This is a genomic window from Catenibacterium sp. RTP21428st1_D7_RTP21428_210409, assembly GCF_040227455.1.
In the GTDB taxonomy this organism is placed as follows: Bacteria; Bacillota_I; Bacilli_A; order Erysipelotrichales; family Coprobacillaceae; genus Catenibacterium; species Catenibacterium mitsuoka_A.
In genome coordinates, this window is the sequence record NZ_JBEHVX010000007.1 from 1 (window position 1) to 46681 (window position 46681).

Below are 46681 nucleotides of genomic sequence, written 5' to 3' on the forward strand. Positions count from 1 at the left end.
TTTAGTATCTAAAAACACTTTAATTATCTAACATGATGAGGTCTATTTCTATCCACTATATTATTTGGCGCTTACGTTATAACTAATATATTAATTGTGATATCTATTTCATAGTGATATACTGAATCTGTAAGTTAGTACTTACTAACAAAGAGGTAATATCATGAGAATACTTATATACGGTTCAGGGGTTATTGGTTCTTTATATGCAGTTTTGTTGAAAGAAACAGGGTATGATACAACTATTTATGCAAGAGGACATAGACTTGAAGTCCTTCAAAATCAAGGACTCCTTTATAAGAAAAATAATATAATCAAAAAAGTAGATATCAAGGTCATTGATCACTTACAAGATAATGATATATATGATTTTATTTTTTTAACTGTTAGAGAAAATCAATTATATCAAGCACTGAAAGAATTGAAATCTAACAAAAGTAAAACCATTATCACAATGGTTAACTCAATAGATAATTATGAAAAATGGGAAAGTATTGTAGGAAAAGGAAAAATATTACCTGCTTTCCCAGGTGCTGGAGGCTCTATCACAAATAATATACTTGATGCATCACTTACTCCAAGAATCATACAACCCACTACTTTTTCTGAAATAACTGGAAAAAAGACAAATAGGACACAGCGGCTCTCACAAATATTTAAACATTCATGCATACCTTTCCAGCAGGTCAATGATATGCATATATGGTAGTTATGTCATATTGGGATGGTTGTACCTCTTGCGAATGCTTATTATCAAACAGAACATCCTGAATCCGTAGGACAAGATAAAGTGATAATGAAAAAAATAGCGAGAGAGCTTAAAGATAATTTCAAGATCTTATATGATAACCTTCATACATTATCACCTTATAAAATGAATATTTTTTTGAATACCCATAATCTGCAGAAACAGTCTTTTTTATCTTTGTTTGTTCTTTGTTTCTAATACTGTTTAAGAGGAACTTATTAAAGACGTGTTTATAGCATACCTGTGGTTTGTGGGTATTCAAAAATATTTTTAGAATTTTACCAATACCAATACTTACATATATTTTATCACAGGCTTATAAAAGTCGTTTTGGACATACATTTATGTATCAACATGCAATAAAAGCACCAGATGAAATGAAAGAACTACATAACCAATTTTATTCTTATATTAAGAAATGGAGATTATGAATATGACAAACGAAGAATACAAACAATTATCAATCAAAGAATTTACTGAAGCAGCTAAAAGATATGAAGGTGATCATGCAGGTCTCTATGAAATGTGTAAGAAGGATTATCCAGATATCTTAGAAGAATTAGAGAAAGAATCATTCATAGATTTACTTGATGCAGGATGTGGTCCAGCACCTATGATTTCTTTATTATCAGAAAAATATCCAGATAGACATTATACAGGTCTTGATCTTACACCAGCTATGATTGAAGAAGCTAAAAAGAAGAATATTCCAAATGCAGTATTTGTAGTAGGGGATTGTGAGAATTTCCCTTTTGAGGAAAATTCATTTGATGCCATTATATGTTCTATGAGCTTTCATCATTACCCTAATCCACAAGCATTTTTCAATAGTGTAAAAAGATGCTTACCTCCAAAGGGTAGATTAATACTTAGAGATGTTACTAGTGATAATAAACCACTTGTATGGCTGATGAATAAAATTGAAATGCCTCTCGCAAACTTGTGTGGTCATGGAGATGTTCAGGTTCCTACAAGAGATCTTGTTTATAAATGTTGTAAAGAAGCATGTTTAACAATAGAAAAGTTTGAAATACGCAAGGGAATGCGTCTTCATTGTGTTGTAAGAAAAGAAGGCGATTCAAAATGAAAATAAATGTAAAAGGTGTACCAGAGACAATGATTCAGACTCTCTATGCTCGTGCAAAAGAAACAAGTAAAGAGAATCCTAAAATAAAAGATGAAATGGCTGTATCAATAGTCAAACAATTAGATTATGACTTTTCTCAAGCAGATCAAGATAAAACAATGCGTTCTGGTGTGATTGCAAGAACAATTGTATTAGATAAGATGGTAGATGAATATTTAGATAAACATAAGAATACTATTGTGATTAATATTGCATGTGGTCTTGATACAAGGTGTTATCGTATGAAAGGCAAATATATACGCTGGTATAATCTAGATTTACCTGAAACGATAAATATAAGAAAACAGTTTTTACCAGAAACAGGACCTATCTATCAAATCGCGAAGTCAGCTATGGATGAAACCTATACAAATACTATTCACAATGAAGGAGAAGACGTTCTAGTAATCATAGAAGGATTGACTATGTATTTAACTGAAATTGATATTAAGAAAATCTTTTCTATTATCGAACATGCATTTTCAAATGTCACAATAATGGTTGAAATGATGTCACCTTTTATGGTGAAGCACATTAAAGAAAAATCAATAGAAGGCAGTCATGCAAAGTTTACATGGGGTATAAAAAATGGGAAAGAACTAGAAAAACTTACCCCTTCATTTTCTTTTCTAAAGGAAGTAAGTCTTGTAGAGGAATGAAGCAATTGATGCCTATATATCATGTTTTAGGTACGATTCCTTTTGTTTCTCATGTATCTAATAAAATAATCGTGTTAGAAAAACACATTTGATAAAGAGATGATCATAATGAATAAAAGACATTTTTATACAGAAATGGATGGGTTCTATGGTGTTTATTGGTAGTGTAAGAAAGAATCAGACTGTGCAATGATTGGTGATGATGCAGAAGACTATTTAGCCCGTACTTCTGTAAAATTGCTCCATAAGCTTGGTTTAAATGTGTTGACTATGTCTCCTGCAAAAAAAGGATTATGGAGATTATAATTATCCATTAGATCGTATAGAGAAAGCTATAAGATGGTTAAAAACATCCGGTAATCAAAAGATAGGAATTGTCGGTGCCTCGACCACAGGAACTCTCGCTTTAACAGCCGCTTCTTATTTTGAAGATATCACACTCACAAATTGCAATGTGCAATAGAATAGGACAAGAGAGTGAAATGAACTTTTCTGGAGAATCCATAGTAGTCAATCAAAATGGTGAAGCTATTAAAAAAGTAGGTGATCAGGAAGAAATCATATATGTTGATATTAATTTGTCTAACTCCAAGAAAATAAGAGAAAGTAGACCCTATACACAGCTAAGAAGAACTAAATTTTATAGAAAAATTATCTTGCCATAAAGTAAGGTTTAGCCTCTATACTTGTAGTAAGGAGGTTTATTACTATGGGTAAAATATTAGTTGCTTATTTTAGTGCAAGTGGTGTTACAAAGCATGCGGCTGAAGAAGTTGCAAAGGTGGCAGGAGCTAATCTATATGAAATCAAACCAGAAGTTCCGTATACAAAAGCAGATCTTGATTGGATGAATAAGAAGTCTAAAAGCAGTATTGAAATGGAGGATAAATCTTTTCGTCCTGTCATTATTAAAGATAATCTAGATGTATCAAAATATGATCATATTTACTTAGGTTTTCCTATCTGGTGGTATGTAGCACCTACAATTATCAATACATTCCTAGAAGCGTACGATTTCTCTAACAAGACAATTACGCTATTCGCAACATCAGGAAGCAGTGGTTTAGGAAATACTGTAAATGAATTAAAAGTATCAGCACCCAATGCACTCATTAAAGAAGGGTTATTACTCAATAATCTCACAACTCAAAAAGTCAAAGAATTATTGGCCTTATGATTATTCATAAATAAATCCTTTCGTTTGTCATAGGCTCCTCCCACTGCCTTTAGGCGGTGGGAGGAGCCTCGTAAATCGTATTTATTATCCCTGACTTTCAATATATTTTTGTTTAGTTGCTGATGAGACTTCTCTAATGCTGCAAGCAAAATAACCATCTGACCAAAATATTTTTTCCTTCCAATACTGTTTTGATAAGACCGAACTATACTTTTGCCATAAGTGGTATGTTGTTTCCTGCTTTATAATTTTGACAATATCGCAAACTTGATCTGTTGTATCGTATCTTAATAAGAAATGTATATGGTCTTTGTCAGTTTCTATCGCAATAATTTCGTAGCCACGAGTATTAGCTATATCGAGAATCTTTTATTTAACATCATCAGCGATAGAGTCTTTTAGTAGTTGTTTGCGGTATTTGGTTACTAGAACTATATATACTTTCAGGCTGTATTTTCGTCTGTTATGACGATTGTATCTACTATCCACAGCTCACCTCAAAATATAGATGTTTCGCTATAAATTAGATATAATATATAGTGAAATATCCATGAAAGGAGTACATCTATGGAACAGATGACTATTACAGCTAAAATTCAAATAATCGCAGCTGAAACAGATAAGGTTTTGCTTGATGAAACTATGTCTGTTTATCGTAATGCCTGTAATTATGTTTCAGACTATGTATTCCGCACTCATGACTTAAAGCAGTTTTCACTTAATAAAGCTTTGTATTCTACATTACGAGAAAAGTTTAACCTTAAATCGCAGATGGCTCAGTCTGTTTTGAAGACTGTTATCGCCAGATATAAGACCATTCTTGAAAATCAGAATGAGTGGATTAAACCATCGTTCAAAAAACCTCAGTATGATTTGGTATGGAACAGAGATTACTCCTTCTAGTGAAACAACAAAAATATTGAAGGAGTTATTTGTTTCTCTAGGATTTAAAAAAGATGATTTAAAAACTAGAAGCTTTGATATTAATACCAAATATGAAAGTTATAAAGCCAAAGATCAAAGCTGGAAAAAGAGATTAATAGGATATACATATACACATCATATGTTGATAGAATTTGATGCAGATAATAAGAAACTAGGGGAGATACTTTATGCTTTGGCACATAGTGTGATTACACCAGAAATTTCAATTGAATATACAGTGAGTGATGCTGAAAAATATAAAGATGAATTATTGAAGAATGCGATAGAAGATTCTAAGCATAAAGCAAAAGTCTTAGAACATGCTGCAGATGTAGAATTAGGTGATATCGTATCTATTGATTATTCTTGGGGTGAAATCAACTTTGTCTCAGAACCTATACAGAATTTTGCATTCGCAAGTGCAGAAAAAACAATAGGTAGTCCTGGATATGATATAGATATTGAAGCAGACGATATTGATGTTACAGATACAGTGACTGTGATTTGGAATATAAAATAATGTTTTAACAATTATTACTGAAAGGAGTTGAATCCTATGCCTAACATTAAATCTGAATGAGCATAGTAGACATGTAATTCCTAATATACAGGACTTTAAAAAGAGACAGGCCACGCTACAGCTAATGAATGAACTAGCTAAAGATGTAAAATCTAGTAAAGAAAAAGGCTGGGTCACGTTAGAAAACCGAGAAAAACTATTCCAAGCCGGCATAGTTGTATTTAAGTTATTATTAACAAAAATAAAAAATAAACTATAGACAACCACTAAAAACTTTTACTACGTTTTGATACATTTAGTCATCAAAAAGGTATTGTTAAAAATTCTTCACTAATAGAAATATACTTATCAGTAAATAGACTATCTTTTTCCCAGATGAATTCAAAATTATGCTGGAGCTTAAAGTCATCTAATACAATTTCTTTTAATATACCTTTCTGTAATTCTTCTTTGACTGCAGTTTTATACATGAAAGAAATACCGCAATCTTTTTTAAGCAAGCTGATGATTGTATGCATGTTTTCTATCTGTGTATAATGTATAAAATCAGAAATAGACAAACCACGTACATTTAGACTTTCTTGTAAAATATGTCTTGTACCAGAACCTTGTTCTCGTACAAGAAGTCTTTCATCAAGAAGGTCATGTAAAGTATGAGGTATATTTTTAAACTCATGTGATGCAGCACAGACGGCAATATAGTCCTCTGTGCTGTATTTTTTATGACTATATTTCTCTTTAGGATAATTTCCTTCTACAATAGCCATATGAATCTTACCTTGATCTAATAACTTTAATAAATCTGCCGTATTTCCATAATGAAGATGCAGATTCATTTCAGGATGATGCTTGATAAAATCAGCTAATCTATCTACTATCGCATACTCACCAATTGTCATAGTCACACCAATCGACAATGTTTCTATCATTCCTTCATGACTTTTTATCTCTTTCTTAATATTCTTTTCATCGTTCTGCATAGTCATCAAATATTTTCTTAATACCTCTCCAGAACGTGTTAAAGATAACTGCTTATTTGAATATACAAAGAGTGTTGTTTCATATTCTTGCTCCAAATAATGAATATGCTGTGATACAGCTGGCTGAGTAATATGTAGTTGTTTTGCAGCAAGCGTATAGTTTAATGTCTCACATACTTTTAAAAAAGTATGAATACGATAATCTAACATCTCATCACCTCATCAATAATATTTACTTATAGTTCAATAGAAATATATAATTTTATATTATTACAGTCAAGTGATATAATGAGCACACATTTAAAAGAAAGCAGGTAAATCATGGAAACTATTAAAAAGAATATATATGGCATACTTGTATGTTTAGTTGTTGCGATTCCATCATGGTTACTAGGAAAACAATTTCCAGTTATCGGTGGAGCAGTGATTTCAATTCTTGCAGGTATGATTATTACTATGTTTTGGAAAGAAAAAGGTAAAGCAGCACCAGGGATCAAATGGACTTCTAAAATCATCCTACAGACAGCTGTCGTCTTATTAGGTTTTGGTATGAACTTAGGTGTCATCTTTGAAACAGGAAAGCAGTCATTACCTATTATTATTTGTACCATTTCAATTTCACTTCTTATTGCATGGCTTTTAAGAAAGATATTACATGTACCTTCCAATACATCTATTCTAGTAGGTGTAGGTTCATCTATTTGTGGTGGTTCTGCCATTGCAGCTACTGCACCAGTCATTGATGCCGATGATGATGAAGTTGCTCAGTCTATTGCGGTTATTTTCTTTTTTAATGTCTTAGCTGCATTATTCTTCCCTATTCTAGGTAAGGCCATTGGCTTTGACACATTACATGGTGATGCGTTTGGAATATTTGCAGGGACTGCCATCAATGATACATCTTCAGTCACTGCAGCAGCATCTACTTGGGATAGTATGTGGCACTTGGGTAGTGCTACACTTAATAAAGCTGTTACTGTAAAACTAACACGTGCACTTGCCATTATTCCTATCACTTTAGGATTATCAATGATTAGAAGTAAGAAAAAACAGAAATCTTCAAACTTCAGCTTAAAGAAAGCATTCCCTATGTTTATTCTTTATTTTGTATTAGCTGCCATTATTACTACAGTCAGCCTTCATATGGGAGTTAACAGCAATGTTTTCTTACCTATTAAAGAATTATCTAAATTCCTTATTATTATGGCTATGGCTGCAATTGGACTTAATAGTAATGTCATTCACTTAATTAAAACAGGCGGTAAACCATTATTAGTAGGTGCATCATGCTGGTGTGGTATTACTATTGTCTCATTACTTATGCAGCATGTGATGGGTATCTGGTAATTATTGACTTTATAAACTATATTTCTTTAGATAGAAATAGACTTACAGTGAAACTTAATTTTCACTGTTTTTTTTTATAGGAGAATCATATGAACATTACAGTATATTTAGGTGCCTTGAGAGGCAATGATCCAGTATTAAGGGATGCAGTTAAAGAACTTGGTACATGGATTAGAGAAAACAATCATACACTCATCTATGGGGGATCAAAATCAGGATTAATGGGATATATTGCAGAAAGTGTATTAGATGCAGGTGGAGATGTCATTGGAATAGAACCACAATTCTTTATTGATGAAGAACTACAATATGATGGCTTAACAGAGTTAATCATTACTAAAGATATGACAGAAAGAAAAACAAAAATGATAGAATTAGGAGATGCCTTTATCGCCTTTCCAGGTGGTACAGGAACACTAGAAGAAATATCTGAAGTCATGTCTAAGATTTCATTGAAACAACTTAATGCACCTTGCATATTCTATAATTTAAATGATTATTATAGGGGGTATGAAAGAACTTATGTCCCATATGATAGAAATGGGATTATCAACTCATGAGAAACAGAAGGGTATCTATTTTGCGGATCATCTAGACGATATAAGAAATATTATTGAGAAGGAATAGTGATTTTTATCATTATTCCTTTTATAATGGAATAAATAACAGTTAAGGAGACATACAATGAATCTAGAAGGACAAAACTTAGAATCGTTAAGAAGGATGGTTAGACATCTCCAAGAAGAAAATCAAGAATTAAAAGAACTTCTAAAAAATCTCATATTACATTTAATGATTAAAAAGAAGAAATGACAACCCAATCTATAAATGAGGGTGTATGTATCAAGGATACTTATATTTATGATAAACTTGTAGCTTACTTTCTTACTTTATTTCAAGGAAGAAGAGATGTATATGCATTAAGAGGTTCTAAGGGAGGATACTTTCCACAATGTTATAATAAATGGAAAGAATATTGTCCTAAACAAAATAGTCAAAAAGGTGTGTCCTGTCAAAAGTGTCCTTATAAAGAGTGGAAAGCATTAGATAGAGAAGTAGGCAAGGATCACTTATTAGGCTACAAAGACAATTGTACAGATGTCATTGGATTATATCCTTTACTAGAAGATGATACATGTAAACTCATAGTTTTGATTTTGATAATCATAATAATAAGAATAGTGAAAATAATGATTGGAAAGATGAAATTGATGCAATTAGAAAAATATGTCATGAAAATGGTATTGATGCATTAATAGAACGCTCACGTTCAGGAAATGGGGCATTCTCTTTAAGGATTTGTACCTGTCTCTCTTGCTAGAGAATTTGGATTACTACTCATTGAGAAAGGATCTCAATCTATTAATCTCAAATCATTTAGATATTATGATCGTATGTTTCCTACTCAAGATCATAGTGAAGGTTTAGGTAATCTTGTTGCATTACCACTTCAAGGACAGGCATTAAGACAAGGTAATAGTGCTTTTGTAGATGAAAACTGGAATCCTTACTATGATCAATGGAAATTACTAACAACAGTTCATCAATTATCTAAAAATGAGATAGAAGAACATATCTATAAATGGAAAGAAGAACTTTCAATCCCTCAAACTCTTCTTACAATGGATCTAGGAAAAAGAATTAAGCCATGGAAAAAGGATGAAAACTTCCATAGTGAAGATGTGATAAAAAGACTCTCTATTGTCCTTGCAGATGGTATCTACGTGGATACACTTAATCTTCAGCCACGAATCCAAAACCAGATCGGACGCTTATCTGCATTTGATAATCTTATATTCTATAAGAATCATAACTTAGGATTTTCTAATTGGAATCAGCCAAGAGTTATCTATTTAGGGGAAGACATAAACGACTATATAAAAATCCCAAGAGGATTATTAGAAACACTACTTAATAAGTGCCATTCATCAAATATTGAGTATGAAATTGTTGATAAGAGAGAAAAGGGAAAACCTATTAATGTATCATTTACTGGAAAATTAAGAGATGAACAGCTGACTGCCGCGTCTGATTTATTAAATTATGACAATGGTGTTTTAAATGCAGCGACTGCATTCGGTAAGACTGTTGTATCTAGTTATTTAATATCTTAAAGAAAAGTCAATACACTCATTATTATGCAAAGTGTTTCACTAATAGACCAATGGGTAGATGAATTACATCGCTTTTTAGAAATAAACGAAGATCTACCTGTGTATAAAACAAAAACAGGTAAAGAGAAACAAAGAAAAGATCTCATAGGTGTATTACATGGAAGTAAAAATACTTTAACTGGTATCATAGATGTTGTATCAGTCAACTCTATTTATGACAATGAAGGCAACTGTCGTTTAAATCATGAATACGGCATGGTGATAGTAGATGAATGTCATCATGGTGCCTCTCATGTATTTGAAAATGTATTACGTCAAATTAATTCTAAATATATCTATGGTGTTTCTGCGAACGATAAAAGAATAGACAGACTTGAAAAGAAAGTCTATATGCAGTTAGGTCCAATTAGACATCAATATACAAGCAAAGAAAGAATAGAAAAACAATCTATTGATCATCATGTCTATCTACGATTCACAAGAATAATGGCGTTAGGTGATATTAAAAATGATCTTAATAGTGTGTATGCGTTTATCTCTAAATATGAAAATAGAAATAATATGATTATTTCTAATATAAAGAAGTGTATTGAAGAAAATAGAACACCTATCGTATTAACACGCTATAAAGATCATGCTAAATTATTGTATGAATCACTTAAGAAGAATGTCCTAGATCATACATATCTTATTTATGGTGATCATACATTAAAAGAAAATGAAGAAGTAAGAAAAACAATATTAGCACTTTCTCATGATGAACCTTTTATACTTGTTGCGACATCTCAATCAGTTGGTGAAGGATTTAATGTACCTAGACTCGATACACTATTTTTAACTTCTCCTGTATCTGGTGAACCTTTAGTTGATCAGTTCTTAGGAAGAATCAATAGAGATTATAAGTATAAAAAAAGTGCGATTGTCTATGATTATGTAGATTCTCATATTCATTATTTTAATAATATGTATAAGAAACGCTTATCTGCTTATAGAAAGATTGGTTTTGATGTGATTACTGATCTTGTAGACAATAAACAAAACGTGAATCACATTTACAATTATAATGATTATTTAGAAGTATTTAGACAAGATATCCATGAATCAAATAAAAGCATCATTATCTCTAGTCCTCAATTAAATGAAAAGAAAGTATTATCTTTTATTGATTTAATTAAAGATAGACAAGAAAAGGGTGTTTCAGTCAATGTATTCACCAAACAGACAGATGAACCTTATACAAATAATCTCATAGATTTATTATATGGTAATGGTGTATTTGTAGAAGTGTATCCTGATTTAGATTCTTATTTTGCAGTCATTGATCAAGAAATCGTATGGCACGGTGGAATAAACTTGCTTGGTAAATCAAATATCTATGATAGCTTAATGAGAGTGAAATCAACTACGATTGCGGAAGAACTTATATTAAGTCCTACAGAAACTAAAGATTGTGACTCCTAGGTTACAATCTTTTTTAAATCTCATAGTACAATGATATAATTAATAATGGAGGTGCGTTAAAATGATGGAATATCTCAAAGAAACACAGATGCTAGATTATTCTCATCCTAACATTCAAAAACTCATTTACGATAAACAATGGAAACAAATGATTGAATTTAACAGAATACAAGCAATCTATAATTATGTAAGAGATGAAATCTTATTTGGCTATAATAGTGATGATTATATACCTGCTTCAAAAGTACTAGCCGATGGCTATGGTCAATGTAATACTAAAGGAACTCTATTTATGGCATTGCTACGTGCCTGTGATATTCCATGTAGAATACATGGCTTTACTATTAATAAGAAACTGCAAAAAGGAGCTACGACAGGTATTGTATATCATAGTGCACCTAAGAATATATTTCACAGCCGGGTGGAAGTTTACCTTGAAAATCGATGGTACGAACTAGAAGGATTTATTTTAGACAAAGCATATCTTAAACAACTTCAGAATAGATTTGCTAAATGTACTGGTCCATTTTGTGGTTATGGTATTGCAGTGAAATATTTCAAACACCCTATAATTGACTTCAATAGAAATAATACCTATATTCAAAGTGAAGGAATTACTCAAGACTTTGGTATCTATGATTGTCCAGATACGTTACTAAAAGAACATCATCAAGAGATGTCAACCATTAAAACATTCGCTTATAAGTACATTGGTGACATCTTATGAATTATAATGTAAAGAAAATAAGGAGAAACTTTTATGGCATTTAAGATAGTAAGAAATGATATCACAAAAGTAGAAGCTGATATCATAGTTAATACAGCAAATCCAAAACCAAAATGTGTCAGTGGCACAGATCTGGCAATATATGAAGCAGCAGGAAAAGAAGCGCTTCTTGCAGAAAGAAAGACTATTGGCCCCATTGAAAGAGGAGATATTGCTGTCACTGGAGCTTATAATCTCAACGCAAAATATATTATTCATACAGTAGGACCTGTATGGATTGATGGAAATCATCATGAACTTGAAATACTAGAAAGATGTTATCGTCTACCTTTACAAAAAGCAGTAGAATTAGGATGTCAAAGTATCGCATTTCCTCTTATTTCAACAGGTGTATATGAATTTCCAAAAGATAAGGCTTTGCACATTGCAGTCTCTGTATTCCGTCAATTTTTGACAGAACATGAAATAGAAATTATTTTAGTTGTATTTGATAAGACCTCTTTTCAATTATCGAGTCAGATTGTAGGAGAAATTGATTCTTATATTGATGCAAACTATGTCAAAGAAAGTCATATCAATGAGTATCCTTTAAGCTACAGACGAAGTGCTCGTCTTCGTTCTTTATTTAACTCTACGCTTCATGAAGAACCATCTCTACATTTATCGAATACTTCTTTAGAAGATCAGCTCGCAAATATTGGTCCTTCATTTCATGATAAATTATTTGAATTAATAGACAAAGCGCATCTAGATAATAAAGACGTATGGAAAAGAGCAAATCTAGATAGAAAACTTTTTTCTAAAATTCAATGCAATAAGAATTATCATCCTAAAAAGAAAACTGTATTTGCATTATGTATCGCATTACAGCTTAATCTAGAAGAATCAAAAGATCTACTTGCAAGAGCAGATTGGGCATTTAGTCCAAGTAGTGAAGTAGATCTAATTGTACAAAAAGCAATCATAGACAAACACTATGATATTATGGAACTCAACATCACATTGTTCAAATATACCAATGAAACTCTTGGAGCATAAATGACGTCGGTACTTCATGTATCGACGTTTTTTAAATGTCGCTTTCAAAGCGACCATATATCTTTCCGCTTCATTTATACTGATATTGTAATAAGAAAAGATTGGAGGAATATATTATGTATGGTACAATTTTAGGAGATATTATTGGTTGTCCATTTGAATTTGATAGAGGAGATAAAACAAAGGATTTTAAATTATTTAGTAGAAGATCTCATTTTACAGATGATTCAGTCATGACTCTTGCTGTATGTGAGGCGTTACTTAAAGTAGGCCAGGATGCAACAGTCAAAGAAATTGGGGATGCTGTTATAACAAGTATGCAATCATGGGGAAGAAGATATCCTCATGAAGGATATGGAGGTTATTTTAGATGCTGGTTAACAGCACGTCATCCTGAGCCTTATAATAGTTTTGGAAATGGTTCTGCAATGAGAGTATCAGCTGCAGGATGGCTTTATGATTCCCTTGAAAAAACAAGAGTTGTCGCAAAAGCAACTGCAAATGTAACTCATAATCATCCAGAAGGTATTAAGGGTGCAGAGGCGACTGCGAGTGCGATATTTATGGCAAGAAATGGTTCATCAAAAGAAGAAATCAAAAAGTATATTGAAAATGAATTTCATTATGATTTAAATAGAACACTTGATGAAATCCGTCCTAGCTTTCATATGCATGAAACTTGTCAAAAAAACGTCCCAGAAGCAATCATTGCTTTTCTTGAAGCAAAAGACTTTGAAGATGCAATAAGAAATGCAGTATCTCTAGGTGGAGATACAGATACACTTGGTGCTATTACAGGAAGTATTGCAGAAGCCTATTTTGGAATACCTGAAGCATTAAGATCTGAATGTAGAAATCGCATCAATAAAGATATGAGAGATGTTGTTGATACATTTTATAGTCTTGTTAGAAAAGATGATTCACCTAATACAAATCAGATGATTGAAAAAGCTATCAATCAATATTATGTTCATAATGATAAAGAAGGTATGATACTATTTATGAATATGATGATAAATGCAATGAATCAGGGTGGAGAATTTATTGTTCCTTATATTACTAAGAATCCATTCTTATCAAAAGAACAAATCAATAGTATAAGCATTGGTGACACATTTGCTCTTGATCATGATGTCAAACTTAAAATGGAAACAGTCAAAGATGCAAGTGGTATAGAGTGGCTAGGTGTATTTACTTCAACAGAAGAGATGCATAAAGGTTCTTGTGGCAATGTTCAGATCAATCAATCCATCCTATCAATTCTAAGATTAGCACTTGACTTAGAAGAGATAAATGGAATTGTCATCAATCCATTTGGAAAATATATGCAAATAAGTAAAGCTATGATACTACTATTGATTGGTATATATGAAGAACATGAAAAATAATTAAAAATCCTCAAGAGATTGTAACTGACTTGTTATAATCTCTTTTTTGCATTAAGAGCATATTTCCATGATGAAAAAACTGTAATCTATTACATATAACCATACTGTAATATTTGTTGAACATATTTCTTTTACAATGTCAACATATGTGTCTTGACATCTGTCAACAACAATGATAGCATATGCACAGCGTAAAAAGAGATAGGCGCTTAATTTAGGAAAAGTTGGAAAAAGAGGATTAAATTATGGATATGATGAATAGAATCAATCTGCTTAAAGAAGAGAAGAATGCTGTTATATTAGCTCACTATTATGTGGATGCAGATGTACAGGCAGCGGCTGATTTCATTGGTGACTCATTCTATCTTGCAAAAAAAGCAGCAGAAACAGATGCTGATGAGATTGTATTTGCAGGTGTAGAATTCATGGGAGAAAGTGCTAAGATACTTAATCCTACTAAGCATGTATATATGCCAGATGCACATGCTGATTGTCCTATGGCACATATGGTCACTATAGAAAAGATTAAAGAAATGAGAGAAAAGTATGATGATTTAGCTGTTGTTTGCTATATCAACTCTACTGCAGAAATAAAGACTTATAGTGATGTATGTGTTACTAGTTCAAATGCAGTAAAGATTGTTAATAAGTTACCTAACAAGAATATTTTCTTTATACCTGATCAGAACTTAGGAAGCTATGTGGCAACTCAGGTTAAAGATAAGAATATTATCTTAAATAGTGGTTTCTGTCCAAGACACCATATTATGACTAAAGAAGATGTATTAAATGCCAAGAAAGAACATCCTGACGCTTTAGTAGCTGTTCACCCAGAATGTAAACCTGAAGTATTAGAAGAAGCTGATTATATTGGTAGTACATCAGGTATTATTGATTATATTTTAGGTAATGATGCAAAGGAATTTATTGTTGGTACAGTAGATGGTGTTTATGCCACAATCCTAAATCAGGCACCTGATAAGAAGCTTTATAATGTCGTAAGAACTCAGGTATGTCCTAATATGAAACTTAATTCACTAGAAAAGATTATTCATGTATTAGAAACTGGTGAAAATGAAGTGTTCTTAGATGAAGAATTTATGAATAAGGCAAAAGCACCATTAGAAAGAATGCTTGAACTTGCTAAATAGGAGATGACTAAAAATGAGTAAAAAAACAGATGTTCTTATTGTAGGTACTGGATGTTCAGGATTATATTGTGCCCTTAAATTACCTGGAAACCTTAATATTCATATGATTACTAAATCATGTATAGAAGAAAGTGATAGTTTTCTTGCGCAGGGTGGTATTTGTATGTTTAAGGATGAAAGTGATTATCATGCTTTCTTTAAAGATACACTAAGAGCTGGCCATTATGAAAATAATCCTCTTTCTGTAGAATTAATGATTAGAAGTTCTCGTGCTGTACTTGATGATTTATTATTATATGGTACTGATTTTGCTAGAGATGAAGAAGGAAACCTTAAATATACAAGGGAAGGTGCTCATTCTACTAACAGAATCCTTTATCATGAAGATATTACTGGTAAAGAAATCACTAGTAAGCTTTATGCAGAAGCCAAGACAAGAAAGAATATCACTATTGAAGAATATGTCACTTTGACTGATTTAATTGTTAAAAATGGTAAGTGTGTTGGTGGTAAAGTACGCAAAGGTGATGAAGAATATGATATCTATGCAGACTTTGTTGTACTTGCAACTGGTGGTATTGGTGGTAAATATAAGAATTCTACTAACTACCGTCATTTAACAGGTGATGCCATTGATCTTGCTAAGAAATACAGTATTGAAACAGAACATTTGGATTATGTACAGATTCATCCAACAACTTTCTATAGTGATGATAATGAAAGACGTTTCCTTATTTCCGAAAGTGTCAGAGGTGAAGGTGCACTTCTTTATGATAAGAATGGTAATCGTTTCGTTAATGAATTATTACCTAGAGATGTTGTTTCTGAGGCAATTAAGAAACAGATGGAAAAAGATGGTACTGATTATGTCTTAGAAGATTTAAGACCTATTGGTGAAAAGGAACTAAAGGAGCATTTCCCTAACATTGTTCAGTACTGCTTAGATAAAGGATATGATGTAACTAAAGAATGTATTCCTGTTGTACCAGCTCAGCACTATTTCATGGGTGGTATAAAAGTCAATGAAAACAGTAAAACATCTATGCCTAACTTATATGCTGTTGGTGAAACAGCATGTAATGGTGTTCATGGTAAGAATAGACTTGCTAGTAACTCATTATTAGAAAGTTTAGTATTTGCTAAAAGAGCCGCAAAAGATATGACAAGAAAGTATGAGGCCCCAAGTATGTTTGATAAGACAACTTTAAAATTAAATGTAGACCCACTAATCCTTTCAGCTCTTCGTGAAGATATTACAAGTGAAGATGTTTCTACATGCAGTGTTATGAGAACTGCACAGTTAGGTGAAGTAGAATTAATTTGTAAAGAAAATGGTATTATTGCCGGTCTTCAAATTTTTGAAAGAACATTTAAATTATTAGATGAAGATGTAGATGTACATTTCTTTGCTCATGATGGTGATGAAGTACATAAAGGTGAATTATTGGCTAAAGTCACTGGTGATATGAGAACTCTTCTTGAAGGTGAAAGAACTGCTCTTAACTACTTACAGAGAATGTCAGGTATTGCCACTTATACTCGTAAGGTGGCAGATCTTCTTGAAGATACAGATATTAAGTTACTTGATACAAGAAAGACAACTCCAAATAACAGAATTTTTGAAAAGTATGCTGTTAAAGTAGGTGGAGGAAGCAACCATAGATATAACTTAACAGATGGTGTTCTATTAAAAGATAATCATATCGGTGCTGCAGGAAGCGTCACTAAAGCTGTACAGATGGCAAGAGACTATGCTCCATCAGTAAGAAAGATTGAAGTAGAAGTAGAAACATTTGATATGGTGCAAGAAGCAGTTGCTGCAGGTGCTGATATTATCATGCTTGATAATATGAGTACTGAATTATTAAAGCAGTCTATTGATTATATTGATAAACGTGCTGAAATTGAAATTTCAGGTAATGTGACTGCAGAAAACATTAATAGAGTGAAAGATATGGGTGTTGATTTCATTTCTAGTGGTGCTTTAACACACTCTGCAAAGATTCTAGATTTATCATTAAAAAACCTTCATGCAATTAATGGGAGAGACTAAATGACTGGTAAAGAAAGAAGGGACTACATCCTTACAGAACTGACGGAAAGTGATACACCGATTTCTGCTTCTAATTTTGCGAAACGTCTTCAGGTTTCACGTCAGGTTATTGTGAATGATGTCGCACTTCTTCGCGCTAATAATCATGTTATAGAAGCAACCAATAAGGGATATATTATACGCCAGTCTGCAATGGTAGAAAGAGTTCTTAAAATGCAGCATACAGATGCAGATATAGAAAAAGAGTTAAATACTATAGTTGATTTAGGTGGCTATGTGAAAGATATCTTTGTCTATCATAAAGCTTATCATATTGTACGTGCACCTCTTAATATCGCATCACGTTTAGATGTAAAGAAATATCTAAATAATTTAAAATGTGGGAAATCTATCTCCTTAATGACAGTTACAAGTGGTTATCATTACCATACAATTTGTGCTGAAACAGATGAGAGACTTGATGAAATACAGGAAGCTTTATCAAAGCTAGGATATCTCGCAAAACTACAGGAATATGAACCTTTTGAATTCTAAAGCCATCTTTATTGATGGCTTTTTTTATGTATAATGAGATGGAGGTGATGAACATGATTTATATAACAGGTGATACACATGGAAATCAATTTAAATGGCTTGAGCAGATAGATCCTATACTTAAAGAAGGGGATATAATTATAGTTTGTGGTGATTTTGGAATAGGCTTTTTCCAACAGAAGTATTCTTCTGAAGAATCATTCTATGATTTTATTAGTGAACAGCCTTATACTGTTTTATTTATTGATGGCAATCATGAAAACTTTAATCTACTTAATAGTTATCAAGTAAAATCATGGAATGGGGGATTTGTCCATAAAATCAGACATAACCTTATTCATTTAATGCGTGGAGAAATCTATACAATAGAAGGAAAAACATTCTTTACCTTTGGTGGCGGTTATTCTATTGATCAGCCATTACGTAAAGAGAATGTTTCCTGGTGGCCACAAGAAATGCCAAGCAAGCAGGAATATGAGAATGGCTTACAACATCTAGATAGCGTAGATCATGTAGATTACATTATTACTCATACAGCACCTGATGAAACAGTCTATTTTCTATCAACTATTAAAAAATATCATATAAAAGGTGATATCTATCAGGAATTCCCTTTGACAACATATTTAAATGATATACAAAAGAAAACAACCTATACGCATTGGTATTTTGGGCATTTTCATGTAGACAGAGAGTTATGGAGAAATCAGACAGCACTCTTTAATACAATATATGAATGTGAGTCTCATCGTATCCTTAAACAATGGAATACATATGAATGTTAACATCTAGACTTTAAAACTAGATATATTGACATTAAATAATAGATATGTTAAACTTGCTGTACAAGAGGTGATTGATATGAAACGTACAAAGTTAGATGACCGTTTACTTCCTGATTATACACGTGGTGAAGAAATATTTAATATGGTGACTCATATAGTAGGGGCTGTATTTGGTATTGTAGCACTAGTATTATGTATTATATTTTCATGTTTACATCATAATGGATATGGTTTAGCATCTGGTATCGTTTATGGTGTCTCTATGATACTCTTATATACAATGAGTTCTATTTATCATGGTTTATCTCCTAATTTAAAGGCAAAGAAAGTATTCCAAATTATGGACCATTGCAGCATCTTTGTCTTGATTGCAGGAACCTACACACCAGTACTTTTATGTTCAGTTAGACAGGCAGATCCATTCTGGGCATGGGTATTATTTGGTATTGTATGGGCAGTCACTATTTTAGGGATTACATTAAATGCCTATGATATCGAGAAGTTTGCGAAGTTCTCTATGGCCTGTTATTTAGTTCTAGGCTGGTGTATTGTCTTTAAGTTTAATTTGCTTCCTGGTACTATTGGAATGAATGGTATCTATTTATTAGTTGCTGGAGGTGTGGCATATACAATCGGTACAATCTTCTATGGATTACAAGAAAAGATCCATTATATGCACTGTATCTGGCATCTATGGATCTTACTTGGTAGTGTTCTACATTTCTTATGCATCATCTTATATTGCATGTAACAGGCTTACGCCTGTTTTTCTTTTATATCTTTTAAAGACATGCTATAATCGTTGAGGAAAGGATGATTAAATGAAAAAAATAAATTTTAAATACGGTTTCTTATACTTGATCACATTTATTATTGTATTAGGTGGCGATTTAGTAACGAAACTTGTAGTCAACGAATCAATGCAGTTAGGCCAGAGCTATCAGGTCATTAAAAACTTTTTTTATTTCACTTATATTCATAATACAGGTGCCGCATGGGGTATGCTTTCAGGGCATTTCTTTATGTTCTATGCAATTTCTATTATTGCTGGTATTATGCTTATTTATTATTTTATCAAGAGTGACAAATCCCAGGTCTTATTAAGATTTGGAATTGTGCTTATATTTAGTGGTATGCTAGGAAATCTATATGATCGTGTTGTTTTTCATTATGTAAGAGACTTTTTAGATTTCTTTGTATTTGGTTATGATTTTCCTATTTTCAATATTGCCGATATGGGTGTTGTAATAGGTGTTTTATTAATCATCTTAGATTTAGGAATTGGAGAATATAAACAATGGAAATACAATCAATTACACCAGAATTAGAAGAAAAAGGCTTGCGTTTAGATAAAGTAATCTTAAATCATATGCCTGATCGTTCACGTACTGAGATTCAGAAATGGATTAAAGCAGGACAGGTTATTGTTAATGATAATGTTGAAAAAGCTAACTATAAGGTAGAAGAAGAAGATGTCATCCGGATCACTTTACCAGATCCTCAAAGTACTGAAATTAATCCTGAAAATATCCCATTAGATATTATTTATGAAGATGAAGATGTGATTGTCGTCAATAAACCTACAGGTATGATTGTTCATCCATCAGCAGGTATTTATTCAGGAACACTTGTGAATGCATTACTCTATCATTGTCACGATTTATCAGCAATAAATGGTATTACACGTCCTGGGATTGTACATCGTATTGATAAGGAAACAAGTGGTTTATTAATGGTCGCAAAAAATGATAATGCCCATCGTTCATTATCTAAACAATTAGAAGAACATTCAGTTGTACGTCGTTATGTAGCACTCGTTCATGGTGTTATTAACCATAATGTAGGTCGTATTGAAGCACCTATTGGACGTGATAGCAAGGATCGTAAGAAGATGGCTGTCACTAGTAAGAATGCTAAAGATGCAATCACTAACTTTAAAGTATTAGAACGTTATGATGATATGACACTTATTGAATGTCGTCTAGAAACAGGTAGAACACATCAGATCCGTGTTCATATGCAATACATTGGTCATCCAGTTTATGGTGATCCTCAATATGGTTTTAGAAATGATGATAACACACATGGTCAGTATCTACATGCTAAGGTATTAGGTTTTGTACATCCTAGAACCAATGAACATATGTACTTTGAAGCACCTTTACCTGATTTCTTTGAAGAAAAGATCAAAGAACTAGGAGGAGAATACAATGGATAAGCAGATCATTACATGGGATCAGTATTTCATGGGAGTGGCTAAACTCTCTGCTTATCGTTCTAAAGATCCTAATACGCAGGTTGGCGCTTGTATAGTAAATAGTGATAATCGTATCGTAGGGGTAGGATACAATGGTCTTCCAAGAGGATGTGAAGATGATAAGTTCCCTTGGTCTGTAAGAGAAGGGGCTTTATATGATACAAAGTATCCTTATGTTGTACATGCCGAATTAAACGCAATACTTAACTCTACTCAGAAATTACAGGGTTGTCGTATCTATGTTTCTTTATTCCCATGTCATGAATGTACTAAAGCAATCATTCAGAGTGGTATCAAAGAAATTGTCTATGAAGATGAAAAATACAAAGGAACAGAAAGTGATAGAGCAGCTAAACGTATGTTAGATGTGGCTGGTGTTTCTTATCGTAAAGTTCCTGCATTTGAAGTAGAAATAAAAAAAGAGAATCAATAATGATTCTCTAGATGAAGAAGAAGGCCTATAGGCCTTCTTTTAATTTCTTTAATGCTCCCTTAACTCTCTTCATATTAGTGAAATTCAACTTACATACCTTTGTAAGAATCTTATCACCATACTTGTGCGCAAGTTTAACAGCCACGATTTCGGCATTAGTGCCGGCCCCTCTAGCAAGGTTCATCTTTAAACTCTTTGTCATGCTAGCAAAATATTGTAGATATGCATAACGAGAAATGATTTCTGCAGCTAATACTGCTAAATACTGTTCATCAGCATTGGTTTCAAAAATCATATCTTTTACGACAATAACTTCACTCTTTAAATAATTATAATAAGTCTTAGGTGAAACGAATTGATCAATAACTTTGAATTCAACACTCTTCTTCACTTTCTGAAGAACATTCACAACAGCCTGGTTAAATAGGCGTGCACGAATGTTTGCCTGGTTGATTCCACTATCAATCATCTTATTATAATGTGAGTTATCTAGTACTAGTAGTGATGAAATGAGATGTCCTTTTAATAGTTTAGCGTAATTGATAATTTCCTGATTAGACAAATCATCGATATTATCAATATGCAGGTTTTTAATGATCTCAAGTGCTTCATCATCGGCATAGCATGCAACGACACAAAGCGGCCCAAGAAAATCAGCAGATCCTGTTTCTGCAGCACCAATATGTGGATGCATACATAAGTGATCTGAATTCTTTTCCTGCTCAATCTTTTTTGCTAAACTTCTAGACCAATGCTTTGCTTCATGCACCGCATTCTGTCCTAAAAAGCTTGCTTCATAATTCGATGTCACTTCGATGTCACAGCCAATTGCATGAGCTTTTAAAAGAAGGTTCTCGCTTTCGAATGGAACCATCTGACTGTCATAAAACTTCTTCATCTTGTTTAAAATGTTTTCATTAATCAAAAATTTAATTGGCTCCACTATATTCACCTCACATGTTTTATTTTATCATAAATTTCATTTTTTTGACAGTATAAATTTCATTTGTTATAATTAAGAACCGACAACGTCAAGGAGGTAAGTGTTATGAGTTTTCTTGATTTGATTCTTATCGCTTTTTTGTTATATATGTTTTTTAGTGGATATTCCAAAGGTTTTTTCTCTACATTATATGATTTAGTAAGCTTTATAATTATGATGCTTTTTATCTATTTTAATGTAGAAACTATTTCTTCTATTATCCAGATTTATAAGCCGGTAGATGATCCTTTATCACAATTAGGTGGTTCAGTTATAAATATGTTGATAGTCTTTATTATCATGTTTGTTGTTCTAGAAATAATTCGCAGACTCATAGGCGTTCTTATTAAACCTTTAGTCAATCAATTGACTGATCATTTTGCACTCACTGCTTTTGTCAATCATTTATTAGGTGCATTGCTTCACGCATTAAAGGGTGTATTTATCTCCTTCATGGTTATGATGATGGTTATTATTCCTTTCTTTGGGCTTGATATCTTAACTAATTCTAAAATAGGACATTTAATCATAGAAGATGTACCAATTATCTCACAAAAAGCAATCAATGAAGCAAGTGCTTATGGAAGCTTATTAAAGGGACAGCATACACTTCAATTAGAAGATAAAGATATATTAAAGAAGATGATTATCGCTAATAATCATGCCTATAATCATGGAATACTAGATGAGCATGATGCAACACAGTTTGTCTATACACAATTAGGCCCTGCTTTAATGAAACAGCAGGTCATTATACCTCATGAAGAAAAACTTCAATTTATCTCTTTATTAAATAAAACACCTTATACAGAAACAGAAAAGAATACAATATTAAATAATATAGGAAGTGAATAAAATGTTAGATAGTTATAAAGTCTTAGAATTTCCAAGAATTCTAAATAGTATTGCTGGCAGCTGCCGTACAGAGATTGCGAAGAAGAAAGTATTACAATTAGAAATGTATGATAATCTGGCTGATTTAAATGAAGAACAGAATCGTTTAGAAGAAGCCATGACTATTCATCGTATTATGGGTACTTTACCTCTTGCGCCACTTCATGATATCAGTGCATATCTTGCAAAAGCGAAGATGGATGGTATTTTAGCACCAGAAGAATTAATGGCTATTGATCATATGTTAGAAAATATCTTTCAGGTGACTTCTTACTTTAATGCTTATGAAGGAGAAATTATTCTCTTAAGAGACTTAGTAGAAGGCTTAGAAGGGGATAATGGATTACATATAGAAATCAATAGATGCATTATGCCTGATGGCTCTATCAGTGATCATGCCAGTGAAACACTTTATCGTATTAGAAAAAGCATGCATGCATTAGAAGGACGTATTCGTCATTCTATGGAAGGGTATTTAAAGAGTGAAAAGAATTCATTAAGTATGGATACTCTCTCTAGCAAGAATGACCGTTTAGTTCTTGCAGTTAAAGCACCACATAAGAATGAAATCAAAGGCTTAGTACATGCCACAAGTGCCTCTGGTCAGACATTCTTTATTGAACCAGAAAGTGTTGTTGTCATGAACAATGAACTTAATGAATTAAAGAGTCAGGAACAGACTGAAATCAATAAAATCTTACAGAGTCTTACAAGACGTGTTAAGTATAACTATACAAGATTCTATTTTGATCAGGAACTCATGTCTGAACTAGATTTTATTTTTGCGAAAGCACGTTTTGGCTGTGATTATGATTGCATTAAACCAGATATCAATGAATCAGGTATTCTTTCTTTAAAACAGGCCAGACACCCACTTATTGATCAAAAAAGAATTGTACCTAATGATATTATTATTGATGGTAAGATGTTGATGATTACTGGTTCTAATACCGGCGGTAAAACAGTTGCTTTAAAGACTGTTGGTTTACTTTCATTAATGGCTATTAGTGGTTTAGCCGTGCCAGCTATTTCAGCTTCTATTCCATTCTTTGATGCAGTCTATACCGATATTGGTGATGAACAATCTATTGAACAGTCACTTTCAACATATTCATCACATATGAAAAAGCTTATTTATATCTTAGAACATGCAACATGTCGTTCTTTAATTCTTATTGATGAAATTGGCTCAGGTACAGATCCACAAGAAGGGGCATGTCTAGGAGAAGCTATTCTGGATACTTTATTAAGACGTGACTGCCGTATTGTTGCATCTACCCACTATGGTGAACTTAAGAGCTATGGTCAGTCAAGAGATGATATTACTCTGGCATCTGTTGGATTTGATGTAGAAACAATGCGTCCTACATATCGTTTAAAGCTTCATTCTATTGGTTCATCTTATGCTTTTGAGATTGCTGCTTCTTTAGGTCTTGATCATGAGATTATTGATCAAGCTTTACATAATAAAGAAGTACGTATGAATGAAGCAGAAAAGTTAACTGAAAAACTGACTAAACAGAGTGCTGAATTGGATGAAAAAGAAGAAAGAATCAATACATTACTTGCAGACAATGAAAAGCTTCATAATCGTTATGAACATCAGCTATCTGTTGCCACAAAACAAAAAGATCGTATTGTCGAAGAGGCACAGCAAGAAGCTAATAAGATGCTTGAAGAGGCTAAGAAAACAATTGATGAGTTAACTAAAGATATTATGAATCAAGGTGCTTTAAAGCCTCATCAGGTGACTGCAGCGAAACATGCATTAGATCAGCAGAAATATGAAAAGAAAGAAGTAGTTAAGGTACAGGATCATGTCTTTAAAAAGGGTGATCATGTTAAACTTGATAAGATGAATAGAGAAGGGGATGTCCTAGAAGTTAAGAAGCATGAATTGCTTGTTGATTTAGGTGGTCTCCAGGCACGTGTTAAGGATACTGATGTAACATTCATGCATGGTGCTTCTAAGCCTCAGAAGGTTAAAAAAGCAGGCACAAGACAGCATATGAAGAAGACAGGACATTATGAAGTCAATGTCATTGGTATGCGTTACGAAGAAGCGATGAATATTGTAGAAAAGTTCTTAGATGACGCTTTATTACTAGGTTATCCTTCAGTACGTATTGTTCATGGTATGGGTAAAGGTATTTTACGTAATGGTATAAGAAAGAAGCTAGACCATTTATCATATGTTAAGGAATATCGTGATGGTGGACCAAATGAGGGTGGTTTAGGTGTAACGGTAGTTAGCTTTGAATAAGAATCTAGACTATATTAAAAAGAAGCTTTCTCTGCTTCCTATGTCTCCTGGCTGTTACTTAATGAAGAATACAGACGGAAAAGTTATTTATGTAGGAAAGGCGCGAAAACTTAAAAATCGCGTCTCTTCTTATTTTACAGGAGCACATAACTACAAAACCACAAAATTAGTCGATCATATATGGGACTTTGACTATATTGTGACAGGCAGTGAAAAGGAAGCATTATTACTTGAAATTAACCTCATTAAAGACTATACACCTGAATACAACATCATGTTCATGGATAATACTTATTATCCTTATATTGAACTCACTGATGAAACCCATCCACGACTTAAAATAGTAAGAAAAACTAAAAACAAAAAGAATAAATACTTTGGTCCTTATCCCGATGCCACTGCTGCTAGAAATACTTTTAAATTATTAAATAAGCTTTACCCATTAAGAAAGTGCAATCATGTCCCAGATAAACCATGCTTATATTATTCTTTACATCAATGTCTAGGTCCATGTATTAATGAAGTTGACAAGAGCCAATATGATGAAATTAGAAAAGAACTAATTTCTTTTATACATGGTAATACCAAATCCAAAATAGATGAACTCACTGAAAAGATGATGACAGCTAGTGAAAATCTTCAATTTGAACTTGCAAAAGAATATCGTGATCTCATTCGTTCTATAGAATATGTCACAGCTAAACAGAATGTCCAATTTGGAGACTATAAAGATAGAGATATCTTAGGCTATTTTATTGATAAAGGCTACATTAGTATACAGCTCTTCTTTATGCGTGAAGGTAAACTTCTCTATCATGATTTTAATTTAGAACCAGTAGGAGAAGATTTTGAAGAAGATCTCATTCGTTTCTTAGTTACTTATTATCAAACTCATCCAGAACCTTACGAACTGCTTATTCCTCAAGATGTTGATTTAGAACTATTAACTGAAATATTATCCTGTCATGTTCTTCAGCCACAAAGAGGAGATAAGAAATCTTTAGTAGAAATGGCTAATAAGAATGCGAAAGAAGCATTAGAAAAGAAATTCTTATTAAAAGAGAAAACAGATGAAAAAACAATTCTTCCTATTATTGAATTAGGTCAAAAACTAGGTATTGATACACCACACACGATTGAATTATACGATAACTCTAATATCCAGGGTGCTTATGCAGTCGCTGGTATGGTTGTATATAAAGATGGTGTACCATCTAAAAAAGATTATCGTAAATATAAGATCAAGACAGTAGAAGGTCCTGATGATTATGCAAGTATGAAGGAAGTCATCTATAGACGTTATTATCGTTTACTTATGGAGCAAAAAGAAATGGCTGATCTCATTATTGTCGATGGTGGACTAGGACAGATCAAAGTCGCCAAAGAAGTGATAAATAGTTTAAATATCTCTGTACATATATGTGGTTTATCCAAGGATGATAAACATTCTACCGCAATGTTGCTAGATGAAAATGGGAACCAGGTTCCTATTAATACAAAGAGTCCTTTATTCTTCTTATTAACGCGTATGCAGGATGAAGTGCATCGCTATGCTATTTCATTCCACCGTCAGGTACGCTCTAAATCCTTATTTAGTTCTATATTAGATGAAGTAGAAGGAATAGGGGAAGCACGCAAGAAAAAACTTCTTAATCATTTTAAGAGTGTTAAAAAGATGAAGGAAGCATCACTGGAAGAACTAGAAGCAGTCATTCCTAAGAATACTGCAGCAAAGCTCTATGAAGTACTACATAAAGAATAATCTATACACTTTTTGCGATATACTATATAATTGACATTAGAGAGCAGGTGATTTAATGGAAAATAAGCGCAAGTATCTGTTTATTACAGTCATTGCATTATTTATCGTTTCATTCTATACAATTAACCTCCGATTTGATCCATTCTATCGTGTCAACGGCATCAATAACGATAATAGAATGATCATCGAAAAGTATTTAAGTAAAGAAGAACAGAAATATCTTGTAGAAAACAGAATTCCTCTTTACCATTTTATGAAATATATCAAATATGATGATTTTTATCTGCCATATTATCAATATTATGAATTACTAGAAAAAACAGGGCGTTACTCTACAAATAAGTCTATCCTACAAACAGGCAATGAATTAGCAACTAAACTCACTAATACCTATAAAGGTGCATCTTATGATCAAGCAAAGAAACTTGTAGAACATGATTTAGAAGCAGGATATTTATATAATCAGAACTTTGATTTTGGTAAACTACAAATATATTATGAAATGAGACCTCTTTATGAAGATTATAGTTATGTAGATGATACAGAATACTATATTGAATTATTAAAAAATCGAGGACTAAATGATAAAATGATTCTTTCATTCTTCAAACAAGCATGTGCTAATTACTCTCGTTACGGTTTAACAACACTTATGACTCAGGCAAATAATCAAGATATGTTATTGATTCCTGATCCTTCAGCTCTTTTAACTACCTTAAGTGATCAAACTTATATAGGTGCTTATGTTCCTCATAATCTTGTCTTAATGTCAGATATTCATCGTTTAAAATATGCCATGTATTTAAATAATGACGCCTATGAAGCGCTAAAGAAGATGATTGATGCAATGCCTAATGAGATTGCGAATGACTTTTATGTTAAAGAAGCATATACAAGCTTTACTGATTTACAGTATTCAAATCCTAATCTTGCAGGTAAAGATGAAAGACAATTAGGTCATACAGTTTCTATTGCCTCTAAGTCCATTGCCTATCATGAGTTTGAAACAGCTGCCCTGTCACAATGGCTTGAAGCACATTCATATGAATATGGTTTTATATTACGTTATCCAAAACGTATGGCATCTTCTACAAATCATGTGTATGATGCACATTACTATCGCTATGTAGGTAAGAAGAATGCGAATAAGATTTACAAAGAAAACAGCTGTATTGAAGAATATAATCAGAAGGAGGCAGCTGAATGAAAAAAATTGTAATTATGTCAGATAACCATGGAGACATGAATATCTTAACAGATATTAAAGTTTTAGAAGATGATGCAGATTACTATATCCATTGTGGTGATAGTGAATCATATCAATTGCGTGATTTAGATGAATTTGTTGCAGTGAAAGGAAACAATGACTGGAGTCTTGATCTTCCACAAACTGCAAGATTAGATATTGAAGGAAGACATCTTCTGATTACTCATGGGCAGTTTTTTGGTTATTTTGATCGTGAAAAGAAAATGCTGGACTTTTTAAAGAAATATAATGGAGATGTTTTAATCTCAGGACATACACATATGCCTCTAGTAAAAGAAGAAAATGGTTTATGGCTTATTAATCCTGGCTCTACTTCATGGCCACGTGGTGGCAGCAAAAGATCTTATGCGGTGATGACTATTGATGGTACAAATGTAGATGTTAGAATTAAAACATTGGAATAATGATACAATTTATTAAATGGGATTGACTTTTTATATCTTCCTATTATAATGGGCATGTAAAGTCAAATATAAAGATAGAGGAAGCGATGCATCAGAGTAGTATGAGGAGTCGGCAGACTAAGAATCATATGAAAGGTAATCATCGCCGAAAGAGGATAAGCGGCAGCTTATAGTCTTGGGGATTCAGGAAATACCTGTCTCACTCCTTCATGATGAAGAGGCGTTATCTAATCGTTAAAAGCTATATGATAACGTATAGCTTTTTTTTCTATTTTTATATAGAAAGGGGAATAAATATGAAAAAGACTTTAATTACGCTTGCAACAGCAGCGCTTGTATTATCAGGATGTGGATCATCTACTAAGGATGACAACACTTTTACAGTAGGGATGGAAGCAGCTTACCAGCCATTTAACTGGCAGACTTCTAAGAAAACAGATACTGCAGTACAGTTAGATGGCGGTGCAGGTTATGCAGATGGATATGATGTTGTCGTTGCCAGCAAAATTGCTAAAAAATTAGGAAAGAAACTTGTAGTAAAGAAGATTGCATGGGATGGTTTACAGCCAGCTGTAGAATCTGGTGAAATCGATGCAATTATCGCAGGTATGACTGCTGATAAGAAACGTGAAAAGGGATTAGATTTCACTACGCCTTATTATCAGAGTGAAATGGTTATGATCGTAAGAAAGAATAGTGCCATGACTTCATTCAATGATATCCAGCAGTTCTCAGGCTATAAGGTAACAGGTCAGAAGAATACTAACTATGATACAATCATTGATCAGATTAATGGTGTAAAACATCAGACACCTAAATCAACTTATCCAGAATTAGTTGTAGCTTTACAGCAGGGTGATACAGATGGTATTACTGCAGAATTACCAGTTGCAAATGGTATCGTACAGGCTAACCCAGATTTATCAATCGTTAAGTTTGCAGATGGTCATAACTTTAATGTAGATACTGCAGTATCAATTGGATTAAAGAATAATACACGTAAGACTGCTGAATTCAAGAAGATTCAGAAGGCTTTAGATTCTATTTCACAAGAAGAAAGATTAAAAATCATGGAAGATGCTGTTAAGAGAGCACCTACTGAAAAATAGGAGATAAAATGAAAATAGATTTTCAATATGCATGGAGTCAGTTAATTAATAACTGGCCTCTATTCTGGTATGGTATTAAGATGACAATCGCTTTTGCGGTTGTTGGTACATTAGCTGGTTTAATTATTGGTTTAATTATTGGTGCCATTCGTTGTGTACCATTAGATCCACTAGATAAACCAGTGACAAGATTCTTTAAACGTTTAGGACGTTTTATTACAGGCTTTTATGTATGGGTATTCCGTGGAACACCTATGATGGTTCAGGCCGTATTCCTTTATTACTTATTCAAACCAGTATTACATTGGAATAACTTTACAGCTGGTATGGTCATTATCTCAGTGAATACAGCTGCTTATATGGCTGAAATTATTCGTAGTGGGATTCAGTCTATTGATCCAGGACAGATGGAAGCAGCTAAGTCTTTAGGTATGACAAATACTCAGACTATGATTTCTATCATCTTCCCACAGGCTATTAAGAATACATTCCCATCACTTGGTAACCAGTTTATCGTTAATATTAAGGATAGCTGTATGTTAAATGCGATTTCAGTTGTTGAATTATTCTTCCAGGCACAATCAGTGGCTGGTACTAATATGAGATATATTGAAGTATATCTTGTTGTTGCACTTATTTATTTAACTCTTACAACAGTTGCAACATTTGTACTTAATTACATTGAAAAGAGAATCAATAAGACAAACACAGTCACTATCAAGGATAACTGTGCTTAAGGAGGAAAGAAATGGATACAGTAATTGAAATTAAACATTTAGAAAAACATTTTGGTGACCTCCGTGTTCTTAACGATATTGATTTCACTATCGAACGTGGTAAGGTTGTTACTATTATTGGTTCAAGTGGTTCTGGGAAAAGTACACTACTAAGATGTATCAACCTTCTTGAAGTACCTGATGCAGGAGAAATTCTATTCAATGGTCAAAATATTCTTAAAGGTGATTTAGATGCTTCTACATATCGTAGTAAAGTAGGCATGGTATTCCAGAACTTTAACTTATTTAGTAATAAGACAGTTTTAGAAAACTGTATGATTGGCCAGATCAAAGTATTAAAGAAATCTAAAGAAGAAGCCCGCGTTGAAGCAATGAAACAGCTAAAAGCTGTTGGTATGGATAAATTCGCAGATGCTTCTAGTACAAAGCTTTCTGGTGGTCAGAAACAGCGTGTTGCGATTGCAAGAGCTTTATGTATGAAACCAGAAGTACTTCTATTTGATGAACCTACAAGTGCCTTAGATCCTGAAATGGTAGGGGATGTATTAGATGTTATGAAGGAACTTGCGAAAGAAGGTTTAACAATGGCTGTTGTGACTCATGAAATGCAGTTTGCTAGAGAAGTGAGTGATGTTATATGTTTTATGGATCAGGGCGTTATTGCTGAAATGGGTACTCCTGGAGAAGTATTTGAACATCCTAAAACAGAACGTGCTAAACAGTTCTTATCACGTTATTCTAACAGATAAAATAATGACTCAAGAGATAGCATAAAAGCTGTCTCTTTTTCTATATAGATAAAAAAACTGGTAATGACGGTTCTTTACCAGTTATATGCAAAATAAAAACCTCGGATAAACCGAGGTAATTAACAGATGGCGTCCACGAGGGGATTCGAACCCATGACCGCACGCTTAGAAGGCGTGTGCTCTATCCAGCTGAGCTACGTAGACATTTGTTTTTCGAATGCTTTTATATAATAGCATATAGATCATTTTAATGCAATATGAAAATGAAAAAAATGATAAAATACCTATCTTAATGTTTTCTCACACTTTAAATAATAAACAAGCTGTGTATATATTATAATATTCATGTAACATTTTGAATGTTTTTAAATTGTATTATAATATATATTGAAATCATAAAATGATAGCGCTATCATATATACATATGGGAGGAATCAGAATGAATAAGAAATAGAAAATCGTTTCTACTACATTATCTACAGTAACAGCATTATCATCTGTAGGTGCTATCTCTAGTTTGCCTAATACCGTTATTAAAAATGTTCAGGCATTAGATGAAAATACAGTAGAAACAATTCAACAGGTACAACCAACAGTTAGAACAGATTTAGAAAAGGAAGTAGAAGATAAGAACTCTACTGTTATTTCTACTGGAGCTGCATTACAGGGAGCAGAATATCAGAAAAACAGTTCAGAGGAAGCATTAAACAATGCGAAAACCAACAAGAAAGAAAATGATGAAAAGCTTACTACTTCACAAAATCAGGTTGATCAGACTCTTGCGAAAGAAGTAAAAGATAGAGCTCAGGTCGTTTTACAGCTACAGGAAACTTTATCATCACAGAAACAGCAAAAAGAAGCTTTAGATAAAGCTGTAGAAGAAAAGCAGAATCAATTAAAGGATGCGCAGGATAAATACAACAAAGCGCAAGCTAATTATAATGATTTAGCTGATAAGAATAAGGATGCTTTAGATAAGTTGAATCAAGCTGAAGAGGACAAGACTCAATATGAAAAAGACCTTGCCAGCTTAAATGATCAGTTGACTACTTTAAATAAAGATATTGAAACAGTTACTACAAAACTTAATGAAGAAAACAAGTCATTAGAAAACAATAAGACTACTCTTAGTCAGTTAAATACAGAAAAACAAACTCTAGAAACAGATCTAAAGGTTTCTACTGATAAGCTTAATTCTTTTAAAGAAGCACTTAATAAACAGCCAACAACTGAAGAAGTAACTCAGTTACAGAAAGACATTGATACTCTTGAAAAGGATATCGATACTAAGACAACTCAGTTATCCACTTTAGACCAGGAAATTAATAGCTTAACTACTTCAATTGAAGCACAGACTACAACTTTTAATGAGACAACAAAGAAAAAGGATGATCTAACTAAACAGTATGATGCTTTAACTACACAGGTTAATGAAGCAAAAACAAATCTAGTTACTGCAAAAACTAACTACGATGCAGCTAAAAAAGCAGTGGATGATCTTAAAAACAATGTTGATACACCAGAACTTGCAAAATTAAAGTCTGAACTCTATCAATTACAGAAGCAGCAGTCTGCCTTACAAGCACAAGTGGACGTTACTAGCAGCAAGTTAAAAGCAGCTGAAACTGAATTAGCCAATGCTTATACAAAATATGATAACAACGTTGTCAACTTCTATAAGGAAGTCTACAACAATACTGGTAATTTAGATGCTTATTATGCTTATACAGAATTAGAAAAGTATGATGGTATAAAAGTAGGATCAGCGACTATTTATGATAGCAAGAATTACGATAAGACAATGGCTTCATTATCTGATTTAAAGGAAGCACTTAATTATATTAAGATGTGTAACCAGATTAGAGCATATGAAGGTGTAGCACCACTTAAAGTCTCTTATTACCTTCTGGCTGTATCCGCAATCCAGAACGAATTTACATCTGTAAAATGGGGACATTCAGAAATATATCCATTCGCTGAAAATATATATGGAAGTTCAAGAGATTACAACTCTACAGACTTCTTAGATCAAAACGGCAATTTGGATGTAGCCTATTTAGATAAACTTGGAAGAAATCAAAACCTAGATGTATTCAATACACAAAGACAAAATCCATTTTATGGATGGTGGATTAAAGAAAAAGTAAAATACGAACAGACTAAAAATAAAGATGATGCTGGACATTATTTCAACATTATAGATGAAAATTATACTCTGACTGGATTTAGCCATAATAATCAACTACATAATAGTGGTTATTACACTTGGGGACAAGTATTTGCAGAAGGCCTCGTTGCAGATAAATTGGATGGTAGTGGTCAAGTAAGTATCACAGGTCAAAGTGTAGATGAATTTGAAAAGACATTAAATGCCTGGATTTTAAAGAAGGCTAATGGAGTTCAAATTGAACAGAATAAAGTTGATGCTGCAAAAGCTGAAGTTGAAAAGGCGATAAATGCACTCAATGATAACAAGCAGAAAATCAGCACAAAACAGACTGAAATCAATAATTATAAGGATAATGTAAAGGCACAATTTAAAGCTGCAGAAACATCTTATAACAACGCTAAGAACACATATGATAATCTAGTCAATCAGCAGTCTTCAGTAAAAGCTGAATTAGATAATACTTCTAGTACACTTAACGCACAAAAGGATGCTTTAACTAAACTAGAAGATCAGTTAAAAGCTAATAAAAAGGAGAAAGTTACTTTATCTAAGCAGATTACTGATGAAAAAGCATTATTAGCTCAAAAGAAAGAAGAACTTGCAAATGCCACTAAAGATAAGGCAGAATTAGAACAGGCTCTTAAAGATGCGAATGCTGATGTTGATCGTATCACTGCTTTAATTGATGAAAATGATAAGAAGATTAAAGCACTTGAGTCAGAAATTAACACTAACAAGCAGAATATCAATGCATATAATGCTGAGTTAAATACTTTGAACTCTAAAGTTACTAGTAAAGAAGCTGAAAAAGATGCATTATCTGCCAATATTGATATGTTAAATACTGCAATTAATGCATATAATAAACAGTTAGAAGAATGCAACAAAGCAAAAGATGCATTAGATGCTGCTAAAAACAATTTTGATAATGTTCAAGCTGAATATGAGCAGGCTGTTGAAGACCAAAAAGCTCAAGCTGATGTCGTAGCAAATACTACCAAGAAGCTAGATAATGCAAATGAAAGTCTTTCAAAAGCTCAAAGAGCTACTGCTGATTGGGAAGGTATTAAAGCAGGTGCCAGTGATCATTATGCACCTTATCATGATGAAGTATTAGATAACTTAATTGATACTGTATTAGTTTATGTAAGTGCGAAAGATGCTGCTGGTTCAATTGAAACTAAACTTGCTGATGCACAGAAGGACTATGATGAAAAGACAAAGAATTATGAAGATGCTTTAAGTGCCTATAATGCGGCTCTTAAGGAATACAATGGTGCAAAGGCTGATTTAGATGCATTTGATGCAAAATATGGTATTGTCACAAAAGATACAATTACTTTACCTAGTGAAATGACTTATACTGGAAAACAAATTAAACCAGAAGTTGTAGTCAAAGATAGTAAAAGTAATGTTGTTGAACCAAGTGAATATACAATCACTTATGGTGATAATACAGAAGTTGGGGAAGGTAGTGTTACTATTAAATTAAGTGACGAGCATTATGTTGGTACTATCACTAAAACATTTAAAATCGTCTCTCCATCTACTGATAAAGATGACAATACGACTCCACCTGCAGATAAGAAGGACGATGTCACAACTACTCCTTCTGATAAGAAAGATAACGTTACTGTCACTCCAACACAAAAGAATAATACGACAGTAAAATCTGACAAGACTTCTACTACTGTAAAAACAGGTGATTCATCACCAATCGTACAATTTAGTCTATTATCAATGCTTTCTATGTTCTTCTATACATTATTAAGAAGAAAAGAAAATAAAAATTAATATGAAAGGTACCCAGGTATGATAGCTTGGGTACCCTTTTTACTGATATAAAATAAAAACCTCGGATAAACCGAGGTAATTAACAGATGGCGTCCACGAGGGGATTCGAACCCATGACCGCACGCTTAGAAGGCGTGTGCTCTATCCAGCTGAGCTACGTAGACATTTGTCTTTCGACTGCTTATGTATAATACCATGACTTTTCACATAATGCAAGCACTTTTTTCATTAATATATGTGTTGACTTTATTAAATCACCTCACATATAATAATTATCAGTTCGATAACACTAACTATTATTAGGTGAGACTAATTAAGGAGATGACTATGAAAATTATTTGGATACTACTAGGATTTATATCTTTGATACTCGGTACTTTAGGAATTGTACTTCCTATTTTACCTACTGTTCCTTTTTATATGGCAACTGTATTCTGTTTTGCGAAAAGTTCAGATAAGCTTCACCACTGGTTTACGCACACAAACCTTTATAAAAAACACTTAGATAGTTTTGTACAAAACAGATCTATGACATTAATGACTAAATGTGAGATCATGGGTATGGTTACAGCTATTATGTTAATAGGGTTCATCTGTATGAAAAATGTACCTGTAGGAAGAATATGTATTGCGATTGTCTGGGTCTTTCATATTCTTTATTTCTTTTTCCAAGTCAAGACGATAAAGAAAGAAGAGACAATCAATGAATAAAGTAGAAAAAAAGAGAATTAAAGAACAGGAAACGATTGAAAAGATGATTCATATCTATTGTATAAAGAATCATCATACAAAAGAGTTATGTTCTGAATGTAAGGAATTAGTGAATTATGCAAAAGCACGTAGTCAAAGATGTCCTTTTATGGCAGAAAAGACATTCTGTGCACATTGCAAAGTGCATTGTTATAGGCCTGAAATGAGAGAAAAAATCAGAAAGGTCATGCGTTTTAGTGGCCCTAGAATGATCATCTATGCCCCTAAAACAGCTTTATGGCATATGCTATGTACTATAAAAGAAAGGATATTAAAATGATTAAAACAAGATTAATACAATTGTTATCACATTCTAAAAAATATATTGTTTATACAGTATTCTGGCAATGGATTTCATTACTCGCACAGATCACTGCTGTATTTACTATTGCAGACTTATTGGGTCATGTATTGAATAATACGCTTACTATAAGTCATCTTAAATCTACATTTTTATTATTACTAGGAGTCATAGTGATTCGCTATACATGTGAACGTATGAGTGCTCGTACATCATACCTAGCTAGTGTGGATGTAAAACGTATATTAAGAGAAAAGATTTATGATAAGATGCTTAAACTCGGAGCATCTTATAATGAATATGTATCTTCTTCTGAAGTGGTACAGATGTCTACAGAAGGAGTAGAACAATTAGAAACATATTTTAGCAAATATCTCCCTCAATTATTTTATAGCTTACTTGCACCAATCACATTATTCATTATATTAAGTCGGGTAAATCTAAAAGCAAGTATCATACTATTAATCTGTGTACCACTTATTCCTATATCTATAGTAGCTGTACAGAAGTTTGCGAAAAAACTATTAAGTAACTATTGGTCTACTTATACAGGACTAGGAGATTCATTCTTAGAAAACTTACAAGGATTAACAACTCTTAAAATATATCAGGCAGATAAGATGAAAGCAGAAGAAATGGATCAAGAATCCGAAAAATTCCGTAAGATTACTATGAAGGTTTTAACTATGCAACTCAATTCTATTAGTGTGATGGATATTGTCGCTTATGGTGGTGCTGCAGTAGGAATGATTATTGCTTTATTAGAATATCTTCATGGACATATTAATATGCAGGGTACTCTCTGTATCATTCTTCTAGCCAGTGAATTTTTCCTTCCCTTAAGACTACTTGGATCTTTTTTCCATATTGCAATGAATGGGATGGCAGCGAGTGATAAAATCTTTAGAATTCTTGATATTCCTGAAATAAGTTTTGGAAAAGAAGTATTGTCTGATCATAGTTTAGATATCTTATTGAAGGATGTTCATTTCTCTTATGAAGAGAATAGAGAAATATTAAAGGGTATTGATATGACATTACAAAAAGGATCCTTTATCTCATTAGTTGGAGAATCAGGATGTGGCAAGAGTACAATTGCTGGTATTCTTGCTGGAAAGTATAGAGGATATACGGGTGATATCACAATTGGTGGTACTCCCTTAAAGGATGTCAATGAAGAAGATTTAATGAATCATGTTGTATTGATTAGACATAACAGCTATCTATTTAAAGGAACTGTAGAAGAAAATCTTCATATGGCAGATCCTCATGCTACAAAAGAAGAAATGGAAGCAGTACTAGACAAAGTAAATCTTTTAGGTTTTCTTAACTCACAAGATGGTATAAAAACAAAACTATTAGAAAAAGCATCTAACTTATCGGGTGGTCAGTGTCAAAGATTAGCCCTTGCTCGTGCTTTACTTAAAAAGGATGTATCTGTCTATATCCTTGATGAAGCAGCTTCTAATATTGATATTGAAAGTGAAGAACTGATTATGAATGTCATTCATGAATTAGCCAAAACAAAAACTGTATTACTTATTTCTCATAGACTTGCCAATGTAGTAAAAAGTGATCATATCTACTTCTTACAAGATGGACAAATCAAAGAACATGGTTCACATACTGAATTAATGAATCAGAATGGTGCCTATAAACATTTATATGAAGCACAGATGGCTTTAGAAAACTATGGAAAGAAAGGAACTGTATAATGAATAAAACAAATCGTAGAAGTGCTATTCAAATTATGGGTCAGTTGATTGGTTTAGTTAAACCACTCCTTATTTTTATGATTGCTGCCATTCTGCTTGGTACTGTCGGCTATTTATGTGCGATCTTCCTGACTATCCTTGCAGGTCAAGTACTTGCTCATGGACTTATTCCACAATTATTTTTTCGCATAAGAAATCCACGTCTCGTCTTTATGCCTGTTAAAACAATCTTGACTATAATGATTGTGATTGCTTTATTACGTGGTATTTTGCATTACCTCGAACAATACTGCAATCATTATATTGCCTTTAGATTACTTGCCATTATTCGTCATAAGGTCTTTGAAGCATTGCAGAAGCTATGCCCTGCTAAACTAGAATCTCGTGATAAAGGAAATCTTATTTCTATTATTACTACAGATATAGAATTACTAGAAGTATTCTATGCACATACTATTTCTCCTATCTGTATCGCATTCCTCACTTCTTTATTTATGGTACTCTTTATTGGACATTATCATTATTTAGCTGGATTACTTGCACTTATTGCTTATATTATTGTTGGTGTGATTATACCAGTTATTAATGGCAAACTGGGAAGTGCTGAAGGGATGAGTTTTCGTAATAATTTTGGTGAATTAAACAGTTTTGTATTGGATTCCTTACGTGGATTAGATGAAACAATCCAATATAATCATGGTGAAGAAAGAAAACAGGAAATCATTGAACGTTCTAAGCAGCTTGCAAAACAGCAGGAATACTTAAGCTATAGAGAAGGGGCTCAGCGTTCTATCACAAATACAGTTATTCTCTTAGCTTCATTTGGTATGCTTTTCTTAACGCTATTCCTTTATCTTAATCATGAATTAGGTTTTGAAGGTATTATTACATCTACTTTATCTATGATGGGTTCATTTGGTCCCGTAGTCGCTTTATCAAGTCTTTCTAATAACCTCAATCAAACCTTAGCAAGTGGTGAACGTGTTCTTTCACTTCTTGAAGAAAAGCCTCTTGTAGAAAAAGTAGAAGGAGACAAAGAAAGCAATGATTCCTTTAAAGGAGCTGCACTTAATCATGTTACTTTCTCATATGATGATGAAACAATCCTAGATGATAATTCATTAAAACTAGAACCAGGTAAGATTACAGGAATACATGGTGTGAGTGGTTCTGGTAAATCTACAATACTAAAATTATTAATGCGTTTCTGGGACGTGAATCAAGGCTCTATTACTGTAGATGAAGAAAAAATCAAAGATATTCCTACAAAACATTTACGTAACATGGAAAGTTATGTCACACAGGAAACTCATCTCTTCCATGACTCTATCGCAAATAATATTGCGATTGCGAAGAAAGATGCTACACGTGAAGAAATCATGGAAGCTTGCAAAAAAGCTTCTATTCATGATTTTATCATGACTTTACCTAAAGGTTATGATACAGAAGTAGGGGAGTTAGGTGATACATTATCAGGTGGAGAGAAACAAAGAATAGGAATTGCGCGTGCATTCCTACATGATGCACCAATGATTCTTATGGATGAACCAACATCTAACTTAGATTCACTCAATGAAGGTATTATCTTGAAATCATTAAAAGAATCTTCAAAACAAAAAACAATTGTTCTTGTATCACATAGAGTATCTACAATGAATATTGCAGATACTGTTTATGAGATGAAGGATGGTAGAATTTCTTAATAAGAGGATGTTCACGCATACTTTTTTCATGCTAAGATAATAATGAGGTGAACAACTATGTTGTGTGATTATCATGTACATACTATCTATAGTGATGATTCTGTTTATGAAATGGAAGAAGTTGTAAAGGATGGTATAAAAAGAGGAATTAAAGAATTATGTTTTACTGATCATGTAGATTATGGCATTAAAAGAGATGTAGATGATCCTCTTGGTCCTGTATATCTCAATGGACAACCTATAACCAATGTTGATTATCCTAAGTATTATAAAGAATATCTGTATGTAAAAGAAAAGTATAAAGATCAAATTACACTTAAGCTAGGATTAGAATCTGGTATCCAGGTACATACAATTCCCCAATATGAAGCTTTATTTAAAGCTTATCCCTTTGATTTTATTATCCTTTCCATTCATCAGGTAGATGATTTAGAATTCTGGACCGGAGATTATCAAAAAGGGAGAACTGAAGAAGAATATTATACACGATACTACCAGGAATTATATGATGTAGTAAAGAACTATAAGAATTATAGTGTTCTAGGTCATATGGATCTCATGAAGCGTTATGATGATCATGATGGCTATGATAGCTTTAATAAGCATAAGGATATCATTACAAAGATTCTTCAAATCGTCATCAAAGATGGCAAGGGAATTGAAATCAATACATCATCAATATGCTATAAACTAGATGATTTAATGCCTTCTAAAGATATACTAAAACTTTATTTAGAACTTGGTGGTACTATTATCACAATAGGGAGTGATAGTCATCAAGAAGATCATTTAGGTGCCTATATAGAAGATACTAAAAAGCAGTTAAAAGCATTAGGCTTTACACAGTACTGTACATATAATAAAATGATTCCTGAGTTTCATAATTTATGATATTCAAATTATATTGAACAATGCACATTTTTTTCATATTTTTGTGTAAATAATGCGTATTTTTATGTAAAAAAGCACTTGCAATACATCTCTTGGCATGTTATTATACATGAGCAGTCAAGAGATATGTCTACGTAGCTCAGCTGGATAGAGCACACGCCTTCTAAGCGTGCGGTCATGGGTTCGAATCCCCTCGTGGACGCCATCTGTAAATCACCTCGGTTATTCCGAGGTTTTTTTATAGTTAAAAAAATATTTAAAACACCTATAAATAGGCATTATGAGCAAATACTTCAACGCATTTTATTTCTAAATCCTTTATAATCATAGATGTAGAAAGGTTTTGGTGATAAATATGAATAAAAATAATTACTCTTTATATCGTTTAATGAATATCTATATGAATGATTCTCTTGCAGGAATCCGTTTCTTCTATAATATCAAATGGCCTCAAGGCTTTGTTTGTGAAGAATGTGGTAGTTCTCATTATGTTTATGCTGAGGAAAATAGATGTTTCATCTGTGCTCATTGTGGACATAAAGAAGACTTACTTGCACATACTGTCTTTTCAGAATGTCTAGATAATCCGAATTCTCTTGTCTTAGGACTTTATCTATGTCTTACAAGCAAGCGTAGAGTGACTCAGAAAGAACTTGCACAGCTTGTAACTATTCCTACTAAGAGTGCTGCAATACTTATTAAGAATACAGAAATGATTGATGAATGTAATATCCAGGAGGATATTATTAAGAAGATGTTTGAAGTAACTGAAAATCCTTTATTAAAAAATGTATCTTATAGTAATAAGAATGACTCAAATCGTGCTATAATACCAACGAAAGCAGGGTGATTTATATGACAGAAACAACAGGTTCAATTATTAATATAGTGAATACTGGTCAGGTGATTACATTAACTGTAAAGTATATGGTTGATCATCATGTTTATTCATTTAAAGAAGAAGCTGTATTAAAGCCAGCAAGACAATTACTATTATTTAAATCTAAAAGAAAAGTACCTGTGTTAGGTACTTTAAGAGTAGGACAGGAAGTCACTGTCTATTATGATGAAAAGCATCCAAGTACTGCTTATCTTAAAGATAATGCGAGATAGAATGTTTATAAGTTTCTAGGAAGATGATAAAGGATAGAAAGCATAGCCATTCAAACAAGCCTGTAATATCTGCAAGAAAGTATAATACAGTCGTTAACATAAGACATAATGATATCAATAGCTGCAGGAGCTTATAGGCTAAGTAAGTATGAGTTTGATGTAAATCATAGAGAAACATTACAAGAGTAATGACTATGAATACAATTCCAATAAAACCTATATAAGTATGACATTCTGAAAAGAAGTCATGACTTGATCTTTTAAAAGGCATAAAAAGACTTATAAGAAGACATAGACCCGATATATGGACAAGTGCTTTACGTTTCGTGATTTGGTATAACTGATACCAGTAATAGATTAAAAACACAAAGAAAAAGCACTGCATTGGATAATGATATTGTGGCATGCTCATAACTCCAGATAAATTATTATGTATTAAACTGAGTCTGGATGCAAAATATGCCAGTATTATAAGAAAAATGATATGTACCATAAAAACCTCCTGCTTCATTATAACTGCTTCTATTTGAGAAGAGTAGAAAGATATGCTAAAATATATTAAATGTGATAGGTTGAACATATTGAAAGGAGTATTATGAAACACAATAATGTTAAAATCATGCCTCTAGGTGGACAAGCCGAAGTAGGCAAGAGTATGTACAGTATAGAAGTAAACGGAAAGATTTTCATCATTGATGCAGGTTACCGTTTTCCGGATTTAGATAAGCTTGGTGTTGATATCATCATTCCAAGTTTTGATTATTTAATTGAAAGAAAGAAGGATATTATCGCCATCATTATCACCCATGGACATAATGATGTTATGGCAGCATTACCTTATTTATTAAATGCTATTCAGGGTGTTCCTGTATATGCACCTAATTTAACTGCAGACCTCATTGAAATGATGATTGATCATTATCAAAGACATCAGAAAAAGAATCTTCATATGGAACTCATTCGTGTAAAACGTGATGAATCTATTAAGATTGCTGGTATCCCAGTAGAATTCTTCCCTGAAACACATTCTATTCCTGGAAGTGTTGGTGTAGCCATCTGGACACCTGATGGATATGTTGTATATGGTGGAGAATTCATTATTGACTTTGGTTCTCCTGAAGGATTTAGATGTAATATCCAGAAGATGATGGAGATTGGAAAGAAGGGCGTTCTTGCCTTAATGGTTGAATCATCAGGTGCAAGTAATCCTGGTTATACTTCACCAAATCATAAGCTTACAAATAAGATTGAATCTATGTTTGAAGATGCATCTGGTAGAATTATTATTTCTTCTTATGCCCAGAACGTCTTTAGAACAAAAGAAATCGTAGAACTTACTAAGAAATATCATCGTCAGATTGTCTTCTATGGTCGTGATAAGTATGATCAGACAAATAGTATTATTCGTTTAGAAAAGACAACACGTGAACCTGTTATTACTGTTCCAAGTAAATATCTAGGTAAGAAAGAAAATGTAGGTATTCCTGCAAAGGATTCTAACTATGTTATTCTTTTAAGTGGTGCACCTAATACAATCTATAATGATATTTGTGATATTTTAGATGGTGGAGATGAACTATTAAAAATCAGAGAAGGGGATACATTTATTGTTGCTTCTCCAGTACTTCCCGGTACTGAAAAAATTGCGAATAAAGCACAAAATGATTTATTTAGAACTCCTGCTGATGTTCACATTCTTAAAAATAAAGAATTACCATCAATGCATGCATCTATCGAAGATATCAAAGTATTTATTCAGTTATTTAATCCTAAGTACTATGTACCAATCAAAGGTGAATATCGTCGTTTTGTAGCTAATGCACATATTGCCAATGAAATGGGCATTGATAATGATCATATCGTAATATTAGATAATGGTGAGAAGTGTACTTTTGAAAATGGACAGTTAGATGAAAATCGTGAAGTCATTGAAATCGAAGATGTCATGATTGATGGTATTGGTGTAGGTGATGTTGGAGAAAAGGTTATTGATGACCGTATCCAGTTATCTAATGATGGAATTGTAGTCGTAGGTGTCACTATTGATTCACGTACGAAAGAAATCATTGCCCAGACAGACTGCCAGACACGTGGATTTGTTTATTTAAAAGATTCTGGTTATGTCATTAAAGAAATTATTAATATCTGTGAGGGTGTTGTTTCTAAATTAAAGGATGATCCTCAAATGGATGTTCAAGATATACGTAATGAGATGAAAGAATTATCTATGCGTTATATTATGAAAGAAACAGGTAAGAAACCTGTATTCATTGGTGTTGTAGTAGAAATATAAGCAGGATTTATTCCTGCTTTTTAAAACTATGAAAGGAAGTGAAAACATGGCTGAAAAGAAAACAAAGAAACCTAAAAAAGCACCTGTATCCAAACAGCCAAAAAAACAAGAAGAACCTAAATCTAACAAGATCAAAGTAAGACTAATTGCCTTATTCTTATTGTTTATATTCTTTATTAGTATATGTCAATTAGGAATAGTAGGCGGATTCTTCCATACACTCATGGTTTATATTTTTGGTAGTATGATGATTTATCCAATTCTTATTATACTCTCTATTATATCTGCTTATTTTGTTATAAAGGGAGAAGCACCTCAATGGAAAGGACCACAAGCTATAGGGCTTGTTATGATGATTATTGGTATCTTACTTATTTGTACATATGCAGGTAATATGCATTCTACAGGTAGTATGAATAACTATATAAAACATGATGGTGTAACAAGTGGTGGTTTAATAGGTTCATTATTATATGCACCACTAAGTGCTTTATTTTCTCCTATTGGAACGCTTATTTTTGGTATTATTTTACTGCTTGCTGGTCTTGTATTATTCTCTAGTAAGTATATTCATCAATATAGGATCAAGCAGAATGAAAAGGAAGCACAGGATGCAGTAGAAGTATTTGAAAACAAGAAAAAAACATCTAAAGTGAAAGATTTCTTTGCACCTAAACAAAAAGAAAAGGGATTCTTCCCTGATAAAGTTTTTGAAGAGAAAGAACCTTTAAAGGAACCTGATATAGATCTTACTTTTAATCAAAAGAGTATGCGTTTAGATATTGAAAAGAAGAAACCTAAAAAGATGGAATACAAGGATGGTGTTTATCAGCTTCCTTCATTTGATATATTAAATCCTATTCGTAATACAGGTAATTTATCAGAAGAAGCCAAACATGCTAAAAATACAGGAAAAATTCTTGAAAACATGTTTGAAGAATTTGGTGTCAATGCAAATGTAGTACATCTCTATATTGGACCTACAGTTACTAAATTTGAAATTAAGCTAGAAGCAGGTACACGAGTTAATCGTATCTTGCAGTTGCAGGATGATATTCAGCTTGCATTAGCTGCCAAAGAAATTAGAATTGAAGCACCTATTCCAGGTAAACCTTATGTTGGTATTGAAGTACCTAATAAGACAGCCGCTATGGTCCCATTTAATGAAGTTTATCAGCTTTCCATGCGTGATGATACATGGGATAACAAGTTAGCTGTTCCGCTAGGTAAAGATGTATCTGGTAATCTTATTGTCGCAGAACTCAATAAGATGCCTCATTTACTTATTGCAGGGGCGACTGGTTCAGGTAAATCAGTCTGTGTGAACTCTATTATTACTTCTATTCTTATGAAAGCAACACCAGATGAGGTAAGACTCATTCTTGTGGATCCTAAAAAGGTTGAATTATCTAATTATAATGGCGTACCTCATTTATTATCTCCTGTTGTCACTGATCCTAAAAAAGCAGCAGGTGTATTACAGCAGGTTGTTGCAGAAATGGAAAGACGTTATGAAGTTTTTGCAGAGAATGGACAGCGTAATATGGAATCCTTTAATATTTATGCAAGAACGTTCAATGAAAAGGCTAATGATGAAGATAAAAAAGAAATCATGCCTTATCATGTTGTGATCTTAGATGAAGTTGCTGATTTAATGATGGTCGCTTCTAAAACAGTAGAAGATTGTATTATGCGTATTTCACAAATGGCTCGTGCTGCAGGTATTCATCTTATTGTCGCAACACAACGACCATCTACTGATATTATTACAGGTGTTATCAAAGCTAATATTCCATCACGTATTGCCTTTGCAGTGTCTTCAAGTGTTGACTCACGTACAATATTAGATGCAACAGGGGCTGAAAAACTACTCGGAAAAGGGGATATGCTCTTTAGTCCAATGGGTTCTAGCTCACCAGTACGTGTACAGGGTGCATTTGTGGCAGATGAAGAAGTAAGTCGTGTTGTAGAATTTGTTTCTAAACAGATGGATGCAAATTATGATGATAATTATGTCAATGCGAAAGAAGTGTCCAATGGTGGCTCTTCAGTCAATGATTCTTTAGATGATACAGAAGAAGAATATGAAGAATGCCGTGAATTTGTCATTAAAGAACAACGTGCAAGTACTTCTTTATTACAAAGAAGATTCAGAATTGGCTACAATAAAGCAGCTCGTATCATGGATCAATTAGAACAAAATGGTGTTATTGGCCCACAGATAGGTTCTAAACCAAGGGAAGTTTACATTCGAGGTTATAGCGAAGAAGATATTTAAGGTATCTTCTCAGACTGTTGACAAACTAAATGTTAACAGTCTTTTCTTTTAAATTTGAAGAGTATATGATAATATAGTTACTGT

At 32.8% G+C, this 46681-nt stretch carries 44 protein-coding genes, 3 tRNA genes, 2 pseudogenes and 1 riboswitch; of the genes and pseudogenes, 44 read left to right on the plus strand and 5 right to left on the minus strand.

All coding sequences use genetic code 11. The features are described 5' to 3' along the window. The first annotated feature begins 163 nt into the window (after window positions 1–163). The 6 genes from ABUA27_RS01975 (at window position 164) to ABUA27_RS02000 (ending at window position 3710) form a co-directional block, all read left to right on the plus strand. Window positions 164–709 (plus strand): ketopantoate reductase family protein, encoded by a 546-nt coding sequence (locus ABUA27_RS01975; protein WP_349820124.1) that lies wholly within the window; start codon window positions 164–166, stop codon window positions 707–709. 472 nt (window positions 710–1181) lie between these two features. Continuing rightward, window positions 1182–1835, plus strand: a complete 654-nt coding sequence (locus ABUA27_RS01980) for a class I SAM-dependent methyltransferase (protein WP_288835489.1) — start codon at window positions 1182–1184, stop codon at window positions 1833–1835. Beyond that, on the plus strand, window positions 1832–2533 hold the full coding sequence (locus ABUA27_RS01985) for a class I SAM-dependent methyltransferase (RefSeq protein WP_349820125.1): 702 nt from the start codon (window positions 1832–1834) through the stop codon (window positions 2531–2533). Before ABUA27_RS01980 ends, ABUA27_RS01985 begins: the two co-directional genes overlap by 4 nt. A 373-nt stretch (window positions 2534–2906) precedes the next feature. After that, entirely contained in the window at window positions 2907–2996 is a 90-nt protein-coding gene (locus tag ABUA27_RS01990) for a hypothetical protein (protein ID WP_238634522.1), read from the plus strand. A 19-nt stretch (window positions 2997–3015) separates the two neighbouring features. Beyond that, window positions 3016–3198 carry a carbon-nitrogen hydrolase family protein gene (locus ABUA27_RS01995; protein ID WP_238634513.1) on the plus strand — a complete coding sequence of 61 codons (183 nt, stop codon included), beginning with the start codon at window positions 3016–3018 and terminating at the stop codon, window positions 3196–3198. Between the two features lie 44 nt (window positions 3199–3242). After that, window positions 3243–3710: a flavodoxin gene (locus ABUA27_RS02000; RefSeq protein WP_349820126.1), complete on the plus strand. Its 468-nt coding sequence runs from the start codon at window positions 3243–3245 to the stop codon at window positions 3708–3710. Between the two features lie 84 nt (window positions 3711–3794). On the opposite strand, the pseudogene tnpA reads toward ABUA27_RS02000, so the two are convergent. After that, window positions 3795–4199 (minus strand): annotated as a pseudogene (gene tnpA, locus ABUA27_RS02005) (IS200/IS605 family transposase). A gap of 78 nt (window positions 4200–4277) precedes the next feature. Between tnpA and ABUA27_RS02010 the strand changes: the two are divergent. Together ABUA27_RS02010 and ABUA27_RS02015 are read left to right on the plus strand one after the other, a co-directional pair. Beyond that, on the plus strand, window positions 4278–4613 hold the full coding sequence (locus ABUA27_RS02010) for a hypothetical protein (RefSeq protein ID WP_349820127.1): 336 nt from the start codon (window positions 4278–4280) through the stop codon (window positions 4611–4613). After that, entirely contained in the window at window positions 4579–5154 is a 576-nt protein-coding gene (locus tag ABUA27_RS02015; RefSeq protein ID WP_330041824.1) for an SIMPL domain-containing protein, read from the plus strand. Before ABUA27_RS02010 ends, ABUA27_RS02015 begins: the two co-directional genes overlap by 35 nt. Window positions 5155–5456: 302 nt before the next feature. Here the strand turns inward: ABUA27_RS02015 and ABUA27_RS02020 are convergent, their stop codons facing one another. After that, a complete protein-coding gene (locus tag ABUA27_RS02020) occupies window positions 5457–6344 on the minus strand; it encodes a LysR family transcriptional regulator (RefSeq protein WP_129981800.1) in 888 nt (295 codons plus the stop codon). A gap of 111 nt (window positions 6345–6455) precedes the next feature. Here ABUA27_RS02020 and ABUA27_RS02025 point away from each other — a divergent pair, with 111 nt between their 5' ends. From ABUA27_RS02025 to ABUA27_RS02105, 17 genes and pseudogenes are all read left to right on the plus strand, one after another. Further along, window positions 6456–7481 carry a YeiH family protein gene (locus tag ABUA27_RS02025; protein WP_129981799.1) on the plus strand — a complete coding sequence of 342 codons (1026 nt, stop codon included), beginning with the start codon at window positions 6456–6458 and terminating at the stop codon, window positions 7479–7481. A gap of 89 nt (window positions 7482–7570) precedes the next feature. After that, window positions 7571–8041, plus strand: coding sequence for an LOG family protein (locus tag ABUA27_RS02030; RefSeq protein WP_349820128.1), 471 nt, complete (start codon window positions 7571–7573; stop codon window positions 8039–8041). Window positions 8042–8165: 124 nt separating this feature from the next. Next, on the plus strand, window positions 8166–8294 hold the full coding sequence (locus tag ABUA27_RS02035; protein WP_317375736.1) for a hypothetical protein: 129 nt from the start codon (window positions 8166–8168) through the stop codon (window positions 8292–8294). Next, window positions 8291–8802: pseudogene (locus tag ABUA27_RS02040) on the plus strand (TOTE conflict system archaeo-eukaryotic primase domain-containing protein). Before ABUA27_RS02035 ends, ABUA27_RS02040 begins: the two are co-directional and overlap by 4 nt. 40 nt (window positions 8803–8842) lie before the next feature. Next, entirely contained in the window at window positions 8843–9595 is a 753-nt protein-coding gene (locus ABUA27_RS02045; protein WP_502879683.1) for a TOTE conflict system archaeo-eukaryotic primase domain-containing protein, read from the plus strand. 24 nt (window positions 9596–9619) lie between these two features. Further along, window positions 9620–11056: a DEAD/DEAH box helicase family protein gene (locus tag ABUA27_RS02050; RefSeq protein WP_349820130.1), complete on the plus strand. Its 1437-nt coding sequence runs from the start codon at window positions 9620–9622 to the stop codon at window positions 11054–11056. 61 nt (window positions 11057–11117) lie between these two features. Continuing rightward, window positions 11118–11783 carry a transglutaminase-like domain-containing protein gene (locus ABUA27_RS02055; RefSeq protein ID WP_502879682.1) on the plus strand — a complete coding sequence of 222 codons (666 nt, stop codon included), beginning with the start codon at window positions 11118–11120 and terminating at the stop codon, window positions 11781–11783. A 33-nt stretch (window positions 11784–11816) separates the two neighbouring features. Next, on the plus strand, window positions 11817–12821 hold the full coding sequence (locus ABUA27_RS02060) for a macro domain-containing protein (RefSeq protein WP_287845771.1): 1005 nt from the start codon (window positions 11817–11819) through the stop codon (window positions 12819–12821). A 116-nt stretch (window positions 12822–12937) separates the two neighbouring features. Further along, on the plus strand, window positions 12938–14209 hold the full coding sequence (locus ABUA27_RS02065) for an ADP-ribosylglycohydrolase family protein (RefSeq protein ID WP_349820131.1): 1272 nt from the start codon (window positions 12938–12940) through the stop codon (window positions 14207–14209). Between the two features lie 245 nt (window positions 14210–14454). After that, entirely contained in the window at window positions 14455–15360 is a 906-nt protein-coding gene (nadA, locus tag ABUA27_RS02070; protein WP_192924038.1) for a quinolinate synthase NadA, read from the plus strand. A 13-nt stretch (window positions 15361–15373) separates the two neighbouring features. Next, window positions 15374–17413 carry an L-aspartate oxidase gene (locus ABUA27_RS02075; protein WP_287845762.1) on the plus strand — a complete coding sequence of 680 codons (2040 nt, stop codon included), beginning with the start codon at window positions 15374–15376 and terminating at the stop codon, window positions 17411–17413. Then, window positions 17414–17947 carry a transcription repressor NadR gene (locus tag ABUA27_RS02080; protein WP_129981793.1) on the plus strand — a complete coding sequence of 178 codons (534 nt, stop codon included), beginning with the start codon at window positions 17414–17416 and terminating at the stop codon, window positions 17945–17947. 53 nt (window positions 17948–18000) lie between these two features. Further along, window positions 18001–18732 (plus strand): metallophosphoesterase family protein, encoded by a 732-nt coding sequence (locus ABUA27_RS02085; RefSeq protein WP_287845757.1) that lies wholly within the window; start codon window positions 18001–18003, stop codon window positions 18730–18732. Between the two features lie 76 nt (window positions 18733–18808). Then, window positions 18809–19483: a PAQR family membrane homeostasis protein TrhA gene (gene trhA / locus ABUA27_RS02090; protein ID WP_129982299.1), complete on the plus strand. Its 675-nt coding sequence runs from the start codon at window positions 18809–18811 to the stop codon at window positions 19481–19483. Window positions 19484–19553: 70 nt separating this feature from the next. After that, window positions 19554–20060 (plus strand): signal peptidase II, encoded by a 507-nt coding sequence (gene lspA, locus ABUA27_RS02095; RefSeq protein ID WP_022424987.1) that lies wholly within the window; start codon window positions 19554–19556, stop codon window positions 20058–20060. Next, window positions 20030–20950, plus strand: coding sequence for an RluA family pseudouridine synthase (locus tag ABUA27_RS02100; protein WP_349820132.1), 921 nt, complete (start codon window positions 20030–20032; stop codon window positions 20948–20950). The genes lspA and ABUA27_RS02100 overlap by 31 nt, the downstream gene beginning before the upstream one ends. Next, the gene (locus tag ABUA27_RS02105) at window positions 20943–21422 is read left to right on the plus strand and encodes a deoxycytidylate deaminase (RefSeq protein WP_129982301.1); all 480 of its coding nucleotides are present in this window, start codon (window positions 20943–20945) and stop codon (window positions 21420–21422) included. The genes ABUA27_RS02100 and ABUA27_RS02105 overlap by 8 nt, the downstream gene beginning before the upstream one ends. Before the next feature lie 25 nt (window positions 21423–21447). On the opposite strand, the gene ABUA27_RS02110 is transcribed toward ABUA27_RS02105, so the two are convergent. Then, on the minus strand, window positions 21448–22365 hold the full coding sequence (locus tag ABUA27_RS02110) for a ribonuclease HIII (RefSeq protein WP_117458852.1): 918 nt from the start codon (window positions 22363–22365) through the stop codon (window positions 21448–21450). Window positions 22366–22470: 105 nt separating this feature from the next. Here ABUA27_RS02110 and ABUA27_RS02115 point away from each other — a divergent pair, with 105 nt between their 5' ends. The 8 genes from ABUA27_RS02115 (at window position 22471) to ABUA27_RS02150 (ending at window position 31589) form a co-directional block, all read left to right on the plus strand. Then, on the plus strand, window positions 22471–23259 hold the full coding sequence (locus ABUA27_RS02115) for a CvpA family protein (RefSeq protein ID WP_349820133.1): 789 nt from the start codon (window positions 22471–22473) through the stop codon (window positions 23257–23259). Between the two features lies 1 nt (window position 23260). Next, a complete protein-coding gene (locus ABUA27_RS02120) occupies window positions 23261–25561 on the plus strand; it encodes an endonuclease MutS2 (RefSeq protein WP_349820134.1) in 2301 nt (766 codons plus the stop codon). Beyond that, window positions 25554–27323 carry an excinuclease ABC subunit UvrC gene (gene uvrC / locus ABUA27_RS02125; RefSeq protein ID WP_330041759.1) on the plus strand — a complete coding sequence of 590 codons (1770 nt, stop codon included), beginning with the start codon at window positions 25554–25556 and terminating at the stop codon, window positions 27321–27323. The genes ABUA27_RS02120 and uvrC overlap by 8 nt, the downstream gene beginning before the upstream one ends. 55 nt (window positions 27324–27378) lie before the next feature. After that, window positions 27379–28530: a D-alanyl-D-alanine carboxypeptidase family protein gene (locus ABUA27_RS02130; RefSeq protein ID WP_287845746.1), complete on the plus strand. Its 1152-nt coding sequence runs from the start codon at window positions 27379–27381 to the stop codon at window positions 28528–28530. After that, the gene (locus ABUA27_RS02135; RefSeq protein ID WP_129981457.1) at window positions 28527–28994 is read left to right on the plus strand and encodes a metallophosphoesterase family protein; all 468 of its coding nucleotides are present in this window, start codon (window positions 28527–28529) and stop codon (window positions 28992–28994) included. Before ABUA27_RS02130 ends, ABUA27_RS02135 begins: the two co-directional genes overlap by 4 nt. Window positions 28995–29061: 67 nt before the next feature. Next, a riboswitch (Lysine riboswitch) is annotated at window positions 29062–29228 on the plus strand. Between the two features lie 62 nt (window positions 29229–29290). After that, window positions 29291–30103 carry a transporter substrate-binding domain-containing protein gene (locus ABUA27_RS02140; protein WP_022425916.1) on the plus strand — a complete coding sequence of 271 codons (813 nt, stop codon included), beginning with the start codon at window positions 29291–29293 and terminating at the stop codon, window positions 30101–30103. Window positions 30104–30111: 8 nt separating this feature from the next. After that, window positions 30112–30840: an amino acid ABC transporter permease gene (locus ABUA27_RS02145; RefSeq protein WP_022425915.1), complete on the plus strand. Its 729-nt coding sequence runs from the start codon at window positions 30112–30114 to the stop codon at window positions 30838–30840. An 11-nt stretch (window positions 30841–30851) separates the two neighbouring features. Beyond that, complete coding sequence (locus tag ABUA27_RS02150) at window positions 30852–31589, plus strand: amino acid ABC transporter ATP-binding protein (protein WP_349820135.1); 738 nt, start codon at window positions 30852–30854, stop codon at window positions 31587–31589. 127 nt (window positions 31590–31716) lie between these two features. Here the strand turns inward: ABUA27_RS02150 and ABUA27_RS02155 are convergent. Beyond that, window positions 31717–31793 (minus strand) — tRNA-Arg (locus ABUA27_RS02155). A gap of 313 nt (window positions 31794–32106) precedes the next feature. Here ABUA27_RS02155 and ABUA27_RS02160 point away from each other — a divergent pair. Beyond that, window positions 32107–35553 carry a coiled-coil domain-containing protein gene (locus ABUA27_RS02160; RefSeq protein ID WP_349820136.1) on the plus strand — a complete coding sequence of 1149 codons (3447 nt, stop codon included), beginning with the start codon at window positions 32107–32109 and terminating at the stop codon, window positions 35551–35553. Window positions 35554–35640: 87 nt separating this feature from the next. On the opposite strand, the gene ABUA27_RS02165 is transcribed toward ABUA27_RS02160, so the two are convergent. Continuing rightward, window positions 35641–35717 (minus strand) — tRNA-Arg (locus tag ABUA27_RS02165). 163 nt (window positions 35718–35880) lie between these two features. On the opposite strand from ABUA27_RS02165, the gene ABUA27_RS02170 reads away from it, so the two are divergent. The 10 genes from ABUA27_RS02170 (at window position 35881) to ABUA27_RS02215 (ending at window position 46597) form a co-directional block, all read left to right on the plus strand. Further along, window positions 35881–36264 carry a YbaN family protein gene (locus tag ABUA27_RS02170; RefSeq protein ID WP_238634482.1) on the plus strand — a complete coding sequence of 128 codons (384 nt, stop codon included), beginning with the start codon at window positions 35881–35883 and terminating at the stop codon, window positions 36262–36264. Beyond that, window positions 36257–36583 carry a nitrous oxide-stimulated promoter family protein gene (locus tag ABUA27_RS02175; protein WP_129981462.1) on the plus strand — a complete coding sequence of 109 codons (327 nt, stop codon included), beginning with the start codon at window positions 36257–36259 and terminating at the stop codon, window positions 36581–36583. Before ABUA27_RS02170 ends, ABUA27_RS02175 begins: the two co-directional genes overlap by 8 nt. Beyond that, window positions 36580–38319: an ABC transporter ATP-binding protein/permease gene (locus ABUA27_RS02180; protein ID WP_349820137.1), complete on the plus strand. Its 1740-nt coding sequence runs from the start codon at window positions 36580–36582 to the stop codon at window positions 38317–38319. The genes ABUA27_RS02175 and ABUA27_RS02180 overlap by 4 nt, the downstream gene beginning before the upstream one ends. After that, a complete protein-coding gene (locus tag ABUA27_RS02185; protein ID WP_317375598.1) occupies window positions 38319–40022 on the plus strand; it encodes an amino acid ABC transporter ATP-binding/permease protein in 1704 nt (567 codons plus the stop codon). The genes ABUA27_RS02180 and ABUA27_RS02185 overlap by 1 nt, the downstream gene beginning before the upstream one ends. 57 nt (window positions 40023–40079) lie before the next feature. Beyond that, window positions 40080–40913, plus strand: a complete 834-nt coding sequence (locus ABUA27_RS02190) for a histidinol-phosphatase HisJ family protein (protein ID WP_349820138.1) — start codon at window positions 40080–40082, stop codon at window positions 40911–40913. Window positions 40914–41041: 128 nt separating this feature from the next. Then, window positions 41042–41118 (plus strand) — tRNA-Arg (locus ABUA27_RS02195). Between the two features lie 150 nt (window positions 41119–41268). Then, window positions 41269–41763, plus strand: coding sequence for a transposase (locus tag ABUA27_RS02200; RefSeq protein WP_129981466.1), 495 nt, complete (start codon window positions 41269–41271; stop codon window positions 41761–41763). Window positions 41764–41768: 5 nt separating this feature from the next. Further along, window positions 41769–42026 (plus strand): DUF3592 domain-containing protein, encoded by a 258-nt coding sequence (locus ABUA27_RS02205; RefSeq protein ID WP_022425557.1) that lies wholly within the window; start codon window positions 41769–41771, stop codon window positions 42024–42026. Between the two features lie 595 nt (window positions 42027–42621). Next, on the plus strand, window positions 42622–44319 hold the full coding sequence (locus tag ABUA27_RS02210; protein ID WP_349820139.1) for a ribonuclease J: 1698 nt from the start codon (window positions 42622–42624) through the stop codon (window positions 44317–44319). Window positions 44320–44365: 46 nt separating this feature from the next. Beyond that, a complete protein-coding gene (locus ABUA27_RS02215; RefSeq protein WP_238634483.1) occupies window positions 44366–46597 on the plus strand; it encodes an FtsK/SpoIIIE family DNA translocase in 2232 nt (743 codons plus the stop codon). Window positions 46598–46681: the final 84 nt, after the last annotated feature.

Coding starts and splice junctions, on each gene's coding strand:
- ABUA27_RS02060 (WP_287845771.1), top strand. CDS start 11,817: ATGGCATTTAAGATAGTAAGAAATGATATCACAAAAGTAGAAGCTGAT.
- ABUA27_RS02175 (WP_129981462.1), top strand. CDS start 36,257: ATGAATAAAGTAGAAAAAAAGAGAATTAAAGAACAGGAAACGATTGAA.
- ABUA27_RS02050 (WP_349820130.1), top strand. CDS start 9,620: ATGCAAAGTGTTTCACTAATAGACCAATGGGTAGATGAATTACATCGC.
- ABUA27_RS01995 (WP_238634513.1), top strand. CDS start 3,016: ATGAACTTTTCTGGAGAATCCATAGTAGTCAATCAAAATGGTGAAGCT.
- ABUA27_RS02075 (WP_287845762.1), top strand. CDS start 15,374: ATGAGTAAAAAAACAGATGTTCTTATTGTAGGTACTGGATGTTCAGGA.
- ABUA27_RS02200 (WP_129981466.1), top strand. CDS start 41,269: ATGAATAAAAATAATTACTCTTTATATCGTTTAATGAATATCTATATG.
- ABUA27_RS02140 (WP_022425916.1), top strand. CDS start 29,291: ATGAAAAAGACTTTAATTACGCTTGCAACAGCAGCGCTTGTATTATCA.
- ABUA27_RS02145 (WP_022425915.1), top strand. CDS start 30,112: ATGAAAATAGATTTTCAATATGCATGGAGTCAGTTAATTAATAACTGG.
- ABUA27_RS01980 (WP_288835489.1), top strand. CDS start 1,182: ATGACAAACGAAGAATACAAACAATTATCAATCAAAGAATTTACTGAA.
- ABUA27_RS02020 (WP_129981800.1), bottom strand. CDS start 6,344: ATGTTAGATTATCGTATTCATACTTTTTTAAAAGTATGTGAGACATTA.
- ABUA27_RS01985 (WP_349820125.1), top strand. CDS start 1,832: ATGAAAATAAATGTAAAAGGTGTACCAGAGACAATGATTCAGACTCTC.
- ABUA27_RS02030 (WP_349820128.1), top strand. CDS start 7,571: ATGAACATTACAGTATATTTAGGTGCCTTGAGAGGCAATGATCCAGTA.
- ABUA27_RS02150 (WP_349820135.1), top strand. CDS start 30,852: ATGGATACAGTAATTGAAATTAAACATTTAGAAAAACATTTTGGTGAC.
- ABUA27_RS02115 (WP_349820133.1), top strand. CDS start 22,471: ATGAGTTTTCTTGATTTGATTCTTATCGCTTTTTTGTTATATATGTTT.
- ABUA27_RS02205 (WP_022425557.1), top strand. CDS start 41,769: ATGACAGAAACAACAGGTTCAATTATTAATATAGTGAATACTGGTCAG.
- ABUA27_RS02180 (WP_349820137.1), top strand. CDS start 36,580: ATGATTAAAACAAGATTAATACAATTGTTATCACATTCTAAAAAATAT.
- ABUA27_RS02210 (WP_349820139.1), top strand. CDS start 42,622: ATGAAACACAATAATGTTAAAATCATGCCTCTAGGTGGACAAGCCGAA.
- ABUA27_RS02080 (WP_129981793.1), top strand. CDS start 17,414: ATGACTGGTAAAGAAAGAAGGGACTACATCCTTACAGAACTGACGGAA.
- ABUA27_RS02000 (WP_349820126.1), top strand. CDS start 3,243: ATGGGTAAAATATTAGTTGCTTATTTTAGTGCAAGTGGTGTTACAAAG.
- ABUA27_RS02055 (WP_502879682.1), top strand. CDS start 11,118: ATGATGGAATATCTCAAAGAAACACAGATGCTAGATTATTCTCATCCT.
- ABUA27_RS02120 (WP_349820134.1), top strand. CDS start 23,261: ATGTTAGATAGTTATAAAGTCTTAGAATTTCCAAGAATTCTAAATAGT.
- ABUA27_RS02130 (WP_287845746.1), top strand. CDS start 27,379: ATGGAAAATAAGCGCAAGTATCTGTTTATTACAGTCATTGCATTATTT.
- nadA (WP_192924038.1), top strand. CDS start 14,455: ATGGATATGATGAATAGAATCAATCTGCTTAAAGAAGAGAAGAATGCT.
- ABUA27_RS02065 (WP_349820131.1), top strand. CDS start 12,938: ATGTATGGTACAATTTTAGGAGATATTATTGGTTGTCCATTTGAATTT.
- ABUA27_RS02135 (WP_129981457.1), top strand. CDS start 28,527: ATGAAAAAAATTGTAATTATGTCAGATAACCATGGAGACATGAATATC.
- lspA (WP_022424987.1), top strand. CDS start 19,554: ATGAAAAAAATAAATTTTAAATACGGTTTCTTATACTTGATCACATTT.
- ABUA27_RS02085 (WP_287845757.1), top strand. CDS start 18,001: ATGATTTATATAACAGGTGATACACATGGAAATCAATTTAAATGGCTT.
- ABUA27_RS02215 (WP_238634483.1), top strand. CDS start 44,366: ATGGCTGAAAAGAAAACAAAGAAACCTAAAAAAGCACCTGTATCCAAA.
- ABUA27_RS01975 (WP_349820124.1), top strand. CDS start 164: ATGAGAATACTTATATACGGTTCAGGGGTTATTGGTTCTTTATATGCA.
- ABUA27_RS02105 (WP_129982301.1), top strand. CDS start 20,943: ATGGATAAGCAGATCATTACATGGGATCAGTATTTCATGGGAGTGGCT.
- trhA (WP_129982299.1), top strand. CDS start 18,809: ATGAAACGTACAAAGTTAGATGACCGTTTACTTCCTGATTATACACGT.
- ABUA27_RS02170 (WP_238634482.1), top strand. CDS start 35,881: ATGAAAATTATTTGGATACTACTAGGATTTATATCTTTGATACTCGGT.
- ABUA27_RS02190 (WP_349820138.1), top strand. CDS start 40,080: ATGTTGTGTGATTATCATGTACATACTATCTATAGTGATGATTCTGTT.
- ABUA27_RS02100 (WP_349820132.1), top strand. CDS start 20,030: ATGGAAATACAATCAATTACACCAGAATTAGAAGAAAAAGGCTTGCGT.
- ABUA27_RS02185 (WP_317375598.1), top strand. CDS start 38,319: ATGAATAAAACAAATCGTAGAAGTGCTATTCAAATTATGGGTCAGTTG.
- ABUA27_RS02035 (WP_317375736.1), top strand. CDS start 8,166: ATGAATCTAGAAGGACAAAACTTAGAATCGTTAAGAAGGATGGTTAGA.
- ABUA27_RS02010 (WP_349820127.1), top strand. CDS start 4,278: ATGGAACAGATGACTATTACAGCTAAAATTCAAATAATCGCAGCTGAA.
- ABUA27_RS02025 (WP_129981799.1), top strand. CDS start 6,456: ATGGAAACTATTAAAAAGAATATATATGGCATACTTGTATGTTTAGTT.
- ABUA27_RS02015 (WP_330041824.1), top strand. CDS start 4,579: ATGATTTGGTATGGAACAGAGATTACTCCTTCTAGTGAAACAACAAAA.